At 36.0% G+C, this 57,671-nt stretch carries 55 protein-coding genes (2 of these 55 running past the window's edge); 32 read left to right on the top strand and 23 right to left on the bottom strand.

What is annotated here, in order from left to right:
• On the top strand, window positions 1-549 hold the end of the coding sequence (locus HMPREF2660_RS10415) for an exonuclease domain-containing protein (protein WP_013598525.1). Its footprint begins 813 nt before the window's first position; 549 of the gene's 1,362 nt are visible here — the last part of the coding sequence; the start codon falls outside the window, past its left edge; its stop codon occupies window positions 547-549.
• A gap of 29 nt (window positions 550-578) precedes the next feature.
• On the opposite strand, the gene dgt is transcribed toward HMPREF2660_RS10415, so the two are convergent.
• The 9 genes from dgt to HMPREF2660_RS10460 form a co-directional block, all read right to left on the bottom strand.
• Window positions 579-1,949 (bottom strand): dGTP triphosphohydrolase, encoded by a 1,371-nt coding sequence (dgt, locus tag HMPREF2660_RS10420; RefSeq protein WP_070487086.1) that lies wholly within the window; start codon window positions 1,947-1,949, stop codon window positions 579-581.
• A gap of 117 nt (window positions 1,950-2,066) precedes the next feature.
• Window positions 2,067-2,891 (bottom strand): TPM domain-containing protein, encoded by an 825-nt coding sequence (locus HMPREF2660_RS10425; RefSeq protein ID WP_255356452.1) that lies wholly within the window; start codon window positions 2,889-2,891, stop codon window positions 2,067-2,069.
• Window positions 2,872-3,312 (bottom strand): TPM domain-containing protein, encoded by a 441-nt coding sequence (locus tag HMPREF2660_RS10430; RefSeq protein WP_013598528.1) that lies wholly within the window; start codon window positions 3,310-3,312, stop codon window positions 2,872-2,874. Before HMPREF2660_RS10430 ends, HMPREF2660_RS10425 begins: the two co-directional genes overlap by 20 nt.
• A gap of 1 nt (window position 3,313) precedes the next feature.
• A complete protein-coding gene (locus HMPREF2660_RS10435) occupies window positions 3,314-3,925 on the bottom strand; it encodes a LemA family protein (RefSeq protein WP_070487088.1) in 612 nt (203 codons plus the stop codon).
• A 53-nt stretch (window positions 3,926-3,978) separates the two neighbouring features.
• The gene (locus HMPREF2660_RS10440; protein ID WP_070487090.1) at window positions 3,979-4,449 is read right to left on the bottom strand and encodes a hypothetical protein; all 471 of its coding nucleotides are present in this window, start codon (window positions 4,447-4,449) and stop codon (window positions 3,979-3,981) included.
• Window positions 4,450-4,553: 104 nt separating this feature from the next.
• On the bottom strand, window positions 4,554-5,345 hold the full coding sequence (locus tag HMPREF2660_RS10445) for a (Fe-S)-binding protein (RefSeq protein WP_070487091.1): 792 nt from the start codon (window positions 5,343-5,345) through the stop codon (window positions 4,554-4,556).
• Window positions 5,346-5,385: 40 nt separating this feature from the next.
• Window positions 5,386-6,717, bottom strand: a complete 1,332-nt coding sequence (locus HMPREF2660_RS10450; RefSeq protein WP_070487092.1) for a 4Fe-4S dicluster domain-containing protein — start codon at window positions 6,715-6,717, stop codon at window positions 5,386-5,388.
• Between the two features lie 32 nt (window positions 6,718-6,749).
• A complete protein-coding gene (locus HMPREF2660_RS10455; RefSeq protein WP_013598533.1) occupies window positions 6,750-7,706 on the bottom strand; it encodes an MlaD family protein in 957 nt (318 codons plus the stop codon).
• A 51-nt stretch (window positions 7,707-7,757) separates the two neighbouring features.
• Window positions 7,758-9,056 carry an N-acetylmuramoyl-L-alanine amidase family protein gene (locus HMPREF2660_RS10460; RefSeq protein WP_232013416.1) on the bottom strand — a complete coding sequence of 433 codons (1,299 nt, stop codon included), beginning with the start codon at window positions 9,054-9,056 and terminating at the stop codon, window positions 7,758-7,760.
• 154 nt (window positions 9,057-9,210) lie between these two features.
• On the opposite strand from HMPREF2660_RS10460, the gene HMPREF2660_RS10465 reads away from it, so the two are divergent.
• The 14 genes from HMPREF2660_RS10465 (at window position 9,211) to HMPREF2660_RS10530 (ending at window position 24,234) form a co-directional block, all read left to right on the top strand.
• On the top strand, window positions 9,211-11,778 hold the full coding sequence (locus HMPREF2660_RS10465; protein ID WP_255356454.1) for a putative LPS assembly protein LptD: 2,568 nt from the start codon (window positions 9,211-9,213) through the stop codon (window positions 11,776-11,778).
• Window positions 11,779-11,844: 66 nt separating this feature from the next.
• Window positions 11,845-12,237, top strand: coding sequence for a RidA family protein (locus HMPREF2660_RS10470; protein ID WP_070487095.1), 393 nt, complete (start codon window positions 11,845-11,847; stop codon window positions 12,235-12,237).
• Window positions 12,234-12,704, top strand: coding sequence for a hypothetical protein (locus HMPREF2660_RS10475; protein WP_013598537.1), 471 nt, complete (start codon window positions 12,234-12,236; stop codon window positions 12,702-12,704). Before HMPREF2660_RS10470 ends, HMPREF2660_RS10475 begins: the two co-directional genes overlap by 4 nt.
• A 4-nt stretch (window positions 12,705-12,708) precedes the next feature.
• Entirely contained in the window at window positions 12,709-13,782 is a 1,074-nt protein-coding gene (pdxA, locus tag HMPREF2660_RS10480) for a 4-hydroxythreonine-4-phosphate dehydrogenase PdxA (RefSeq protein ID WP_070487097.1), read from the top strand.
• Between the two features lie 80 nt (window positions 13,783-13,862).
• Complete coding sequence (locus HMPREF2660_RS10485; protein WP_070487099.1) at window positions 13,863-14,429, top strand: YceD family protein; 567 nt, start codon at window positions 13,863-13,865, stop codon at window positions 14,427-14,429.
• Between the two features lie 55 nt (window positions 14,430-14,484).
• A complete protein-coding gene (rpmF, locus tag HMPREF2660_RS10490) occupies window positions 14,485-14,682 on the top strand; it encodes a 50S ribosomal protein L32 (protein WP_013598540.1) in 198 nt (65 codons plus the stop codon).
• A 120-nt stretch (window positions 14,683-14,802) separates the two neighbouring features.
• Complete coding sequence (accB, locus tag HMPREF2660_RS10495; RefSeq protein WP_070487101.1) at window positions 14,803-15,279, top strand: acetyl-CoA carboxylase biotin carboxyl carrier protein; 477 nt, start codon at window positions 14,803-14,805, stop codon at window positions 15,277-15,279.
• Between the two features lie 106 nt (window positions 15,280-15,385).
• Window positions 15,386-16,747: an acetyl-CoA carboxylase biotin carboxylase subunit gene (gene accC, locus HMPREF2660_RS10500; protein WP_013598542.1), complete on the top strand. Its 1,362-nt coding sequence runs from the start codon at window positions 15,386-15,388 to the stop codon at window positions 16,745-16,747.
• A gap of 120 nt (window positions 16,748-16,867) precedes the next feature.
• Window positions 16,868-18,208 carry a trigger factor gene (gene tig, locus HMPREF2660_RS10505; RefSeq protein ID WP_070487103.1) on the top strand — a complete coding sequence of 447 codons (1,341 nt, stop codon included), beginning with the start codon at window positions 16,868-16,870 and terminating at the stop codon, window positions 18,206-18,208.
• Between the two features lie 50 nt (window positions 18,209-18,258).
• Window positions 18,259-18,927, top strand: coding sequence for an ATP-dependent Clp endopeptidase proteolytic subunit ClpP (gene clpP, locus HMPREF2660_RS10510; RefSeq protein WP_013598544.1), 669 nt, complete (start codon window positions 18,259-18,261; stop codon window positions 18,925-18,927).
• Between the two features lie 132 nt (window positions 18,928-19,059).
• A complete protein-coding gene (gene clpX / locus HMPREF2660_RS10515; RefSeq protein WP_013598545.1) occupies window positions 19,060-20,223 on the top strand; it encodes an ATP-dependent Clp protease ATP-binding subunit ClpX in 1,164 nt (387 codons plus the stop codon).
• Between the two features lie 104 nt (window positions 20,224-20,327).
• Window positions 20,328-22,544, top strand: a complete 2,217-nt coding sequence (locus HMPREF2660_RS10520) for a T9SS type A sorting domain-containing protein (protein WP_083299128.1) — start codon at window positions 20,328-20,330, stop codon at window positions 22,542-22,544.
• Between the two features lie 23 nt (window positions 22,545-22,567).
• On the top strand, window positions 22,568-22,858 hold the full coding sequence (locus HMPREF2660_RS10525) for a hypothetical protein (protein ID WP_013598547.1): 291 nt from the start codon (window positions 22,568-22,570) through the stop codon (window positions 22,856-22,858).
• 74 nt (window positions 22,859-22,932) lie between these two features.
• Window positions 22,933-24,234 (top strand): TlpA disulfide reductase family protein, encoded by a 1,302-nt coding sequence (locus tag HMPREF2660_RS10530; protein ID WP_070487108.1) that lies wholly within the window; start codon window positions 22,933-22,935, stop codon window positions 24,232-24,234.
• A 45-nt stretch (window positions 24,235-24,279) separates the two neighbouring features.
• Here the strand turns inward: HMPREF2660_RS10530 and rodA are convergent, their stop codons facing one another.
• From rodA to sppA, 6 genes are all read right to left on the bottom strand, one after another.
• Window positions 24,280-25,824, bottom strand: a complete 1,545-nt coding sequence (rodA, locus tag HMPREF2660_RS10535) for a rod shape-determining protein RodA (RefSeq protein ID WP_070487109.1) — start codon at window positions 25,822-25,824, stop codon at window positions 24,280-24,282.
• Window positions 25,793-27,703: a peptidoglycan D,D-transpeptidase FtsI family protein gene (locus tag HMPREF2660_RS10540; RefSeq protein WP_070487111.1), complete on the bottom strand. Its 1,911-nt coding sequence runs from the start codon at window positions 27,701-27,703 to the stop codon at window positions 25,793-25,795. The genes rodA and HMPREF2660_RS10540 overlap by 32 nt, the downstream gene beginning before the upstream one ends.
• The gene (locus HMPREF2660_RS10545; RefSeq protein ID WP_070487113.1) at window positions 27,700-28,215 is read right to left on the bottom strand and encodes a rod shape-determining protein MreD; all 516 of its coding nucleotides are present in this window, start codon (window positions 28,213-28,215) and stop codon (window positions 27,700-27,702) included. Before HMPREF2660_RS10545 ends, HMPREF2660_RS10540 begins: the two co-directional genes overlap by 4 nt.
• On the bottom strand, window positions 28,205-29,062 hold the full coding sequence (mreC, locus tag HMPREF2660_RS10550) for a rod shape-determining protein MreC (RefSeq protein ID WP_013598552.1): 858 nt from the start codon (window positions 29,060-29,062) through the stop codon (window positions 28,205-28,207). Before mreC ends, HMPREF2660_RS10545 begins: the two co-directional genes overlap by 11 nt.
• 35 nt (window positions 29,063-29,097) lie before the next feature.
• Window positions 29,098-30,123 (bottom strand): rod shape-determining protein, encoded by a 1,026-nt coding sequence (locus HMPREF2660_RS10555; RefSeq protein ID WP_013598553.1) that lies wholly within the window; start codon window positions 30,121-30,123, stop codon window positions 29,098-29,100.
• A gap of 175 nt (window positions 30,124-30,298) precedes the next feature.
• Window positions 30,299-32,074, bottom strand: coding sequence for a signal peptide peptidase SppA (gene sppA, locus HMPREF2660_RS10560; protein WP_070487115.1), 1,776 nt, complete (start codon window positions 32,072-32,074; stop codon window positions 30,299-30,301).
• Between the two features lie 28 nt (window positions 32,075-32,102).
• Here sppA and folK point away from each other — a divergent pair, with 28 nt between their 5' ends.
• Both folK and HMPREF2660_RS10570 read left to right on the top strand, forming a co-directional pair.
• On the top strand, window positions 32,103-32,516 hold the full coding sequence (gene folK / locus HMPREF2660_RS10565; RefSeq protein ID WP_013598555.1) for a 2-amino-4-hydroxy-6-hydroxymethyldihydropteridine diphosphokinase: 414 nt from the start codon (window positions 32,103-32,105) through the stop codon (window positions 32,514-32,516).
• A gap of 93 nt (window positions 32,517-32,609) precedes the next feature.
• A complete protein-coding gene (locus tag HMPREF2660_RS10570; RefSeq protein WP_255356455.1) occupies window positions 32,610-34,028 on the top strand; it encodes an OmpA family protein in 1,419 nt (472 codons plus the stop codon).
• 79 nt (window positions 34,029-34,107) lie between these two features.
• Here HMPREF2660_RS10570 and HMPREF2660_RS10575 read toward each other — a convergent pair whose 3' ends face one another.
• Entirely contained in the window at window positions 34,108-34,641 is a 534-nt protein-coding gene (locus HMPREF2660_RS10575) for an RNA methyltransferase (RefSeq protein ID WP_013598557.1), read from the bottom strand.
• Window positions 34,642-34,699: 58 nt separating this feature from the next.
• Between HMPREF2660_RS10575 and mutS the strand changes: the two genes are divergently transcribed.
• The 5 genes from mutS to HMPREF2660_RS10600 all read left to right on the top strand — a co-directional run bounded on the left by mutS (window position 34,700) and on the right by HMPREF2660_RS10600 (window position 41,697).
• Window positions 34,700-37,282 carry a DNA mismatch repair protein MutS gene (mutS, locus tag HMPREF2660_RS10580; protein ID WP_070487119.1) on the top strand — a complete coding sequence of 861 codons (2,583 nt, stop codon included), beginning with the start codon at window positions 34,700-34,702 and terminating at the stop codon, window positions 37,280-37,282.
• Window positions 37,283-37,309: 27 nt separating this feature from the next.
• A complete protein-coding gene (locus HMPREF2660_RS10585; protein ID WP_070487120.1) occupies window positions 37,310-38,113 on the top strand; it encodes a M48 family metallopeptidase in 804 nt (267 codons plus the stop codon).
• A 104-nt stretch (window positions 38,114-38,217) separates the two neighbouring features.
• Window positions 38,218-40,137, top strand: coding sequence for an acetate--CoA ligase (acs, locus tag HMPREF2660_RS10590; RefSeq protein WP_070487122.1), 1,920 nt, complete (start codon window positions 38,218-38,220; stop codon window positions 40,135-40,137).
• 157 nt (window positions 40,138-40,294) lie between these two features.
• Entirely contained in the window at window positions 40,295-40,936 is a 642-nt protein-coding gene (locus tag HMPREF2660_RS10595; RefSeq protein ID WP_070487124.1) for an O-methyltransferase, read from the top strand.
• On the top strand, window positions 40,933-41,697 hold the full coding sequence (locus HMPREF2660_RS10600) for a C40 family peptidase (RefSeq protein ID WP_070487126.1): 765 nt from the start codon (window positions 40,933-40,935) through the stop codon (window positions 41,695-41,697). Before HMPREF2660_RS10595 ends, HMPREF2660_RS10600 begins: the two co-directional genes overlap by 4 nt.
• Window positions 41,698-41,828: 131 nt before the next feature.
• Here the strand turns inward: HMPREF2660_RS10600 and HMPREF2660_RS10605 are convergent, their stop codons facing one another.
• Window positions 41,829-43,841 (bottom strand): M3 family metallopeptidase, encoded by a 2,013-nt coding sequence (locus HMPREF2660_RS10605; protein ID WP_070487128.1) that lies wholly within the window; start codon window positions 43,839-43,841, stop codon window positions 41,829-41,831.
• A gap of 125 nt (window positions 43,842-43,966) precedes the next feature.
• Window positions 43,967-44,761 (bottom strand): M15 family metallopeptidase, encoded by a 795-nt coding sequence (locus tag HMPREF2660_RS10610; protein ID WP_013598564.1) that lies wholly within the window; start codon window positions 44,759-44,761, stop codon window positions 43,967-43,969.
• A 183-nt stretch (window positions 44,762-44,944) separates the two neighbouring features.
• Here HMPREF2660_RS10610 and lnt point away from each other — a divergent pair, with 183 nt between their 5' ends.
• The 9 genes from lnt to HMPREF2660_RS10655 all read left to right on the top strand — a co-directional run bounded on the left by lnt (window position 44,945) and on the right by HMPREF2660_RS10655 (window position 52,321).
• Window positions 44,945-46,609, top strand: a complete 1,665-nt coding sequence (gene lnt, locus HMPREF2660_RS10615) for an apolipoprotein N-acyltransferase (RefSeq protein WP_070487129.1) — start codon at window positions 44,945-44,947, stop codon at window positions 46,607-46,609.
• Window positions 46,610-46,683: 74 nt separating this feature from the next.
• Window positions 46,684-46,920, top strand: coding sequence for a 50S ribosomal protein L28 (rpmB, locus tag HMPREF2660_RS10620; RefSeq protein WP_013598566.1), 237 nt, complete (start codon window positions 46,684-46,686; stop codon window positions 46,918-46,920).
• A gap of 11 nt (window positions 46,921-46,931) precedes the next feature.
• Entirely contained in the window at window positions 46,932-47,114 is a 183-nt protein-coding gene (gene rpmG, locus HMPREF2660_RS10625) for a 50S ribosomal protein L33 (RefSeq protein ID WP_013598567.1), read from the top strand.
• Between the two features lie 14 nt (window positions 47,115-47,128).
• On the top strand, window positions 47,129-47,278 hold the full coding sequence (locus HMPREF2660_RS10630) for a DUF4295 domain-containing protein (protein ID WP_013598568.1): 150 nt from the start codon (window positions 47,129-47,131) through the stop codon (window positions 47,276-47,278).
• 101 nt (window positions 47,279-47,379) lie between these two features.
• On the top strand, window positions 47,380-48,342 hold the full coding sequence (ftsY, locus tag HMPREF2660_RS10635; protein WP_013598569.1) for a signal recognition particle-docking protein FtsY: 963 nt from the start codon (window positions 47,380-47,382) through the stop codon (window positions 48,340-48,342).
• Between the two features lie 452 nt (window positions 48,343-48,794).
• Window positions 48,795-49,637 carry a GLPGLI family protein gene (locus HMPREF2660_RS10640; RefSeq protein WP_013598571.1) on the top strand — a complete coding sequence of 281 codons (843 nt, stop codon included), beginning with the start codon at window positions 48,795-48,797 and terminating at the stop codon, window positions 49,635-49,637.
• Between the two features lie 69 nt (window positions 49,638-49,706).
• Complete coding sequence (locus tag HMPREF2660_RS10645; RefSeq protein WP_041942131.1) at window positions 49,707-50,636, top strand: TonB-dependent receptor; 930 nt, start codon at window positions 49,707-49,709, stop codon at window positions 50,634-50,636.
• Between the two features lie 18 nt (window positions 50,637-50,654).
• The gene (locus HMPREF2660_RS10650) at window positions 50,655-50,927 is read left to right on the top strand and encodes a hypothetical protein (RefSeq protein WP_070487130.1); all 273 of its coding nucleotides are present in this window, start codon (window positions 50,655-50,657) and stop codon (window positions 50,925-50,927) included.
• The gene (locus HMPREF2660_RS10655; protein ID WP_070487131.1) at window positions 50,924-52,321 is read left to right on the top strand and encodes a hypothetical protein; all 1,398 of its coding nucleotides are present in this window, start codon (window positions 50,924-50,926) and stop codon (window positions 52,319-52,321) included. The genes HMPREF2660_RS10650 and HMPREF2660_RS10655 overlap by 4 nt, the downstream gene beginning before the upstream one ends.
• A 179-nt stretch (window positions 52,322-52,500) precedes the next feature.
• Here the strand turns inward: HMPREF2660_RS10655 and HMPREF2660_RS10660 are convergent, their stop codons facing one another.
• Window positions 52,501-53,559, bottom strand: coding sequence for an acyl-CoA reductase (locus HMPREF2660_RS10660; protein WP_083299129.1), 1,059 nt, complete (start codon window positions 53,557-53,559; stop codon window positions 52,501-52,503).
• A gap of 59 nt (window positions 53,560-53,618) precedes the next feature.
• Between HMPREF2660_RS10660 and HMPREF2660_RS10665 the strand changes: the two genes are divergently transcribed.
• A complete protein-coding gene (locus tag HMPREF2660_RS10665; protein ID WP_013598573.1) occupies window positions 53,619-53,969 on the top strand; it encodes a 4Fe-4S dicluster domain-containing protein in 351 nt (116 codons plus the stop codon).
• A 145-nt stretch (window positions 53,970-54,114) separates the two neighbouring features.
• Here the strand turns inward: HMPREF2660_RS10665 and gldG are convergent, their stop codons facing one another.
• The 4 genes in view from gldG to HMPREF2660_RS10685 are tightly spaced (at most 16 nt apart) and all read right to left on the bottom strand, a layout consistent with a single transcriptional unit that may run on beyond the window.
• Window positions 54,115-55,782 (bottom strand): gliding motility-associated ABC transporter substrate-binding protein GldG, encoded by a 1,668-nt coding sequence (gldG, locus tag HMPREF2660_RS10670; protein ID WP_070487134.1) that lies wholly within the window; start codon window positions 55,780-55,782, stop codon window positions 54,115-54,117.
• Window positions 55,782-56,519 (bottom strand): ABC transporter permease subunit, encoded by a 738-nt coding sequence (locus HMPREF2660_RS10675; RefSeq protein WP_013598575.1) that lies wholly within the window; start codon window positions 56,517-56,519, stop codon window positions 55,782-55,784. The genes gldG and HMPREF2660_RS10675 overlap by 1 nt, the downstream gene beginning before the upstream one ends.
• A 9-nt stretch (window positions 56,520-56,528) precedes the next feature.
• A complete protein-coding gene (locus tag HMPREF2660_RS10680; RefSeq protein ID WP_013598576.1) occupies window positions 56,529-57,071 on the bottom strand; it encodes a CopD family protein in 543 nt (180 codons plus the stop codon).
• Window positions 57,072-57,087: 16 nt separating this feature from the next.
• A protein-coding gene (locus tag HMPREF2660_RS10685; protein ID WP_013598577.1) for an SAM hydrolase/SAM-dependent halogenase family protein crosses the window boundary here: on the bottom strand, window positions 57,088-57,671 show its 3' portion. The gene runs 262 nt beyond the window's last position; only the last 584 of its 846 coding nucleotides appear in the window; the start codon falls outside the window, past its right edge; its stop codon occupies window positions 57,088-57,090.

Genomic DNA, 57,671 nt, shown 5'->3' on the forward strand with positions numbered 1-57,671 from the left:
ATCATCAAATCCAAAACGCCTTATGGCTTGTATTTTATTCCCTCTAAACGTTCTTATCATCGTCTAGAAATAGGGAAAGGCCGAAAAGCAGAACCTATTCTTACTTTCGCTAGAAAAGAGACGGCACTAGAATTTTTGCAAAAAGTTACTTTAGAGTACAATCTTTGTCCGAAAATAAATCTGCTTCAGCCTTCTTCGGCTTCTTGTTTCTCATACGAAATGGGGCAGTGTAAAGGAGCTTGCATAAGAAAAGAAAATCCAAAAACGTACAATGAACGGGTCGAAGCATTGGTAAATCGTACAAATTATCCTACCGAAACATTTATTTTGTCAGATAAAGGAAGAAAAACAGGTGAACATGCTTTCTTTTTTATCGATCAGGGTAAATTTGTTGGTTATGGATATTACGAGTTGCATCATCAGATAAAAAATCGAGAAAGAATCATGAAGATTGTTAATCCTTTCGATACGAATCCCACGATAGAATTATTAATAAAGAAGTTTATATTTCTAAATAAACAAGAAGGGATTTACTCTATCGAAGAGTAAAACTAGGCTTGTACGAAATTTGCATGTTGTTAAATATGCATTCCTATTTCGATACCTTTTATTCTTCTATACAATTCGGTAGCATAATTATCGGTCATTCCAGAAACATAATCCAATATACCCAAAACCCGCTCATAGGGCATTTTATCATCATACATAAATTGCGCAGGCACCAATTTTAGTGCTTTCTTTTCGTATGATTTTCGCTCCTGAGCTTCTTTTAGGATTGGCGGAATAAATTGTGTAAGTAACTCAGACATTACATTGTATCCTGCATTTTCTATTTCGACTACCGAACGATGATTATAAATATTGGCAATAGAAAAGCGTTGAATTTCACTTAAAACTTTTTTGGTGATTTTCTCTGTATCATTTTTAATGACATCCAACAATGCATAATCGAAGTTTCCTTGCAGGATAAGTTCGATGTTGTTTTGATAAACTTCTACAGATTTTTGCGTAAGAGAATTGATTGATTTCGCACGTAGATAAGCGATTCGATCATTTTTATCGCTAATGTTTTTTAGGTTAGAATTTGTTTTTTCGATTTGTTCGGGATTGAGTGATGCAATTAGATTCAGGAATAAATCTTTGCATTTATCATGGTCGATTATCCCCAAACGATGAGAATCTTCGACATCGATAATATTGTAGCAAATATCATCAGCAGCTTCTACCAAAAACACAAAAGGGTGCCGCTTGAAAATCATGGGCTGATTACTCTCTTGCACCATATTTGTCGCTTCTGCAATGTGACGAAAGGTTTCTTTCTCTGATTGGAAAAAGCCAAATTTCTTTCTGTGTAATATCGATTTTTTTCGTGCAATCGACTCACAAGGATACTTTGCAATAGAAGCAATCGTAGAGTAAGTGAGGCGTAATCCACCTTCTGATTTGCCACTTTGTTGTTGGGTTAAGATACGAATGGCATTTGCATTTCCTTCGAAATAGATAAGATCAGTCCATTGTTCTTCGGTAAAATGAGATTTTAGATCAGTCGAGTGCCGATCGAAATAAGAAGCTATTGCATCTTCGCCCGAATGTCCAAAAGCCGGGTTGCCTATATCGTGGCACAAAGCTGCCGAAGAAAGTACATCGGCCAGACTGTGCATATAAAAATCATAAGCCGTTTCATTCAAATCATAATTTTTCGCAATAAACTGCCCGACTAAGCTCCCCATAGAACGTGCAACAGACGAAACTTCTAGTGAATGAGTGAGCCGATTATGAACAAACACACTTCCTGGCAGAGGGAAAACTTGAGTTTTATTTTGTAATCGACGAAAAGCAGACGAAAAAATTATTCGGTCATAATCTCGTTGATATGCAGAGCGTTGGTCTGATGATTCGTTAGGGCTTTTGGTTCGTTGATATGAAAATAAATGATTGAATGCAGACATGCTTTGGATTATTGGTCAAAATTACGATAGTTGACTCGAATTAAAAAATAATAAAAAAATCAACCTTACTTTATGATTTAAAAATAAGGTTGATAAGACGTTAGGATGTGATTATTTTTACCAGCTTCCGCTTGCTCCGCCACCTCCGAAGCTTCCGCCACCGAAACCTCCGAAGCCTCCTCCCGAGCCGCTACCAAAACTTCCTCCACCACCACGAAAAATGGTGCTTCCGGTATTCATAATAACAACATCGTCGAATAAACTTCTTCTTCTACGTGTGCGGTTTCCTCCAGAATTATTACCGCGAGAAAATATGGATAACAAAATGATGACTATGAGAAAAATAAAGAAAATTTCCCAAAATCCAAGTTGATCATTTTCGGGAGTTTTTTCGTTTTTATATTTTCCTTTCAAGGCTCTTTGCATAGAATCGATTCCCTTGTCTACACCTTGATAATAGTCGCCATTTCTGAAATAAGGCAACATGTCTTTTTGGATAATATTGTTGGCGATTGTTGGCGGAATATGAATTTGCGCTCCATAACCAGTCCGAATGGTTACTTTTCTATCCAAATCACTTATCAAAACTACAATTCCGTTGTCTTTATCTTTCTGGCCAACACCCCATTTATCGCCTATTTCACTTGCCAAAAGTTCGATTGGATAACCTTTTAATTCTCGAAAAGTAACAATGGCAATTTGGGTAGAGGTAGAATCGTCAAAATGAACCAATTTGTTTTCTAAGGCTTGTAACTGCATCGGATCGAAAATTCGTCCATAATCATTTACAATTCTTTTTGGTATAGTTTTACTGTTAATAACCTCTTGAGGGGTAATAAAATTATTCTGTTGAAATGGTTGCTGTGCTATTGTTTTTTGGGTGATGAACAAGGCAAGCATTACCCAAAGAAAACTTAAAAATTTAGTTTTGAGAAATTTCATTTGGCAATTCGTTTTCGTCATTTTCTTGATGTGGAAAATGTTTTTTTAGGGCTTTTCCGGTCATCTTGATTCCTTTTATTATTCCTCTTGTAAACTTTTCTTGTCGGAAATAATGTAAAACAGTTTCGTTGATTTCATCCCAAAGGCCTTCGGGTGTTTTTTCGTTAATTCCTTGATCTCCAATGATTGTGAGGTTTTTGTCGGCCGGGGAAATATGAAATAAAACACCATTTCGGTTTTTCGTTTTTTCCATTCCTAATTGTTTAAAAACCTCTATAGCTCGCGCAAAATGATTTTCAGATGGTAGAGACTCGATATGAATCCGAATCTCTCCACTGGTTTTTTTCTCGGCTTTTACGATTGCTTTGACAATTTTTTTTTCTTCTTTTTTGCTGAAGAATCCTCTATCTTTCTTTACCATCTTATTGTCCAGAGAAGTCAACTGTCGGTGCTTTTTCTGCTCCTGCGTCGGCTTCGAAATATCCTTTTTCTTTGAAATTTCCTATTCCTGCAATAATATTGTTCGGCACTTTATTGATAACCGAATTGAAGTCTTTGGCTGCTTCGTTGTACTTTCTTCTTTCGTAATTAATTTCTGCTTCTATGCTCGATAATTCTGCCTGAAAGCTTTGGAAATTTTCTGTCGCACGCAAGGTTGGGTATTGCTCAACGGTAACCAATAATCTACTCAAAGCACCTGACAATTCGTTTTGTGCAGATTGAAATTTAGCAATGTTTTCGGGGGTTAAATCGTCAACATCATCAATATTTATTTGGTTGGATGTTGCTTTTGCACGTGCGTTGATTACATCGGTTAGTGTAGATTTCTCGAAATTGGCAGCTCCTTGAACCGTTCTCACTAGGTTCGGGATGAGGTCTGCACGTTTTTGGTAGGTGTTTTCTACATTCGACCACTGTGCTTTTACATTTTCTTGCATGGGTACGAAACTATTGTATTTGCTTACACCCCAAAGAATTACTGCAGCGATAGCTGCTAAAAAAATTCCGCTTACTAGACAGCCTTTTCCTTTCATATAAATTTTGTTTTTGTTGTAATAAAGTTACTCTTTTTTTCTAATATGTTCTTTTACGGTAGCAAATTCTTTGCCCAACTTTTGTTTAGAGGTAATTTCCATTGTGAACGAAAATCGGATAAAGTTGTTACTCCATTATTATACACGATTGTTTCTGCAGGTAATTCGGAATTTTTTACTGCTTTTTTAAAATCTAGAAGATTCATAATTTCTATTTTGTTATTTACTTCATAAGCAACATTCATACGGTCTAGAAAACCGAACTGATGCTTTTCTTCTAAATTTTTAATTAGTTTGGTGAGCTTGTCAATCGAACATCCACTTGCCTCAACCTGATCTTCATCTACCGTGACAATAATAAATTGATTGTTGATGATTTCGTATTCGGCTAAAAGGGCTGCACCATGGGCATTCCAATCCAGTAAAAAATTATCGAATTCACTTTTAATATCTTGAGTTTCTTGCTTCGTAAAGGCTCGCATGGATTGAAAAATCCAGATGCGTGCATGATCTGCTATTGTCATTTTGTTTATGTTTTTATGATGAGTAACAAAGTTACTTAAAGTTTTGCTGAGTTAGGATATAAAAAAATCGGACCAAAGTCCGATTTTTTATTAATTTTTTTGATTTATAGATCCTTGGCTTCCATTACTAATTCTGCCAAATCTTTTACCAAAACTGTTTTTTCTTTTTCAAAATGTTTTACACCATCCGTCATCATCGTATTACAGAATGGGCAACCAGTAGCAATTACATTAGGTGATTCTTGTAAAGCTTCTTTTGTACGCTCGATATTGATGTCTACATTTCCTTTTTCTGGCTCTTTGAACATTTGTGCTCCACCAGCACCACAACATAAGCCGCGTGTTTTGCAACGTTTCATTTCGACCAATTCAGCATCTAATTTTTCGATCAACGATCGAGGGGCTTCATAGATATTGTTTCCCCGACCTAAATAGCATGGATCGTGGAAGGTAATTCGACGTCCCTTGAATTTCTCTCCATCTTCGATTTTTAAGCGTCCTTCATCTATTAATTGCTGTAGAAATTGTGAGTGATGTAATACTTCATACGTGCCTCCTAATGACGGATATTCGTTTTTTAGAGTGTTGAAGCAGTGAGGGCAAGTGGTGACTATTTTTTTTATTTCGTAGGCGTTAAGCACCTCAATGTTCATCATGGCTTGCATCTGAAATGCAAATTCGTTTCCCGCTCGTTTTGCTGGATCTCCAGTACAGCTTTCTTCGGTACCTAGAACGGCAAATTCTACGCCTATGTGGTTAAGTATTTTTACAAAAGCACGGGTGATTTTTTTTGCTCTATCATCAAAGCTACCAGCACATCCTACCCAAAATAAAACTTCGGGTTGTTTGCCTTCGGCCATGTATTGTGCCATTGTTTTTACGGTTATTGTTGACATGTGATGTACGTTTGAGTTTTAATAAATAATGTATAAGGTTTTAATCATTGGTCCAATTTAGACGATCAGCTGTATTGAACTGCCATGGTGCACCGTTGTTTTCTATGTTGGTCATCATCAGGTTTAATTCCTGAGGAGCGGCAGATTCTTCCATTACTAAATAGCGGCGTAAATCGACAATGATCGATAATGGATCTATGTTGACAGGGCAGGCTTGTGTGCAGGCGTTACAAGAGGTACATGCCCATAATTCTTCGGTAGTGATATAGTCGTTGAGGAGTGTTTTCCCGTCGTCTACCCATTGCCCATTGTTGTTGTCTAAAATTTTAGATACATCTTCTAAGCGATCTCGCGTGTCCATCATAATCTTACGAGGTGAGAGTTTTTTTCCTGTAATATTTGCCGGACATTCTGAGGTGCATCGTCCGCATTCTGTACACGTATAAGCATTGAGTAGCTGAACTTGGTTGAGATCGAATATATCTTTGGCACCGAAAGTGCTTGGTTCTTCTACTTCGCCCTCTGCTGGTGCAGCGAATGGGTCTGCGTTGGGATCCATCATTAATTTTACTTCTTTGGTAACCGAAGCTAAATTATTGAACTCGGCCTTTGGTTCGAGTTTCGAGAACCATGTGTTAGGGAATGCCAGTATAATATGCAAATGTTTAGAATAGTAAAGATAATTAGCAAAGAAAAAGATTCCTAGTATGTGGAACCACCACATGATACGTTCTAAAATTATTAGCGTATCGGTATTGAAGTTGGTTAAGAAAGGTTGGATTAACCAACTAGAAATAGGAAAGCCTCCTGCCTCTATATAATGTGGAACATTGCGTGCTTGCAAGGTAGCATCGGTAGCATTCATGGTTAAAAGGGCAAGCATAAAGGCCATTTCTAATATCAAAATTAGGTTTGCATCTGTTTTAGGCCATCCGTTTAGCTCTCCCATGACTAGTCGTTTTATGTGAGCGACATTTCTGCGTAAGAAGAAAATAAAGCAAGATACTAATACTAGAAAAGCAAGTACCTCGAAAAAACCAATGAGAAAGGTGTAGAATCCTCCCATAAAGCTAAGAACACGATGTGTACCAAAAAGGCCGTCAATAAGAATTTCTACGACTTCTATATTAATCAGAAGGAAACCTATATAGACCAAAATATGGAGGAATCCTGCTAGTGGACGAACGGTCATTTTTCCTTGCCCTAGTGCTACACGTGTCATGACTGCCCATCGCTCTTTTGGTCTGTCCCAACGGGTAATAGGTTGTCCTAACCGTATGTTGCGAACAAGTTTTTTGGCATTAATAGTAAAGATTGTGGCAGCGACAATCAAACAGATTGCAAAGATAATGTTTGGTAAATACTGAGCCATATTGATAAGTTTACTTAGTGTCTAGTTTTTAATTATTTTTTGCCGAATACCGAAATGTTTACATATCGATTCGGGTTTTGTTTCAGGTCTATTATTAAATCGTTGAGGTTTTTTGTGGCCTCATTCAGATTATTGTACATGGTTCTGTCGTTGAGTAGACTTCCTAGTGTCCCATCTCCACGTTCTATGCGTGTCATTAATTCTTTCAGATTTACAGAGGCTGCCTCGAAATTATTCAACGTTTTTTCTAATTGTAAGTTGTTTAATTTATCAGCGGTTTGTCCAAATTTATCTGCAGAAATCTTAGCCGAGGCCAACATAGAATTGGCATTGTTTAGGGTAGAATTGATAATTTTTTGGTTGTCTTTGATTAATTCATTTGCATAGGCCGAAGTACTAGAGAATGATCGTGCTGTTTCGTTGAAAGAACCTACCGTTCTGTTTAGATTTTCAATCAAAATTTTTATATTGTTCTGATTGTCATTGTCTAGCAATCGTTCTATAGCCGATAATGTTCTGTTCATGGTTATCAAAACGGTGTCTAATTTTTGTTGAGTGGGCTCTATTTGCCCACCGATATCGCCTAATAATCCGCCACTGACTCCACCTCTCAAAAAGTCACCATCTTCTGCAATTTCTCCATCATAATCCAAAATCAATTGCATTTCAGAGCTTTGCATCAGGCCTGGAGAATAGATTTGTGCGATAGTGTTTTTAGAGAATTTGATGTCTTTATTAATAGTAAACTCTACGATAAATGTTAAGGGTTTACCATCAACAATTTCTATTTTATCAACTTTACCAACTGTTAATCCGTTTATAGATACGGGTTTTGTTACTTGTAGACCGTTTACATTCTCGTATTTGGCGTAGAAGGTCCTGCCGGTAGAAAAAACTTTTGTTCCTCTTAGGAAGTTGTACAAAAAGAAAAATCCAATTACAGTGGCCAGTGAAACGATACCTATTTTTACTTCGTTAGAAATTTTCACTTTTTTATTTTTTTACAAAATTAAAAGAATATTGTTTAGAAACAGTCAATATTACAATGGTTTGTCACCCTCAAATGTTACGATGAAAGCATTTCTGAAACCTTTTGCTTGTACGACACTAAGTATTTTTTGTGCGTCCTCCATGGTTTTTGCTTGTCCGAAAAAGTACTTGAATAATGATCTTTCTTTTATGCGATAGACATCTTGCAAGCCGTTGAATTTTCCATCTTTATCGCGGTATTTTTTGTTAGAGGTCATGAACTGGATTCGATAAGTTTTATTACCTTCTAACTTCTTGTTATCAGAAAATTCGACCCAAAAAGCTTCGGGAAATCCTTTTCTTTTCACAAAAGTGAGAAGTTCATCTCGTTCTGATAGTAAGTTGGTGTTCCCGTAATAATAGACAAAATTATCACCTTCTTGTACAATTTCTACATCTGTAAGCCCTTTCAACATAGGAGAGGTAGGAGAGAATTTTGATTTGCTCACCAAAAACTTAATTCTGAAATTTTTACCTACAACTGGTTTTTCAACCTCTTTTGGTTTTTCAACTACGGGTTGACTGCTTGCAACACGTCCCATTTTACGATCAAACTCTTCTTTGAAGGTTTTAAATGCTCTATAAATTGCTTCGGTTTGTTCTTGTTTTCCTCGTTCAGATGCTAGGTAATATCCTTCATCGTAATTAGAAATAAAACCAAGCTCAATCAACACAGAGGGTGAAGCATTGCCACGCAATACGTGAAAATTATTTTGTTTTACTCCTCGGCTATGACGATTGTTTTTTACAAAGTTTTTTTCTACCAAATCTGCAAATCGAATACTTTGATCTTTATAAGCTGCATTTTGAATCTCGAAGGCTATTACTGCTTCTGGATCGGTTGGGTCAAAGCGTGTATATTTTTCTTGATTGTCTTCCAAGAATATTACCGAGTTTTCTCGTCTAGAAACCTCATCGGTTTCGTTCATTCTTTTCAGTCCCATGACAAAAGTTTCGGTACCGTAGGCTGAGGTATTGCTTGCCGAATTGCAATGAATCGAGATAAAAAGATTTGCCTTGTTTTTATTAGAAATAGCAGTTCTTTCGTGTAATGCTAAAAAAACATCCGATGTACGTGTGTAGACAACCGTTACGTCTTTTAGTTCTTTCTCAATCATTCTTCCCAATCGCATGGTAACATCTAAGGCAATGTTTTTCTCTAGATCGGCTACGCCTCGTGCACCAGCATCATGTCCTCCATGACCAGCATCAAGGACAACCACAAAATTATTTCTGGAATTTTTCTGACCAAAAACAATCATTGCGAAGCTAAATAGTAGTAAAAATAAATACTTTTGTATGTTAATCATTCTATAACGCATATTGTGAGATAGTTTTTTTAGTTAATTTTGACGCAATTTAAAACAAAAATTACTTTTCAACTTGTTTAGCAACGCTTTTAAACATATAATATTTTGTTCACCTTTCTTGGTTTGTACCATTTCGTATGGGCAAATGCAAGAGATGGATACACAAAAATCGAGTCAAAACTCTATCAAACTCGATACCATAATTCCAGTGAAAAAATCTAAATTAGAGCATACGGTTGTGCGGTCGTCTGATGACGAAGTTCATGATCGCAAGAAAAATATCACCTATTTGTTGCGCCAGGCAAAAGTAGACTATGAGGATATGAAAATCGAAGCCGATTATATCGAAATTGATTGGAATACTGGTGATGTGTACGCAGAAGGCAAAAGAGATTCGATTGGCAATGTGACTGAACGTACAAAATTTAAGCAAGGTGCTAATGAGTTCGAGCAAGAAGCCTTCAAGGTTAATTTCAAAACCAAGATGGGAATAGCGTATAATATTCGTTTGAATGAAGATGAAGGAGTAATTGTAGCCGATCGCGTAAAAAGGATCAACGATTCTGTAATGTATCTTTCTCGGGCCGACTATACCACCGATACTTTTTTCAAGGAAGGAAAAACCAACGAGCCCGATTATGTTTTGCGAACGACAAGAGGGAAACTCATCGATAAAAAAGAAGAGGGAGAAAAACTCTTGATCACTGGCCCAACGAATATGCGAATCTATGATATCCCTACACCATTGGCATTACCATTTGCCTATATCCCGATGGGTAGTAAAAGGGCTGCAGGTATTTTGTTGCCATCATTCGGTGAACGTGCAGACGTTGGTTTTTATTTGGATGGATTAGGGTACTATATGCCTATTGGCGAATATCTCGACCTCGAACTTCAGACTAGATTCTACACCAAAGGAAGCTGGGGAGTAAACTTGATGAGCCGATATAAAGTAAATTATCGGTTTCAGGGTAGTTTTGCAGGGAGTTACGAAAATCGGATAACAGGAATCAAAGGCTTAAATGCTGATACACCAGGAGGAATTAGGGATCCGAGAAACATTTTTACACAATCGAAATTATATAATATTCGTTGGCAACATTCGCAAGATCAGAAATCAAATCCATACTTCAACTTCAGTGCGAGTGTAAACTTTTCGAGTAGTCAGTACTATCAGCAATCAATTCGAAACTCAAATTATCTAAGTGGAGATGTTTACAACAACACTGCAAACTCGAATATTAGTTTGCGCAAATCTTTCGAAAATTTACCCATCACGATGACTTTGGATGCATCACATTCGCAGAATTATCAAACCGGTAGAATCGATTTGACGCTTCCTCGCTTCACGATGAATATGAGTAGACAGTTTCCTTTTGCACCAAAAACAGGTCCTAAAAAAGGTTTGTTGCATAATCTTGCTGTAACTTATGGCTTGAGTGCTGCCAATCAAATTGGGACGACTGATGATACTTTTTTCACCGATGTGATGTGGAGAGAACAAATGCGAACAGGTGTTCAGCATAAGGTAGATTTATCAACCAATGTTACCTTGGCCAATTATTTCCCGTTAACACTTTCAGCAAATTATCACGAAGTTTGGGCGTTGAACAATACCCGAAAATATTGGGACGAAAACTCGGAAACGGTAATTGCAGAACGATTGAATGGTTTTTATCGCTATGGGAATATAAACACGTCGGCAAGTGTAAGTACAAGTTTGTATGGGACATGGTTAGCCAAAGATAAAGACGCTAAGATACAGGGTATTCGCCATGTTCTTACGCCATCATTTGGTTATAGTTTTAGCCCAAATACCGGTGCTAAATATATAGGAGTTTATGGCCAACCAGATAGCAATTCTGCAAATTCTGCTTTGCAATATCACAACTATAATTTTTTCGAGAATACTTTATATGGCCTCCCGAATACACAAGTGACAAATGCATTGAATTTTTCGCTGTCGAATAATCTAGAACTGAAAGTTCGGGACGAAAAAGAAAAGTCGGGTTACCGAAAAATCAAGATTTTCGATTATCTAAATTTTAGTACAGCCTATAACTTTGCTGCAGATGAATTTAGGTTGAGCCCGATATCGATGTCTGGTTCTACAAGTCTTTTGGGTCGAAATATGAAACTGAATTTCAGTGCTACTTTTGATCCTTATAAAATCCAATTCGCAGAAGGAAGTCGTTTCGGAACCCGAATCGATGAGTTGGGAGCTTTCAGAGTCTCAGCTTTCAATATCAACACAGGCTATACGTTTGACAATAATACGTTCGGTGGGAAAAAATTCGATGCGAAGAATTATAAAAAACAAGGAACCATCTTAGACGAAGTTTTCTATTTTGATGAAGAAGATTATGCACAATTTTTTATTCCGTGGAGTTTTGGGGTAAATCTTGGGTATACTTACGCCAAAGGCTTGTCTCGAGAAGCAACTCAGAACGCATCGATGGCTATGACAGCTTCGGTATCTCCATCGCCATATTGGCAAATCTCTGCCAACGGAACGTATGATTTGGTAAACAAAGAATTGGTGGGGACAAGAATTAGCTTGGCGCGTGATTTACGAAGCTTTAACTTCACCTTTAGTTGGATTCCGGTTGGTGTGTATAAAACCTGGGATTTCTTTATTGGTATAAAAGCGTCTATCTTAAGTGATGCTGTGAAGTACGAACAACAATCATCTAATCAACTATTCAATACAGTAGGATTCTAATCAAGACAATTAAATTTATAGAGAATATAAACAAAGAGGATTTTTTAACCTAATAAAAAAGAGAACATGAGAAAAGTAATTCATACAGAAAATGCACCCAAAGCCATCGGACCTTATTCGCAAGCAATTGTGTGTAACGGATTAATTTTTGTATCGGGGCAAGTGCCGGTTAACCCGGAAACCGGTGAAGTAGTCTCTTCATCTTTTGCCGATGAGGTCCATCAGGTAATGAAAAATGTAAATGCGATTCTAGCTCAAGCAGGGACGTCTATAAATAATGCAGTAAAAGTTACTATATTCTTGAGCGATATGAATAACTTTGCGGAGTTGAACGAACTATACGCTGGTTATTTTTCGAGCGATCAATATCCTGCGCGCGAATGTGTACAGGTGGCACGTTTGCCACGCGATGTGAATGTAGAAATATCGGTGATAGCACAATGTGAAACAAAATCATGATTAAAGATCGAACTATCCTACGAAACGCCATTGCAGTTATTATAGGCTTGGTTGTTGCCCTTGTGTTTATTACCACGGCCATAACATTTGTTGCTACCTCTTATGGGTGGGAAGTGGATGGTCTTATTTTTGATGAATGGCGACATGTAGTGAAAAACTTTGCACGACTATCAGAAGCCAATCAAGAGAGAGGTTTCTTTTGGTCTTTGTTGATTTCTGCCGGTATCGGGTCAATGATTGGAGGAACTGTAACCGCAGTTTTGGTAAAAAGAGCCAAGTTAGCTTATGCAATGCTAATCGGTTTTATCCTGTTGCTAATCGGTTTGTTGGATATAATTTTCACTCCTTATCATCCGTTTTGGTACGAAATTATCCTTTTACCTGTACTCTTTTTCTTCTCATGGTTAGGAGGGAAAGTAGTCGTAGTAATCTATAAAAAATTCTTTCGATATCAGAAAGTATTATAATATTATGAATGAACATCCTACAAAAATAAAAATAGCCATCTCCATAGGCGATTATAATGGAATAGGGCCCGAAGTGATTTTGAAGAGTTTGGCCGAAAAAGAAATCACCGATTTTTTTACACCAATAATTTTCGCATCCACGAAGTTGCTCAACTTCCATAAAGATATTTTGAAATTAGATCGGATATATTTACAAGGAATTCCCCATGCAAGCAAGGCAGTAGAAGGAAAAATAAACGTTGTAAATCTCTGGAAAAATCCTATAGAAACCCATTTCGGCCAATCGACCAAAGAAGCTGGTGAGCATGCTTACCAATCGTTAAAAGCTGCCGCAGAAGCAGTTTTAGAAGGTCATGCCGATGTGTTGGTAACGGCACCAATCAATAAAGACAATATACAATCAGAAATATTTCAGTTCCCTGGACATACCGAATATTTAGGAAAAGTATGGGGCGGGAGTCCGCTTATGTTTATGGTGTCAGATGATATAAAAGTAGGGTTGGTAACGCAACATGTCCCTTTGCAAGAAGTTGTACATAACATTACACCCAAAAGTGTTGAGGAGAAAATTAAGCAAATCCAAAACTCGTTGATTCGCGATTTTGGGATAGAAAAACCAAAAATTGCGGTTTTAGGCCTCAATCCACATGCAGGTGATAACGGTTTGTTGGGTAAAGAAGAACAAGAGATTTTGTTACCTATTATCGATAAAAAACGAGAACAAGGGCATATAGTTTTAGGACCTTATCCGGCAGATAGTTTTTTTACACCTCACAATCTGCATGCGTTTGATGCAGTTCTAGCGATGTATCATGATCAAGGATTGACGCCTTTCAAGACAATAGCTTTCGAAGAAGGGGTGAATTTCACAGCCGGCTTACCGTTTGTACGTACATCACCAGATCATGGCGTAGCCTACGATATCGCAGGCAAAGGAATTGCCAATCAGGCTTCTTTTAGAGAAGCCTTGTTTATGGCAGTAGAGATTTACCGAAAACGTAACGAATACGAAGTACTGACAAAAAATGTTCTCAAGCCTATGAAAATAAAGGTAGAAAAAGGTGATGAGAGCGAGTAAGAATAAAAACTTTTAAAAAAAATATCCTATTTTATCTCAATAGATTAAAATAAATATTATCTTTGCAAACCTTTTGTGTGATGGATAAGTTGAAAAATTACAATATTATCTTTTCGGGTTTACCCATAGGGAAGTCCGACTTTGAGTTTGATATTACACAAACGTTCTTTGATTTGTTTCAGTTCGAGCAAGATTTTACCGAGCCAAAAGTAACGGTGAAAGTCACTCTAGATAAGCAATCGAGTATGCTAGAGTTACATTTCGACTTGCAAGGTGTGGTTACAGTAGATTGCGATTTGACGAATGAGCCTTATGCGCAAGAAGTGAAAAATACTGCACTTTTATTGGTAAAATTCGGTGAAGAATGGGATGATTCGGATGATGAGATTTGGGTAATCCCAAGAGAAGAATATCAAATTAATATTGCACAAATTGTGTACGAGTTGATTCTACTATCGATTCCGATCAAGCGTGTTCATCCCGATGTAGAAAATGGCGATAGTCATTCTGAATTATTAGCCATTCTCGATCAATATATCATAGAAGAAGTGGAAGCAGAACAAGATGAAACAAATGATGATGATGATGATGATGATGATGATGAAATCGATCCTCGCTGGGCAAAACTTAGAGATTTAAAGCTCTGAGAATAGAGAGAAAAAATAATAAAAATACGTATAAACGAAATAAAAGTAGATAGATATGGCACATCCTAAGAGACGTCAGTCAACCACAAGAAGAGATAAAAGAAGAACACATTACAAAATCGAAGCTCCGCAGTTAGCAATCGACAAAACAACAGGTGAAGCTCACTTATATCATAGAGCGCACTGGTCTGATGGGAAATTATACTACAAAGGAAAGGTAGTATTAGAAAAAGAAACAGAAGTTTCAGAATAATCCTTTGATAAAGAAAAAAAAGCTGTTTCTTGTAAAAGAGACAGCTTTTTATTTTTATTATTAATAAATTTGAGTACTTTATAAAAAGGAAAAGTAACGTTAGGCTAAAAAAAATCAAGTATGGATATTAAAGACATTCAAAATTTAATCAAGTTTGTTTCTAAAGCAGAAGTTGCAGAAGTAAGCATCAAGCAAGAAGATATCGAAATCAAAATAAAAACCTTGCATAGTGTACCTGCACAGGCTGGTGTACAACAAGTATATGTACCTCCAATGCCAGCTGCTCAAGCGCCAACAATTCCAGCGGCACCTGTAGAGCAGGCAGCAGCCCCAGCAGCAGTAGATGAAGACGCTAATTTGGTTACTGTAAAATCTCCAATGATTGGTACTTTTTACCGTGCAGCAGGTCCAGGAAAAGAACCATTTGTGCAAGTGGGAGATTCCATTGCACCAGGAAAAGTACTGTGTATTGTTGAGGCGATGAAACTTTTTAATGAAATTGAAGCAGAAGTTTCGGGCAAAATCGTAAAAATCTTAGTAGATGACGCTACGCCTGTAGAATATGACCAACCATTATTTTTGGTAGATCCAGCATAATTTAGTTAGCACGCAATATTATTTTGGTAAGATAGAAACTGATTTATAGGATAATATTGAATAGAATTACTAATTTCATCAAACCATTAATTCACTAATTAAAATTATGTTCAAAAAAATATTAATTGCCAACCGAGGAGAAATTGCTATGCGTGTCATTCGGACAGCAAAAGAAATGGGAATACAAACCGTAGCAGTGTACTCTAAAGCAGATGAAACCTCTTTGCATGTACGTTTCGCAGACGAAGCCGTATGTATCGGTCCAGCACCAAGTAAAGATTCTTACCTGAAAATGACCAATATTATTGCAGCGGCAGAAATCACCGATGCTGATGCAATTCATCCAGGTTATGGATTTTTATCAGAAAATTCTACTTTCTCTAAAATTTGTGCTTCGAATAACATAAAATTCATTGGTGCAACACCAGAGCAAATCGATCGGATGGGCGATAAAGCCAATGCAAAAGCAACCATGAAGGCAGCAGGAGTTCCTGTAGTTCCTGGTTCAGATGGCTTGTTAGAGAGCTATGAGCAAGCATTAGAAATAGCTCGTGAAATCAAATTCCCTGTTATGTTAAAAGCAACTGCCGGTGGTGGCGGTAAAGGAATGCGAGCTGTTTGGAAAGAAGAAGATTTACTCAGTGCATGGGAGTCTGCTCGTACAGAAGCCGCTGCTGCTTTTGGTAACGATGGGATGTATATGGAAAAGCTGATCGAAGAACCTCGTCACATTGAAATTCAAGTAGCAGGAGATCAGTTCGGGAAAGCGTGTCATTTATCAGAGCGCGATTGTTCTATTCAACGTCGTAATCAAAAACTAGTAGAAGAAACACCTTCACCTATCATGACCGAAGAATTGCGTAAGCGTATGGGGGAAGCTGCTATAAAAGCTGCTGAATTTATTGGGTATGAAGGGGTAGGAACAATTGAATTTCTGGTAGATAAACATGGAGACTTTTACTTTATGGAGATGAATACCCGTATCCAAGTAGAGCATCCAATTACCGAGCAAGTTACAGGCTTTGATCTTATTCGTGAGCAGATTTTGTTAGCAGCTGGACAACCGATTTCGGGGAAAAACTATTATCCAACCATGCATTCTATCGAATGTAGAATCAATGCAGAAGATCCTTATAATGATTTCCGTCCTTCACCTGGTAAGATTACGTCTATCAACATTCCTGGAGGGAACGGAGTGCGTGTAGATACACATGTCTATGCTGGATACACGATACCGCCAAATTACGATTCTATGATTGCAAAGTTAATTACGACAGCAATGACAAGAGAAGAGGCTATACAGAAAATGAAGCGTGCCTTGGAAGAATTTTATATCGAAGGTATCAAAACAACCGTACCGTTTCATCTGCAATTGATGGATGATCCAGATTTTATTGCAGGAAATTATACCACAAAATTCATGGAAGATTTCGTTTTAGATCCTTCTTATGCAGAATATGAAGGATAGATTGAAATAATTCTCTAAATATAAAAAACTCAGACAGAAAGTTTGAGTTTTTTTGTTATTAATAAATAAGGTTTAATAAATTGTATAAAAAATTGTACATTTGCAACCCAAATTCAAACGATGAATATTACTAAAAATACAACAGGAAATTTATCAGCTGTGATTAGTGTAGCAATTGATAAAGCAGATTACCAAGAGAAAGTAGATGATGTGCTGAAACAGTACAAAAAAACCGCCAACATCAAAGGGTTTAGAAAAGGACATGTGCCGATGAGTTTTGTGAAAAAACAATACGAAAAACCAGTGATTTTTGATGTGGTGAATGAATTATTACAAAAAGAACTGAATAATTATATCAACGAAGAAAAAATTTCTATCCTTGGAAATCCGATTCCTGTCGCACAAGATAATATCGACTGGGATGCCGATCAGTTAACATTTGATTTTGAGATTGGTCTTGCTCCAGAAATCGAGGTTGATCTGAAAGCTATAGAAGTACCGGCTTACGAAATCTATGTAAGTGATGAGGAAGTTGATAAATATGTAAAAAACTTTGCTCAACGTTATGGTAAAATGGAGAACGTAGATACGGTAGAAGAAAATACTGTATTGAAGGTCGAAGTGAAAGAAAAAGAAAACGAAAACGCTGTGAAAAATGCTTACATCCGTATGGATGAAGTAAAAGATCAGAAAGTTTTTGTTGGGAAGAAAGTAAACGATACGTTTGATATCAACACCAAAGAAATTTTTGAAGAAGAAGAAAACGCAGAAAATGTTTTCAACTTACCAAAAGAAGTTTTTGTTGATGGAGGAGTAGAGTTGGTTATGACCATCAAAGAAATCAATAAAATAACCGATGCAGCAATCGACCAAGAGTTGTTCGACAAAGTATACGGAGAAGGAAGCGTAGATTCTGAAGAAGCTTTTCGTGATAAAATAAAATCAGAATCAGAAAAAATGTACGCCAAAGAAACCGATCGTCAGTTGATGAATGAGGTGGTAGAGAAAGTTATCGAGAATACAAAGGTAGAATTACCAGAAGAATTCTTGATTAAATGGTTGCAATTCTCAAACGAGAACATTACCTCGGAAGAGCAAGCCAAAGATGAGCTAGAAAAAATTTCTAAAAGCTTGAAATATCAATTGATAGAAAGCCGCTTGGCAGAAGCCAAAGAAATCGAGGTAACTGCTGATGAAGTAAAAGCAGAGGCAGAAAAAGCAATACGCGAACAGCTTGCAATGTATGGGCAAAATGCAATCCCAGAAGAAACAATGCAATCGATTATCGGAAGTGCGTTGACCAACCAAGAAGAGTATAATCGTTTATCGTACCAAGTTTTTACTGACAAAATGTTAGCTGTTTACAAAGAAGGTGTAAAAATGTCGCCTAAGAAAGTAACCCTAGACGAATTTATTGCTATTGTAACCAAGGAAAACAAAGATTTGGAAGAAGAAGCATAATTTGGAGAAGTTTTTGCTATCTTCCTGTACAGTAAAATATTGAAGATAAAATGAAAAACGCTGGTAAAGAATTCAGAGATTATGCCATAAAGCACAGCGGGATTAGTAGTTTGACAATGGACAGCTACATCCAAGCCGTGACACCTTATATCATCGAAGAAAGAAAGTTAAACGTTGCACAAATGGATGTTTTCTCTCGTTTGATGATGGATAGAATTATCTTTTTGGGAACTGCAATCGATGATCAGATTGCGAATATTATCCAAGCTCAGCTGTTGTTCTTAGAAAGTACAGATGCAACCAAAGACATCCAAATCTATGTAAACTCACCAGGAGGTGGTGTATATGCAGGTTTGGGGATTTATGATACGATGCAGTTGGTGAAACCAGACGTGGCAACAATTTGTACCGGGATGGCAGCTTCTATGGGGGCCGTTCTCTTAGCAGCCGGAGCAAAAGGTAAACGTTCTGCACTGAAACACTCACGAGTGATGATTCATCAACCACTAGGAGGTGCACAAGGACAAGCGACAGATATGGAGATTACCCTAAAAGAAATCTTGAAACTGAAAAAAGAACTGTACGATATTATTGCTTATCATTCAGGTCAGACCTTCGAACAAATAGAAAAAGACGGAGAAAGAGATTATTGGATGACATCGGAAGAGGCAAAAAACTACGGAATGATTGACGAAGTTTTAGAGCCAAACCGAAAATAATATCTGCTTGATAGAATATCTAAATTAAGAAAAAATCCTTCGTACTTGCAGAGGGATTTTTTTTTAATATTGATGTTAGTTAAATAAATAAAACATAATTAATTTTGCAATTTAAAAAAAAAATAAAATCTTTTGGAAGAAAATAAATGCTCATTTTGTGGCAAAAGTAGAGAACAGGTTAAGCTTTTGGTTTCGGGAATCGATGGAAGTATATGTGAAAACTGTATCGAACAAGCTTACGGTATTGTGAAAGAAGAAACTTCTTTCCAGAATAAACAAAACTTGGTACAACCCTTACAGTTGAAATCACCACGAGAAATCAAAAACTTTTTAGATGAGTATGTCATTGGACAAGATCAGGCCAAAAAAATCTTATCTGTTGCTGTGTACAATCACTACAAAAGAGTGCTCAATGAATCATCTGTTGGTGATGTAGAAATCGATAAATCGAATGTAATTTTGGTCGGAGAAACCGGAAGTGGAAAAACACTTTTGGCCAAAACCATTGCCAAGTTACTCAATGTTCCCTTCGCAATTGTAGATGCCACGGTGCTTACAGAGGCAGGGTATGTTGGGGAAGATGTAGAAAGTATTTTGTCTCGACTACTGCAAGCAGCTGACTATAATGTAGAATTGGCCGAAAAAGGAATTGTATTTATCGATGAGATTGATAAAATTGCGCGCAAAAGTGACAATCCATCTATTACACGAGATGTATCGGGTGAGGGAGTGCAACAAGCTATGCTAAAAATTCTAGAAGGTACGGTAGTAAATGTACCGCCGAAGGGAGGGAGAAAACATCCCGATCAGAAGTTTGTAGAAGTTAATACTAAAGATATTTTATTTATTGCCGGAGGAGCTTTCTCGGGTATTGAAAGACATATTGCCAATCGCCTGAATAAACACGTAATTGGTTTCAAGAAAGACGAAACAAAAAAAGAAACCGAACATCTATTAGAAGAAGTAAATGCAACGGATCTGAAAAACTTCGGGATAATACCAGAACTAATTGGTCGATTACCGATCATTACTTTCCTACAGCCATTAGACCAAGAAGCAATGAAACGTATCCTGACCGAGCCTAAAAATGCTTTGATTAAACAATACGAAAAGCTATTTGAGTTGGATGGAAAAGAATTGGTTGTAACCGAAAATACTTTGGATTATATAGTTAAACGTGCCGATGAATTGGGTCTAGGAGCTAGAGGGTTACGCTCTGTTACCGAAGAGATTTTTACAGATATTATGTATGATATTGTCAATCAGCCCGATAAAGTGTTGGTTGATATTAAATAAACACAAAAAAATAAAAAAAATAGGGTGATTTATACAATTTTTATTTATCTTAGCAATTGATATAGATCAAGAACTCGTATCTCAACTAACTAATCTATGAACATATGAAAAAGAGTTTACTAAGTATTTTCGTTGCATCATTATGTATATATCTTAATGCTCAACAACCAGTAGCCAATAACACTATTATAGGAAACGTAGGAAATCAACCAGGAGTCAAAGTTTTTGTGAAGAAGAATACGTTGATGTATTATGGTGATGGCCTAAAAGTTATCGGAGATGATAGTAAAGCTGTTGTCGAAAATAATGGAAATATCCATATCAATCTATCGAGTGTAAAACAAGGCGTAAACAGTGGTGATGCAATACAATATGCATTTTATAACTATAATAAAAGAGGTCTTGTAGATCAGAATGTTACTGACAGTGACTTTTCTACCGGAGCTAATTTCGTCAATAGATATGAGAGTAAAAATAGTTATGGACAGCTAATATTTACAAACAATAATATCTCTAGCTCTAGTGTAGAAAACCCAGACGCAGGAAGCAGTGTTATCAATGGTCGCGTAACAATGGAGCAACCATTTGTATCACCATCAGATTTCGATTGGTTGCCAATCTCTGTGCCTTTTTCTAAAGGATCAAAAATTAAGGCTGAAACATATAAGGATATTCTTGTTAATAGCTTCACTGGCTACGGATTTTCAGCTTCAGATTATATCATGTATCCAGATGTAATGGGAAATAGCAGGTATTCTTCAACCGTAATGAGATGGAATCCTACAAAGTACTATTACGAAACTTTATTGAAGAGTGGAGGAGTGGATAATGGTAATATTTTATCTCCTACCGAAACAATTATATTAAGCTTAAGAAAAGGAAAATTAAATACTATTTTCAATTCAAATGCAACTACCAATAATAGGATAGGTTACAAAGGAAATCCTTTTTCTATGCAAGGAAAGTTTGTTATAGAAGCCGTGAAGGATAACTCAATATACAAAAGCAATGACACTTGGACTACATGGTCGAAAAAAGTTAATCCTGTGAACGAAAGGTACAATTCTTATATCGGCGAGAGTATGACCTCTATAGATAACGGAGAAAGTACAACATATGGTAAGAACTTAATAAATTTCGGTAATCCATTTACGCATAATTTAGACTTTTCTGGTTTATTTGTAGAAACTGAAAGCAATAAATATGTTGCAAACCAGGCATTGTATGATAAGATTGTTGCTGTACAGAAAATGGGCGATCAAGTAAAATGGTCTTTTTCAGATGGTAACTTATCTCCTAAAACTACAGTGCATGCAGCACCAACAAATAAAAAAAATAGACAATGGGCTGGAGATAAAGAAGCTTTACTTCTTAGACCATTCGAGATTTTGACCTTGAAGTTGAATTCTGCAATACAACAAACGAATGAATTGCAAATGAACTTTCTAGATGGTAGTGGTTATTGGCAAGCAGGTTATAAAACTTTTAATTATTCAGCTTCAGCTAATGTAACTCCAAATCGATCAGAAACAGGAAATGAAGAAAAAACATCAATAGATGTTGGCGGATTTTACCAATTAGGATTACAACTAACAGCAGATGATAAATCTGTACAGAATCATGCGTATCTTTTAGCTATAGATCAGGATGTTACAGGTAAAAATGCATCTTTTGAGTTGGACTACGGAAACTTCGGTACTAACTCTGGAATTTGGTTTTTCCAAGAAAATAAAGAAGGTGAGTACGATAGTGGATCTTATAAATTTATAAATGCATTCAATGTAAATGATTATGTAGGGAAACCTTTGCATGTAATGTTCTATAAAAATCCAGAAAATCCTACAAATAAATTTACCTTTAGTGTAAATTTAGCAGAAGAAACTACCTTTAACGATAACTTGGATAAATTTTCTCAAGGTAATAAATTCTACTTTGTAGATAAAAAAGAAGAGAAAGCTTATGAAATCGATGGTGCTTTTACATACTCTTTTACTGCAGAAGATTCTGAAGCTGAACGATTTGTAATTTATTGGAATCAATTGCCTGACGGAGTTTTAGGAAATAATGATATAGCAGTAGATCAGAAAAAAACACATGTTTACTCTACATCTGCCCGCGAAAACTATATCCGTTTTGCAAAAAATAATCTAAAAGCTGAAATCCAGATTTATGATTTAAATGGACGATTGATTATTGAGAAACAGAATGTAAATACTTCTCAAGACTATAGAATATCTAATAATTTATTAAATACAGTGTATTTTATCAAAATAAATTATAACGATGGCACTAAAGAACAATTAAAATCCCTCATAAAATAAATCAACTACTAAAACCTATTATAATGAGTAAATTATACATAAAAATAATATTATTAATAACATTTTTGCTAAATGTAAATTTCTTACAAGCCAATAACGATCGAGGATCATATCAAATACAGAGTTCATCACAGGAAGTTTATACAGGAGATATTATACCACCATACATGCCGCCACAAGGTTCAGGTAATATCGGAACTCCAGGATCTCAAGCAACGCCTATAGATCAAAATATTGTAATATTAATAACTTTAGCCATACTTTTGGCTTCAATCTATTATTTTTATAATAATAAAGAGAAGAAAGTTTTATAAAATTTTTAATTAAAACATTTAAAAACCTCATATTTATATTGAGGTTTTTTTATTTTTATAAATATTTATTTACTATGAGAAATATTTTTTTCGGATTAAGTCTCCTAATCTCGTGCAGTGTTTTTGCACAGTTCAAGGTAGAAGGAACGATAGCAGGATACACTAATCAGCCAATTACAGTAAAGGTATACGAAGGCTCTATGACCAAAGTTATATCTAGACCAACAACTGATACTACTGGAAAATTCAGTACAAATATACCGAATAAATACAATGGCATTTTCATGCTAAGTTTAGCAAACGGGCAAGAAATAAAGCTTCTGACCGACAATCAAGACATTCTATTTACGGCAAAAAACCAAGTACCTCTACAACTAACTGTGCAAGCAGAAAAAGGAGAAGTAGCAAAAAACTATATAAAATACAATTCTATAAACGGTTTGGTAGATCTCAAAGACAACGTTTTTACTCAGATTATCAACTATTATCAGCCATCAGATGAATTTTATCTAGCCATCGAAAAAGAAAATGCAAGGATAGAAAGACTAGCGGCACAGAATAACTCTATCAATCCTATGTTGTCTTATTATAAAAAAATAACCGATTTGCTCGATGAGGTAAGTTCTACAAAAGGAACTACTAGAGATAATGTAGATAAGATAATAAACCATTTGACCAGTGATGATGAAAAACTAGAACAAATGGGTTTTCTGACGCCTTTGGTGTTTAATTATATTAAAGCAGAATTTAATTTACAACAAGCCAACAATCAAAATGCGGAAGAAATTATAAAGAAAAGTACAGAATTATTACTCACAAAAATAGGTCTAAGTAACATACGCGGGCAAAATGTTATGGCAGCTTTGCTAAGTTTTCTGTCAGAGCAACAATTCCCAACCTATTATCCCGAATTGGTAACAAAAGCAAAAAGTATTCAGCCAGTTGTATCTACGGATCTTAAAAATAAATTAATCTCGATAAACGGTCTCACAATCGGTTCAGAAGTTCCTAATATAATTTTTGGAGAAGAAGTGAAAGGAAAAAAATCGTTATTTGATATCAAAGCCAAAAAGAAATTAATTGTGTTTTGGGCATCTTGGTGTCCAGCATGTCAAGCCGAAATGCCGCATTTACAAGAATATTACACAAACTTTAGAAAAGAAGGCGGTGAAATCATTGCAATATCATTAGACGGTGATCAACAAGCTTATCAGGAAGCAATTAAGAGCTACGAATGGTATAATTATTCTGAATTACTGAAGTGGGATAGCGAAATCGCAAAACAATATGGCGTGAATGCGACACCAACCCTATTTTTAGTCGATAAAGATAACAAGCTGATAAAAAAAGTTCATAACTTGAAGGAGATTCAATAAAGTTTCTACCCAACTAAAAAAAGACTGCAAAATGTAGTCTTTTTTTTATAATAAACTTTGTTTGTGTTGAAAGTGGATAATCATAAAAATACTAATCAAAATAGAAAAACCCCAAAGAGAACTACCACCATAACTGAAGAATGGTAGAGGAATACCAACCGTAGGAAATAGTCCCATGACCATCGCAATATTGATAAAGAAATGGAATAAGAGAATAGAAGCGACACTATAACCATAAAAACGTACAAAAACATTATCATGTGATTCTGCTAAATAATATAGTCTACCAATAAAAAGAGCGTACAATAAGACGACGAATACACTCCCGATAAAACCCCACTCTTCACCAACAGTCACAAAAATATAATCGGTTTGTTGCTCAGGCACGAATTTTCCTTTCTTCACAGTACCTTGTAAATAACCTTTACCTGTAAATTCACCCGAACCTATAGCAGTTTTTGCATACAGTAAATTATACCCTGATGTATCACGGTATTTTGCTTCACCTTCATACAAAACCATAACCCTTTCTTTTTGGTGTTTTGGTAGTTTTTCGAAGATAATGGGTGAGATAAAACTAAGCGTAGTAACAAAAATTAAGGCGATAGTGGTAACAATAGCAGAAGTAGTTAGGATATCTGTTTTAAACCCAGAACTGATCTTAAATGGAGAATTGAGAGCTTCTTTTCTTCGGTTTAATTTCATGATGATAAAAGGTAGAATAGAAAATACAAATCCTATCGTACCAAAAACATTTACATTGAACCGAATCGGATCCGAGAAAAACAAAGAGCGTTCGGGGTACAAATGGCCAAATGATTGGCGAGTATCCAATGATAAACTAGATACACCATAACTTAAAACGATTATCAAAACAAAAAAGATAGAAAGACCAATCAACACACCATAAATCATGTCTTCTACATCTTGACTATAGTTGAAGGCATGGATTAGTAATGAAATGAATAATAACAAATAGCCAAAAATTAGCAAAACATAGAAAGGGATTTGAATGATTGAAATCAGGAACAATACCAAACCAATAATCGGGATTATAATAAAACCCGGATTGAGTCCTTCTCTATATAGAGGGATGGCTAATGAACAGAAAACAATCACCGACCCCAAGTCTGGTTGTAACATGATCAGACCAATAGGTAAAGCCAAAATAATAAGAATTCGACCAAGTGTAGCAAAGCTATTGAGGTTGGTGTTGGTATGGTTAAGGTAATTAGCGATAAGCAGTGCGGTACCAATTTTTGCAAATTCTGCCGGCTGCAAAGAAAAACTACCAAATCTGTACCATGCTTTTGCTCCGTTAACTTCTTTCCCAACAACTAAAACTCCGGCAAGTAGAATGAGCGAGAAAATGTAAATAATTAAACTATTAGCTTCGAAAAAGTTGCGATTATTATTACTAATTATTATTAGAACCAAAATAATAATGAACGCCAAACCAGAAGTTATTAATTGTTTTATGCCCAAATCTGGATTCACGCTATATACGTTCATGATTCCGAAAGTCAGTAAGATTAATCCCAACAAAATTGTTGGCCAATCAATTCCTTGCAATGTTCTGCTTTGTCTCAAGGCTATCTTTTTTTATAGGTTCAACGTACAAACCTTTTCTTTTAAGGTAATCTATCCATTGTTTTCGGTATTCACCTTGCAGGTTTCCATTTTTCATTTGGTTAAGTAAACCAGTTCTTTTTATGGTATCGGTAAGATATTTTTCAGCCACCAAACTTGTCATTGGGCCTGCCCATCTTGCTCCCCAATATCCGTTCTCTACAATGGCAGCAACTACAATTTTCGGATTATCTTTCGGAGCAATCAAAACAAATAAAGAATGGTCTTGCCCTTGAGAGTTTTGTGAAGTTCCGGTTTTCCCTAATTGAATAAAATCATTTACTCGAAAACTTCTTGCAGTTCCCATAGTGAAGACGTTTTCCATTCCATTGAGGATTGTTTGGAAATATTTCGGGTCGACCAAAGTTTTCTTAGGAACAACAAAATTAGAATCTTTGATAGCTTCACCTTCTATTTCTTTTACGATGTGTGGCGTGTAATAATGACCTTTGTTGGCAATAACTGCAGTAAAATTAGCCATTTGTAATGGTGTTGTCGTAATTTCGCCTTGCCCCATCCCGTTAAAAATAATTCGGTAAGGATTCCAAACGCCTTCGCCCATCATTTTATCATAAAAAGCAGCCGTCGGGATTGTTCCTTTGCTACCAACCGGTAGGTCGGTTCCCATAAACTTCCCTAATCCAAAGCTATTCATTATGGAAGCCCATTGGTTCAGTCCGACAGAATAATCGGCAGAATCTTTTCGGACAATATCTCGAAAAGCCTCAGAAAAATAGTTGTTGCATGATTTTCCTATTGCTCGTTCCAAACCTTGTGGAGCATAATATAAGCCACAGTGACAAGCAATTCTCATCCGACCATACCGAAAACCATGCTTGCAAACATACGTCGTTTCGGGTTTCATCGTACCCATTTGCATTCCAGCCAATGCAGTAACCATCTTGAAGGTTGATCCCGGTGGATAGGTTGCTTGTAGAGCACGATCGAAAGTAGGTTTTGATATAGAATCTTGTATAAGTGCATTGCGAGTAGCCGAATTCAAGAAATCACTAGGATTAATAGTTGGTGCAGATGCCAAAGCTAAAATTTCACCCGTATTGGGGTCAAGTGCAACAATAGCTCCACGTTTGTTTTGTAGCATGTCTTCGGCTAATTTTTGTAAATCATAATCGATGGTCAACATCAGGGTTTTTCCACTTTTCACTGGTCGGTCGTATTCACCGTTTTTGTAGGGGCCTACTACATTCATATGAATGTCGACTATATGATTTTTTACCCCCTTAATTCCGCGAAGTTCTTTTTCATATGATTTTTCTACGCCACTAATGCCAACCAAATCTCCTGGTTGATAATAGTTAGAGTCAGTTTTTATGTAAGCAGGGTTTGCTTCGTTGATATAGCCTAGAATATTCCCAGCGCTATTGACCATGTATTTTCGTTCGGGTCTTTTTACTATGCTAAATGCAGGGTAGAGGTACAGGCGTTCTTGCATCCGAGCAAAATTTTCTCGTGAAATACTTTTGAGAAAAGGATAAGGCGTCATTCTCTTATAGTCCGGAGCAGAAGTAATGCTGAAAATAATCGAATCAAACTGATGCTTTGTAATGCCTAATAATGTTGTAAAACCAATAGTGTCAAAAGAATCGGTAATATGTTTAGGTATTACATTCAGTTCGTATGAATAGGTATTGGATACTAATAATTTTCCTTTTCGATCAAGAATATCGCCCCTATTTGGATAGATAATTTCTTGTTTGATTGATGTATTGAACGCATTAAGCTGATAGCGATCGGTCCCCAATTGCAGATAAGCTAAACGTGCGATAAACAAACAAACTATGAAAAAGATAATGCCATAAATGATGACCAATTTTTTCATAAAGTAACTTTTCGTCTAAAGAGTATTTTATAAATGAATACAAAGATAAAGGTAAGTATTGAACTTAGAATAGCACTTATCAAAACTTCGCCTAGGTGAGTTAATTTAAAGTTTTCTAAGACAAAAAGAAAAATATGATGAATTATGATTAACAATATTGTTAGCGTAAACCATTGTAAGGCAGAAAGATCATAGGTGTTGTATCGGTCATATTCGTCAGCATCTTGTCCTGTTATCAATCGCAGGATCTTGTTGCGTAGAAAGGCTATGCTTAACAAAGAGAAAGTATGTATTCCGCCCGTTTGTTGCACAAAATCTATCCCAAACCCTAGTATAAAACTCAATAGTAGTAAGGCGTATTTGTTGCCCAATTGAGGATAGAAAACTACAAAAACAACATAAAAAAAGGGCTGAGCTTTACCCATTACTTCTATATGATCAAATATCACGACCTGAAGAAGAATGAGTAAAATCACCTTGAATAGGTTGAAGATAAAATCTCTATTGAACATTGTGTGGATCTTTATTTATGGTGTCGGTAGATTCTACTTGGTTAATTTCTATTTTTTTCAGGTTCGTAACGACATAAGCATACTTCAGGTTGGCAAAGTTTTCTCTTAGTTTAACTTTGATTTTCAGTTCACCCGAAACATTATCTACTTCTTTGTGATTGACCGTACCAATCATGATTCCCTCTGGGAAAACTGGTGATTTACCATCTGTTTCTATCGTATCTCCTATGTTTACGGTGATGTATTTTGGGATTTCTGTAAGATAGGTGTAACGCGGATCTTTACCGTCCCAAATCATCGTACCGAAATATTCATTTCCTTTTATCCGGGCATTAATCTGGCTATCTGTATTGAGGATAGAAATTGCACGAGCATAATTATCGGTTGTTTTGGTCACAATCCCTACTATTCCATATTGCGTCATGATACCATCTCCGATTTGTACGCCATCTTTTTTTCCTTTATTGATTGTTAAGAAATTGTGCGAGCGCACGATTGTATTATTGATTATATCAGTCGGTATAAAAGAATAAATTTGGTGATACTCTGAACTTTCGATTAATTCTCTTTCGTTTGTTGCTGGTTTTTTTATTCCAAGAGCTGTCAGTTGTTTTCTGAGTATGGCATTTTCTTCTTGCAATTCTCGATTGTATCTTGGTAGGTTAAAAAAGCGAGTAATTTTAGAAGTTTGTTTATCGATGGCACCAGTAATTTTAACACTTGCTTGACCTAAAATTACTTCATGATACACGTTATATCGAAAAATAAGTATCGAGGCAATCATTTGCAAACACAGAAAAAGTAATAAGAATCCGTTTTTTCTAATGATATTAAAAATAAAATGCATCGATACTTACAAAAACAAAAAAATGGTTATACAAATTACCTCATTAAGAAGGTGTATTTATCAATGTTTTTTAGGGCAATTCCAGTACCACGCACTACTGCACGCAAAGGGTCGTCTGCCAAGAAAACAGGTAAGCCCGTCTTTTTAGATACTCGTTGATCTAGACCTCTTAACATAGATCCTCCACCAGCCATGTAAATCCCGGTGTTGTAGATATCTGCAGCTAATTCTGGAGGTGTCTGCGAAAGGGTCTCCATTACGGCATCTTCTATCCTGAGAATAGACTTGTCGAGTGCACGTGCAATTTCTTTGTAGTTTACAGTAATTTCTTTTGGTTTACCCGTAATCAAATCTCTCCCTTGTACAGGTAAATCTTCTGGTTCGTGTTCTAATTCTTCTACCGCAGCGCCAACTTCAATTTTTATACGTTCTGCGGTACGTTCACCAATATAGAGATTATGATGTGTTCTTAAGTAATAAGCTATATCATTGGTGAATACATCACCGGCAATTTTCACCGATTTGTCGCAAACAATTCCACCTAGAGCAATAACAGCAATTTCAGTTGTTCCTCCTCCTATATCGATAATCATATTTCCTTTAGGCTGAGTAACATCTATTCCTACACCGATTGCAGCAGCCATAGGCTCATAAATAAGCCGAACATCTTTGGCATTAACTCTTTGACAAGAATCTTTTACAGCTCTTTTTTCAACTTCTGTAATGCCCGATGGTATACAAATTACCATGCGTAATGAAGGTGAAAATAATTTACCCTGGATACCTGGAATTTTTTTAATAAATTCTGTTAGCATAAATTCTGAAGCTTCGAAATCTGCTATAACTCCATCCTTTAATGGACGAATGGTTTTGATATCGTCATGGGTTTTCCCTTGCATATGTTTGGCTTGTTCGCCAACCGCAATTACCTTGTTTGTTCTACGATGTATAGCTACAATCGAAGGGCTATCTACTACCACTTTGTTATTGTGGATGATAAGCGTATTTGCTGTTCCTAAATCTATCGCAATTTCTTGCGTAAAAAAATTAAACAATCCCATTTATGTTTCTATGTCTCGGATTTTAATTGTGAAAAATATAATAGCTACAAAAGTATGATATTTTTACTGCAAAACACAAGCTTATTGTGTATAAAAATATCATACCTCTTTCCAACGTAGAACTTTCTTAGATAGTATATGTTTACCTTTTAAAAAAAAATAGGGTAAACTTTTTTTATTCAATCTTAACATTGAAAGGCATTCTAAGTTGAATCCCTTTTTGTTCGTTGATTAATTTTATTTGTTTATAAAGTGCTTGTCCTTCAGTTCCTAATTCTTGTGCAAGCTTCGCATCGATGTTATTACCGGTAATCGATGCCATAAATTCTTCGAAAGCATCTTTTCTTTTCGGGAAAGCTTCTGTGCTATAAGTATCCAATTTTACTAGCTTCGCCGCATAGTTTACAGCGTCTTGCAAATTACCAAACTCATCTATCAAACCAAGTTCTTTGGCTCTTGTGCCAGACCATACGTGTCCACCGCCAACTTTATCTACTGCTTCAAATGTCATTTTTCTGTTTTTAGAAATGTGAGAAACAAATTGGTGATAAATCAATTCGATGTTTTTACGCATCGTTCGCTCTGCATCTGCACTTAGTGGGTTGGTGAGTGATTTCAGCTGATCAGCATTGGCATTGGTTTTGGCAATATCGGTTGTGATACCAACCGAATTGGCTAATTTTTTTACATTCGGGATCATACCAAGAACCCCGATAGATCCTGTTATTGTGCTTGGATTAGCAAATATTCTTTCAGATGATTGTGCAATATAATATCCGCCCGATGCTGCGACATCACCAAAAGAAACAACAACTGGTTTTTTCTTACGTAATAAATCGAGTTCGTATAAAATTTGTTCAGATGCATTTGCACTTCCTCCAGGTGAGTTAATACGCAATACAACCGCTTTTATTTTATCATCTTCGGCCATTTCCCGAATTGCTTCGGTGTATGTTTTCGATTGTATCCCGTCAAAACCATCGCCTTCCTTAATTGCTCCTGAAGCATACAGAATTCCGATTTTGTTTTTATTCGAGTTCGAATCCAGTTGGAGAATATAATTATCCAAAGAAACAAAATGTTTGGTTTTTGCTTTCTTAGAGAGATCGGTTGCAGAATCGTCTAGTTTTTTTAGGATCATCAAGTCGTATTGAGATTCTTGCATCAACTCGTCGATTAACTTATTTTCTTTGGATTTTTCGGGTATGAAAGCATATAGACTATCTACTTTAGTATTAAAATCGATCAAGGATAATTTCCTGTCTTTTGCCATTTTGGTCGAAATATTCGTCCAAATGTCGTTCATATACTCGGTAATTTGTTCGCGATTTTCGGGTGATAAATCATTGCGCAAATATGGTTCTACAGCACTTTTATAAGCACCGTGTCGTATTACCTGAAAATCAATACCATATTTATCACCAAAATTCTTAAAGAACATTACTTCGGCACCTAATCCTTGTAACATTGTTATGCCAAGAGGATTCTGGTAAATTTTATCGGCAACCGTTTGGATGTAATACGAAGTTTGAGAAGTGTTATTGGTGAAGGCATATATAAATTTACCCGATTTTTTGAAGTCTTCTAAAGCTTTTCGGATATCATCTGCTTGGGTAAAACCACCCTGAAAATGTTCTATTTTTAGTGAAATACCTCTAATTCGGTTATCAGTTTCTGCATTCTTTATGGCTCTAAGAATATCTTCGAGATAGAAAGAATTATTAGACTTTTTGCTTAGGTGAAAAATATTCATAGGAATGCGATCCATTTCACTTTCCATAATCGGAGAATCGAGTGTGATTTCTAGTACCGATCCATCTTTTATGGGCTTTGTAGGAGTGCTTGTTAGCGTAGAAAAGAAAATAAATCCTATCAGAACTAAAAGAATAATACTAAAGGTGAGCAGGTTTCCGACAATTGTAGAAAATACCCGCGAAAAAAAGTTTTTCATGATTTTATGAGATTCTTATTTTTGTTATATGTTGTACAATCATGTTGTTTTGTTACTTGGCACCAATGTCGGGGACAAGAAAAAGAATATAGAAAATGCTCATGTTGCATTGTATAGTGTTGGTTTGCTTATTGAGAATCATACTATTGTGTTAGAAAATCAGCCAGTAGAGTTTACTTCAGAAAACTTGTTTTTTAATCAGATTATCGAGGCAAAAACGTCTTTATCTCCTATCGAATTGTTGAAAAAAATAAAAAAAATAGAACAAGATATGGGACGGAAATATGCCAAGCCTTTGGATGGTGAAATATATACTGATCGTTTGATAGATATTGATATATTGTATTATAATCGAATCAATTATGTATCAAAAGACCTTGTAATTCCACATCCAAGAGCATTTACTAGAAAATTTGTACTAGATTTATTATCCATGTTATAGAAAATATTATATTTGCAGTGGGTAAATTTACAAATAATTGTATCAATAAAAATTAAACCTAAAAAAATATAATTCAATTATAAACCTATGAATATGAAGAAATTTATACTCGCTGCTTCTGTAGTGCTTTACGGAATGTCTGCAAATATTCTATCGGCACAACAGCCCGAATACAAAGAATTCACCAAAGAAGATAAAAGATTTAATGATTGGTCGCTTTCTCTTTTTGGTGGTTTAAATGCCTTGCAAAATACCGATTTAGTTTCTTGGGGTCGAGATGAAGGAAAATCATGGTTTACGCCTGGATATGATTTTGCTTTTTCTGTCAATCGTCAGTTAACACATGCTTTTGGTATTTCTTTACAGTATCAGATGGGTAAAACCCGTCAGCAAGCGTGGATTATGGATGACAATTCGAAAATTTCGGCCATTGCACATGGGAAAACATCTTATCAATCTATAACATTCTTAGGAGATGTTAACTTTAGCAACTTATTAAGAAGAGTAGAAAATCAATCAGAACTGAAATTAGCTTTTCACGGATATGCAGGAGTAGGAGTTTTAGGGTATAAAGCGAAACGTGACTATTATGGAAAAAACCGTCAAGAGATGGTTACCGTAAACCACATTAAAATGGGGGATAAGTCTATTTATGCACAAGTTGGTGCAGGTCTTCGATACAAGCTTAATGAAAATTTCGATACAGAACTTAGAGGGATGTATTTCTTGTCGGGTGATGAGCAGTTTGATGCCAGTGGAATGCCAAATCCACGTTTAGGGTATACACCTGCCGATATGAACCCTGGCCGAGAAGATAATATGATCCTCCTAACATTAGGATTACACTATAAAATAGGTAAACACAAAGAAGCCTTGCAATGGGCGCCATATTCTATGCCAGTACCGGTGATGTCAGCAACAGAAACGCCATTTGAGTGTGTTGATGAAGATAACGATGGAGTATGTGATCAGTGGGATAGATGTCCAGGAACACCAGAAGGATATACAGTCGACGGTTCGGGTTGCCCGCTGGATACAGATGGCGATGGAGTAGTGGATACAATAGACGAATGTCCTACAATACCAGGTCCGCCAACAAATCTAGGTTGTCCAGAGGTTGAAACAGTAGTTTCTGCAGACCAAATAGCAGGTTTATTAACAGAAACAATTCAAGGGATAGAATTTGATTATGATTCGGATAAAATTAGACAGGTTTCTTATAGTAAATTAGACAATGCTGCTGAAGTTATCATGAAGCATCCGAATTATAATTTCTGGGTAGAAGGACATACAGATGCTGCAGGCCCTGATGCTTATAACCAAAACTTATCAGAAAGACGTGCTGCTTCGGTTGTCCGTTATTTGGTAAACAAAGGAGTAAATTCAGCTCAACTATTCCCAATCGGTAAAGGAGAATCAGAGTTAAAGCACCCTGAATGTAATCCTACAACAAATTGTCCTGCATGGAAAAACTTAGAAAATAGACGAGTAATATTTAAAGAGAAAAAATAAAACTATCGTTAAAACATAAATAAAACGAGCGATTTACTCAGTAAATTGCTCGTTTTTATTTTATTTCTAACCCTAATCTCTATTTTTGTAGAAAAGCTTCGTACCATTTCCATAAAACTATTCCTGTACATACACTAACATTCAGCGAATGTTTTGTGCCAGATTGTGGGATTTCTAAACAAACGTCTGTTTTATCGATAATTTCTTGTTGTACGCCATCTACTTCATTGCCCATTACAATGGCGTATTTCCTACTAGGATCTACCTCATACTCCGGAAAAGAAATACTGTTTTCTACTTGCTCTATACAGACAATAGAGTAATTATCTTTGCGTAATTTTTCAATTAAATTGAGGGCATTTTCTTCATATTCCCAATCAACACTTTCTGTTGCACCGATAGCCGTTTTATGAATTTCTTTATGAGGTGGTGTAGCAGTTATTCCACACAAATAAACTTTTTCAATCAAAAAAGCATCTGCTGTACGAAAAACAGCCCCTACATTGTGCATACTTCGGATATTATCGAGGACAACCACAACCGGAATTTTTTCGATATTTTTATATTCTTCTGTCGAAACACGCCCCAATTCTTCTAATTTTAATTTTCTCATCCGTCTAAAATTTTTAACTTAGCTTGCTAACGTAAGCGATAATTTTTTGACAAAAGTAATGAAGAAAAAGGAAACCCCTTTGATGAAGCAATACAACACTATAAAGGCAAAATATCCCGATGCCTTATTGCTTTTTAGGGTAGGAGATTTTTATGAGACCTTTGGAGAAGATGCCATAAAGTGTGCTAATATCCTAGATATTGTTCTAACCAAAAGAGCCAATGGATCAGAAAAAGATAAAGAATTAGCTGGTTTTCCGCATCATTCGCTCAATACGTACTTACCCAAACTAGTAAAGGCAGGTTTACGGGTTGCTATCTGTGATCAGTTAGAAGATCCCAAAACAGCCAAAGGAATTGTAAAACGTGGAGTTACCGAACTGGTAACCCCAGGAGTTGCACTGAATGATGAGGTGTTGAATGCAAAAAAAAATAACTTTTTGATGGCCATTCATCATCAAGATAAACTCTTTGGTGCAGCACTTCTCGATTTATCAACTGGTGAATTTTTGGTATTCGAAGGATCGCAAGTCGAATTAAAAAAAATCATACAAAGTTACCAGCCTTCAGAAATCATTACCCAAAAAAGAACCGTTTATCCATTTATCGAAAATAAAAATATTTTCCAGTTAGAAGATTGGGCTTTCCAGAGAGATTATGCATTAGATAAATTATTAACACACTTCCAAACCAATTCATTAAAAGGTTTTGGGCTGGATGATTCCTCGCTCGGAGTTATTGCTGCTGGCGTTATTTTTGCTTACTTAGACGATACACATCATTTTGATTTGAAACATCTTACACGGCTTCAGAGAATAGATTTATCGCAATATGTTTGGATGGATCCTTTTACAATCCGCAATTTAGAGCTCGTGCAACCAGCACACCCCAAAGGTGTTTCTTTGCTCGATATTCTCAATCAAACGACTACAGCAATGGGTGGGCGTTTACTCAATCGCTGGATGGTTACGATTCTCAAAGACCGAAAACTCATCGAAAATCGATTAGCATTTGTAGAATATTTGCTTAAAAAAGATGCTTTGAGAGATGAAATCAGAAATCAACTCAAACAACTGTCAGATGTAGAGCGGTTTGCAGCGAAAATCTCTACAGCGAAAATCTCTCCTAAACAATTGATGCAGTTAGCCGATAGTCTCAAGATAATTGCAGAGATACAATCGACCTGTATCCAACATATAAACACTATTCTTGCTCATTTTTTTTCTTCAGATACCGAACTAGCTCAGATTGCTGATTTTATTTATAAGCAATTATCTGAAGATCCACCACATCTCATTACACGAGGAAATGTCATAAGAAAAGGGGTTTCTAGTGAACTTGATCGTTTGAGAGAGATTCAGTATGCGGGGAAAGATTTTTTAGATAAAATGCGTGATCGAGAAATAGAAAAAACAGGAATTCCTTCTATAAAAATCGCTTTCAATAATGTATTTGGTTACTACATAGAAGTAAGAAACACGCACAAGGATAAAGTACCTTCTGATTGGATTCGGAAGCAAACTTTGGTCAATGCCGAACGTTATATTACCGAAGAACTGAAAACATATGAACAACAAATTCTAGGTGCAGAAGAAAGAATATTGGCAATCGAAACTCAATTGTTTCAAGATTTGATAGAAAAACTAATTGCCAAAATCAATACCATCCAGCAAAATGCACAGCAAATTGCTTTTCTAGATGTAGTTTCTACATTCGCAGAAATTGCATTTCGATTTCAATACCAAAAACCCAGTCTTAATGATGGTTTTGATTTGGACATTCGCAACGGTCGTCACCCAGTTATAGAGCAATTTCTAGATCCTGGAACAGAATATGTTCCAAACGATGTCTTAATCAATAAAACAGATCAGCAAATACTTATGATTACAGGACCGAATATGTCTGGTAAATCTGCTCTCCTTCGGCAAACCGCTCTGATTGTAATTTTAGCACAGCTAGGCTGTTACGTTCCTGCAGATTCGGCAAGTATTGGGATTGTAGATAGAATATTTACTCGCGTAGGAGCGTCGGATAATATATCGTCTGGTGAATCGACTTTTATGGTAGAAATGAATGAAACGGCGAGTATCTTAAATAATATTTCGGAACGAAGTTTGATTTTATTAGATGAAATTGGTCGTGGAACAAGTACGTATGATGGAATATCGATTGCTTGGGCGATTGCAGAATTTTTGCACAACCATCCAACCCGTCCAAAAACCTTGTTTGCAACTCATTATCATGAATTGAATGAAATGGCGGCGACTATGGAAAGGATAAAGAACTTTAATATCAGTGTGAAAGAACTAAAAAACAAAGTTCTTTTTGTTCGGAAATTAGTGGCAGGAGGAAGCGAACATAGTTTTGGAATTCATGTAGCGAGAATGGCAGGAATGCCACAATCAGTGGTGAAACGTTCTGAAGAAATACTGAAAGTTCTCGAAAAATCGCACCAAAGTGAGTCGATGAACGATCGAACAAAACAATTATCTGACCAAAATATGCAATTAAGTTTTTTTCAGTTAGATGATCCAATTCTAGAAGCAATTCGTGATGATTTAATTAATACAGATATAAATACCCTAACACCGGTAGAGGCATTGATGAAGCTGAACGAAATAAAGAAAAAAATAGGTAACTAAAAAAAATGCAAATAAAAATAAACTACTATGAAGAAATTTTTTTTAAGTCTTAGTGCAGGATTACTCATAGCATCATGTGCTACAAATCCTGTAACCGGACGAAAATCATTGTCCATCGTCTCGAATGCCCAATTATTTCCACAATCTTTTGCACAATACAATCAAGTGCTAAAAGAATCGAAAGTAATATCAGGAACTAACGACGCAAAAATGGTACAAACTGTAGGTAATCGACTGAAATATGCCGCTGAAAAATATTATCAAGAATTAGGGATATCTAATCAATTGAACGGCTATCAATGGCAGTTTTCCTTATTAGATAACAAACAAATAAACGCTTGGTGCATGCCAGGGGGTAAAGTAGCAGTATACAGCGGAATTCTACCAGTAACCAAGGATGCAACAGGTTTAGCAGTCGTTATGGGACACGAAATAGGTCATGCTTTGGCAGGTCATAGTGCAGAACAAGTTTCTCAAAGAGTGCTTACCGAAATGGGAGGACAAGTACTAGGAACAGCAGTTTCTGGCTCACAATGGGCAAATGCATTAGGCTCTATTTATAGTATCGGTGGATCTACTGTATTATTACGTTATTCACGTACCATGGAGTTGGATGCCGATGTAACAGGCTTGTATTTAATGGGGTTGGCAGGTTATGATCCTAACGAAGCAATTAACTTCTGGGAAAGAATGTCAAAAGCAAGTGGAGGCGTGAAACAAAGTGAATTCTTCAGTACACACCCAAGCGATGCTACGCGTATTGCAAAAATTAGAGAATCTTTACCAAAAGCAATACAAATGTATAATGCAAGCCCCTACAAAGGAAAATAAAATCTCAGAAAAGAATCTGAGAAAAGAACAAGAATTTTTATAGCGTTGACATTATTTTATCAACGCTTTTTTTGTATATTGATTCAAAATCAAACTTGCAAAAAATGAATAATATAAAAGATGTCCGTATCAAAACGTATATGGATTATAAAAAGGCTTATCAAGAAAGTGTACAAAAACCAGATTTTTTTTGGGATCGAATTGCTTCTAAATTTTACTGGCATCAGAAATGGTCAAAAACATTGGAATATGATTTTGATAAAGCCGAATTCAAATGGTTTTTAGACGGGAAACTTAATATTACCGAAAATCTATTAGACCAACAACTGGTCACCAACGGAAACAAAACTGCCATCATTTGGGAACCAAATAATCCATTAGAAGAAACCAGAATCATAAACTATAAACAATTGCATTACCAAGTATGTAAGTTTGCTAACGTGCTGAAAAATAATGGTGTGCAAAAAGGTGATCGTGTATGTATTTATATGCCAATGATTCCAGAATTAGCCATTGCAATGCTCGCCTGCGCAAGAATTGGTGCAGTACACTCTGTAATTTTTGCTGGCTTTTCGAGTTCGGCAATCGCAAGCAGAATAAACGATGCACAATGCAAAGTATTGATTACTGCCAATGAAGTCTTTCGAGGAACGAAATCGGTAAATCTAAAAGCTATTTGCGACGAGGCACTGAAAGATACACCCTCAATACAATCTGTTATTGTGTACCGTCGTGCAATCGAGCCAACAGTTATGGTAGGCGGACGTGATAAATTTTGGATAGATGAAATGCATAAAGTAGACGCCGAATGTTCGGCAGAAATTATGGATGCCGAGGACCCTTTATTTATTTTATACACGTCGGGTTCTACAGGAAAGCCAAAAGGCATGGTACACACATGCGGCGGTTATATGGTCGAAGTTGCATATAGTTTCGATAATATTTTTCAGATGGATAATCAGGATATTTTCTGGTGTACAGCCGATATCGGTTGGATAACTGGCCATAGTTATATTGTATATGGTCCGCTTTTGTGTGGAGCAACAACCGTAATGTTCGAGGGAATCCCGAGTTATCCAGATTATGGACGATTTTGGGAAATTGTAGAAAAATTAAAAGTAACCCATTTCTATACAGCACCAACAGCAATTCGTTCCTTAGCAAAACAAGATATTTCGTATGTCAACAAGTACGATTTATCTTCTATCAAAGTACTAGGTTCTGTAGGAGAGCCCATTAACGAAGAAGCTTGGCACTGGTTCAATGATCATATCGGGAAAGGGAACGCACCCATAGTAGATACTTGGTGGCAAACCGAAACAGGTTCTATCCTGATTTCTCCTTTAGCAGGGATAACCCCCACTCGCCCTACTTTTGCAACTTTACCATTACCCGGTGTTCAACCTGTTTTGATTGATGAAAATGGAAATGTTCTAGATGATGAAAAAGCAGAAAAAGCCGAAGGTCGTTTGGCAATAAAATTCCCTTGGCCATCCATTGCAAGAACCGTATATGGCGATCATCAACGATACAAAGAAACTTATTTCTCTACCTTTCCTGGATACTATTTCACGGGAGATGGCGCTTACCGCGACGCAATGGGAAATTACCGAATCACCGGTCGAGTAGACGATGTAGTGATAGTCTCTGGACATAATTTAGGTACAGCACCGATAGAAAATGCAATCAATGAACACGAAAAAATTGCCGAAAGTGCTGTGGTAGGATATCCGCACGATGTGAAAGGGAATGCTCTGTATGCTTACGTCATTTTACATGATAAACAAAAAGGAACTGAAGAACTGGAAATAGAAATCAAAGAATTGGTATCCAAAACAATAGGTCCGATTGCCAAACCAGATAAAATACAATTTGTTTCAGACTTGCCTAAAACAAGAAGTGGCAAAATCATGCGAAGAATCCTACGGAAAATTGCATCCAACGATGTCAATGACTTTGGTGATACTTCGACACTTGTAGATCCTACGATTATCGAAAGTATATTAAAAGATGCTCAAAACTAACAGTAACCAGATTATGCAAAACAGGTAAACAGTGAGAGAGAATTTTCACTGTTTTTTATTACGAAACGATAAACAACAGAACATTTATCGAATCACGTAATAAAGTAAAATAATCAGAAAGCGTCTAATTGTATATAAATATTATTATTTTTGATTCATGATAGAAATAGATCCAAACCTTAATCAATATTTAGAAAAGCATACCAATGAAGAGCCCGATTTGTTGCGAGAACTAATGATAGAAACCCACCAGGCAACCACCCAACCTCACATGGCGTCTGGGCATTATCAAGGGCGGATATTGAGTATGATTTCTAAGCTTATTCAACCCAAAACTATACTCGAAATTGGTACGTTTACGGGTTATGCAACCTTGTGTTTGGCAGAAGGTTTGGCAGAAAATGGTAAAATAATTACCCTCGATATCAATGACGAACTAAAATATATTGGTGAAAAGTATTTTGAAAGGTCTCCCTATAAAAATCAAATCGAATATCGAATCGGCCCTGCTTTAGAGCAAATGAAGACTATCGAAAAAGAAAGTCTCGATCTTGTTTTTATTGATGCAGACAAGCAAACCTACCCCGAATACTATGAATGCTCGATAGATTTATTGCGAAATGGTGGCGTGATTTTGATGGATAATGTGCTATGGTACGGAAAAGTGTATGATGAAAATGCAAACGATAAACGAACAGTAATTCTTAGAGATCTTAACGAAAGAGTTGTCAAAGATAGCCGTGTAGAAAGTTTAATTTTGCCTGTTCGTGATGGTATTACTTTAATACGAAAAAAATGAATTTTGGGGTTTGTCGAGTGAGTGTTGCGCCAGTACGTGCATCAAATTCAGATTCATCAGAAATGGTGACGCAATTGCTTTTTGGTGAAAAAGTAGAAGTTCTACGAACCGAAAAAAAATGGTTAAAAATAAGAAATGCTTTTGATAGTTACGAGGGTTTTGTAGATCCTAAACAAATACTTTTTATAGAAGAAAAAGAATATTATCACTTGCAATCAACTTTTTTTGCAAGCGAAACATTCAATTTTGCTATCGAAGAAGGCTTGCCGTTGACTTTGCCTTTGGGAGCGGTTTTGCTAAATTTACAAGAAGGTAAAATTCATTTTGGAGGAAAATATTTTGACTATTTAGGGGAGGCAGCAACAGATACTCAGCCTAAATCTTCTATTCCTTATATCGCCAAAAATTATCTCAACGTACCATATTTGTGGGGAGGTAAGTCAACCTATGGTATCGATTGCTCGGGCTTGGTGCAACAAGTTTATAAGCTTTCTGGAGTAGCTTTGCCAAGAGATGCATATCAACAAGCCGAAATGGGAGAAGTGCTGAATTTCTTAGAAGAAGCCGAAGCAGGAGACTTAGCTTTTTTTGATAATGCCGATGGAAAAATTATCCATGTCGGTATTGTTTTAGAGGATAAAAAAATTATCCATGCACATGGAAAAGTAAGAATTGACCCTCTGGATTCGAACGGAATTTTCAATACCGATTATCAAAATTATTCTCACAAACTTCGGATACTGAAGAGAGTCCTTCTCTAATTTTATCTTTACCAACTCTAGAAAAATTAGCCAGAAAAATTTCGCATCAAAAAAAATCAGATAAGACAACAAAGCCTTGTTACTTATAAACAAGGCTAGTGTTTTATAGCAATTCTTTGTAAAAGAAGAATTTAGACCAATCCAGCTCTTTTTAGTAAAGCTTCGTTGCTTGGTTTCTGACCTCTAAAATTTTCGTATAATGTCATAGGATCTACCGTTCCGCCACTCGACAATAAAGTGTAAAATTTTTGTGCAATTTCTTGGTTGAAAATCCCATTTTCTTTAAAATAAGCAAACGCATCTGCATCTAAGACTTCTGCCCATTTGTACGAGTAATAACCAGAAGAGTACCCGCCCTGGAAAATGTGTGAAAACGAAACACTCATATTTGTATTTTCAACGATAGGATATAGCTGGGTGCTTGCGAATGATTCCTTTTCGAAGACTTCTATCGACGATTTAATTGTGTCCGACGTAGCATGATATGCCATGTCTAGTAACCCAAAACTCAATTGTCGTATGGTCTGATAACCTTCTAGAAAGTTTGCGGCTTTTTTCATTTTATCGATCAGTTCTTGCGGGATAATCTCTCCTGTTTGATAATGCTTTGCAAACAGTTGCAATGCTTCTGGCTCATAACAAAAATTCTCATAGAACTGAGAAGGTAACTCTACAAAATCCCAAAACACATTAGTCCCGGCTAAACTTGGGTAATGCGTATTGACCAACATCCCATGTAAAGCATGCCCAAATTCGTGAAACAAAGTTGTAACTTCCATGAAGTTTAGCAACGATGGATGACTGTCTGTAGAAGGTGTAAAATTACAAACAATCGAAATTTGTGGTAATTTTCTTTCACCGTTAACTACTCCTCCGTTCTGAAAAGAAGTCATCCAGGCACCAGATCTTTTCCCGGCCCGAGGAAAAAAATCGGCATACAGTAAACTAATTTTTTCATCGTTGCGATAGACATCAAAAACTTGTACATCTTTATGGTATACATCTACCTGATGATTCTCTTCAAACCGAAGACCGAACAACTTATTGGCAACAGCAAAGGCACCATCGAGAACATTTTCTAATTTGAAATAGGGTTTAAGTTCTTCTTCGGAAAAATCAAAACGTTCTTGTTTTAGTTTTTCAGCAAAATACGAGTGATCCCAGGGCATTAGCTTGTCGATATTCTCAGTTTTTTTTGCATACGCGGCCAACTCTTCAATTTCTTTTTCGGCAAATGGCTTTGCTTTTCCTAACAAGTCATGAAGAAAAAACAAAACATTTTCGGGCGATTTAGCCATTCTCTCTTCCAGTACATAGGCTGCATGGGTCGGATAACCCAAGAGATTAGCTCGCTGTTGACGTAAAGTAATTATTTTTTTGACGTTTTCTTCATTGTTGAATTCATTGTCTTGAAAAGCCTTTTTTCCATTGGCTAAATACATTTCTTTTCGTCGTTCACGATTTTTGTTGTACTTCATAAAAGGAATGTAGCTAGGTGCTTGAAGTGTAAAAATCCAACCATCTTTTCCGCTTTCTTTTGCTGTATTTGCTGCTTGAGCAAGCACAGCTTCTGGCAAACCTTGTATGTCTTCTTCTTTTGTCAGATGCAAAGTGTAGGCATTGGTTTCTGCCAAAACATTTTGCCCGAATGTTAGAGATAGTTGTGCTAACTCTTTTGAGATTTCTTTTAATTCAACTTGTTTTTCCTTTGGTAAGTTGGCACCATTTCGAGCAAAAGCTCTATATTTTTGTTCGAGTAAATAGCGTTGTTCGTCTGTAAGTTCTAATTGATCTTTTTGTTCGTACACTTTTTTTATGCGCTCGAACAATTGTTCATTTAATAAAATATCATTCGAAAACTCAGACAATAAAGGCGAAATTTCTTGTGCAATTTGTTGCATCTCGTCATTGGTTTCGGCTGAATTTAGGTTGAAAAAAATAGAGCTTATTTTGTCGAGTTGGACTCCCGAATTTTCTAAAGCATCGATGGTATTTTCAAAAGTAGGAGATTCTTTTTGTTCGGCAATGATCAAAATTTCAGCCCTCGCTTGTTCGATACTTTTCTCAAATGCTGGCAAATAATCGTTTAGGTGTATTTTAGAGAAAGGAGGTGTGTCAAAATTTTCTAAAAGAATATTCTTCATGATTTTTTAGTTTTTTTAGTGAAATATTCAAAAGTTAATCCAAACCACTGAGCCTGCCAAAAAGACAATGTTGCGTTTTGGGTCGAGATGGGTTTTCGATCGTTTATATTTGGATGAAATACTAATTAGGGTAGCAAACTTGGATTGATATCGAAAATATTCTCGTTGATATATTTCTGGATAAACTCATCGCTAAAATTCTCGCTTCCCATCAAAAGATTATTTTGCAATATAGTTTTGATGTCTAGTTTCTTAAAGGCAGCCAGCATTGGTTTCGAGATTGCTTTATAAGAAAAATGCCAAGGTTCGTAACGGAAACCTTTACGGTCTGTTGCGTTGGTGTAGACCAAGTAAAAACCAAAATTTTCTGCATTTTCATCCAACCATTTTTTGAATTCGTGCATTTGTCCACCTTCATTAAAATGTTTTTCGTTCAGCGGATCTTTTGGGTAGCCTTTGCTAATGTCGATAATATCCAAATCTGTTCCCCAATGATGACGAGATGTTCCAGGAATAGTCGAATATTCGATGATTTTATTCAAATTATCAATAGGCTTCATTTTTTTGCTAATATTTGCTTTGTATTTTCGCTCCCAAATACCGTTTTGATAATTGTAATTCCGATAACTCGAAACCACTACGATTCTGAAGCCCGCTTTTCGAGCTTCTTGGCTCATGGCTTCGAATGCTTTGGCGACTTCCGGTCGTAGTTGATAATCTTTTCCTACCAAATCTAATTTACTTTTCCCTATTAATTCATCCATACTAAAATGTTGTTGCTCTATATTTACCGTATCGAGGGTTTGAGTATTGTCAACCTCTATTACAGATTGATTCTCTGTTTTTTGTGCACAACTTGGTGTGATAGCAAGGAGAGAAAAACCAAGAAAATAAGGGTATATGGTAGGTTTTATTTTCATATATCAAATATTTACTGTGCGTAAAAATAATATTTCGGCAGGATTATTTTTGCGGGATAGTTGTTAATTATATTGTAAATATCTCATTCTACCGAAAACCATTTCTATAATATCTCGAGCAAAGTTGCTAATTTTGCAAGGCTTGCTAGAATGATGAGCAAAAAGAAATTGTAAATTTTTGATATGAGAAAATATCTTCTTTACGCGATTGCTACCGGATTACTTTTGGCATTGGCTTGGCCTTCTAAAGGATTTCCATTGTTGATTTTTTTTGGTTTTGTACCTTTGTTGTTGGCCGAACATCGGATAACGCAAAGATTACAATATAAGAAGAAAGCTTGGTCGATTTTTGGGTTGAGTTTTTTAGCATTTTTTATATGGAATGCAATTGTTATTTGGTGGTTGCATTATGCTCAACAATACGATGCAGATGGTAATTTGCATGATTCGTGGGTTGCCTATTTGGTACCGGTTTTAGCTAACAGCTTATTGATGAGCATCGTTTTTGTATTGTATCATTTTGTGAAAACAAAGGCGGGGAATTTTTATGGAATGATTTTTTTACCCGCAGTATGGATGTCATTCGAGAAATTTCATCTCAATTGGGAGTTGTCTTGGCCTTGGTTTAATATTGGGCATGCCTTTGCTTCGTATTATAAATGGGTTCAATGGTACGAGTATACAGGAGTTTTTGGTGGAACGCTTTGGGTATTGATTGTCAATCTTATCGTGTTCTATTATTACACAGCTTATAAGAATAAAAAAGATAAAAAATATTTCAGAAAACTGCTAATGTATGCAGGATTATGGATTGGGCTTCCGATTGCTTTTTCGTATTTTATGTACCACAACTATACAGAACAAGGCGAAGAAGTAGAGGCTGTGGTCTTACAACCTGCTTTGGATCCATATACCGAAAAGTATCAAAAGGATCGTTTTGTTATTTATCAAGAACTGATCCAGTTAGCAGACAAAGTAGTAACCCCACAAACACGTTATGTAGTAGGTCCAGAAACAGCCATTCCGGGTTCGGGGCCAGGTTTTGTGTTGGATGAAATAGAACACGATCCGCTGATTCTACAATTGAGAGATTGGACAAAAGAACATCCGAAAATAAATGTAGTAACAGGTGCAGAATTGATGCGTGTTTATCCGATGAAGGAATTAGCAACAGAAACTGCATCTTTATACGGAAACACGATGCTGTATTACGATGCGTTTAATTCGGCTATTCAAGTAAATGCAAAAGACGAGTTAGACTTTTATCATAAATCGAAATTAGTAGTAGGCGTAGAACATTTCCCGTATATTAAATATCTCCGTCCTATTTTAGGAAATATTATGTTGAATTTTGGTGGGACTGTAAAAACGCTAGGAACGCAGCCCCATGCAAGTGTCTTTAGAAATTCGATCGACTCTACGGTTGTGGCACCTGTTATTTGTTATGAATCTATTTATGGTGAATACGTAACCGATTATGTGAAAAAAGGAGCAGATGTTATCTTTACGATGACCAACGATTCTTGGTGGGATAACACCGATGGACATAGACAATTACTGTTATATGGCAATTTGCGAGCAATCGAAAATAGAAGAAGTATCGTACGTTCTGCCAACTCTGGAATTTCTGGATTTATTAATCAACGTGGTGATATTGAGTCTTTTATCCCGTATGGTGAACGGGGAGCTTTAAAAGGAATCGTAAAAAAGAATGAAAAGTTAACTTTTTATAGTACCTTTGGCGATTATTTAGCACGTATAGGATTATTGGTAATGGGGATTATTTTAGCCTATACCATAGCTCAGAGGCTACTTACAGGAAATAAAAGAAAAATTTTTAATAAATAACTAACAAAAACGTTGTTAAAGTAATAAATATTTTGTTACTTTGCACTCCGTTTAAAAATAAGACAAGAGGAAAGATGTCAAAGATTTGTCAAATTACAGGTAAGAGAAGATTAGTAGGAAATAAAGTTTCTCATGCTAATAATAAAACAAAACGCACTTTTGAAGTGAATTTGTTTAAGAAGAGATTTTATTTGCCAGAAGCAGATGAATGGATAACATTGCGCGTTTCGGCAAATGGTTTGAAAACGATCAACAAATTAGGTGTTGATGAAGCAGTTAAGCGTGCACGTAAAGAAGGTTTAATTAAATAAAAAAAACTGCCATGGCAAAGAAAGGTAATAGAGTACAGGTAATTTTAGAGTGTACAGAGCATAAAGAAAGTGGTATGCCAGGTATGTCTCGCTATATCACTACTAAGAACAAAAAAAATACACCGGATCGTATTGAGTTGAAAAAGTACAACCCAGTGTTGAAAAAATATACTCTTCATAAGGAGATCAAATAATAAAATTTTAGACAATGGCAAAAAAGACGGTAGCAACCCTACAAACAGGGTCTAAAAAAATGACTAAAGTAATCAAAATGGTAAAATCTCCGAAAACAGGAGCTTACATTTTTGTAGAAAAAGTTGTTGCAGCTGATACTACTGGTGATTTCTTCGCTAAGTAATCAGCGTAGTATATATTTAAAGGTTTTTAGAGCTGCCTCAATTGGCGGCTTTTTTTTGTGCATTAGTTTAGTTATATTCGTAGTCTAAATAGCGTTTCTACATGAGCTGGTTCAAAAAAATACTTGGTAAAGAAAGCAAAGAAAAACTCGATGAAGGTTTAGAAAAATCTAAACAATCTCTATTCGATAAAATCTCTCGCACAGTCGTAGGTAAATCTAAAGTAGATGATGAGGTTTTAGATGATTTAGAAGAAGTACTAATCTCTTCGGATGTTGGTGTGGAAACCACGGTGAACATTATTCGAAGGATAGAAGAACGCGTTGCTCGTGATAAATATGTTTCAACTTCCGAACTGAATAAAATTCTTAGAGAAGAAATAGCTGGACTTTTAGCAGAAAATAATATAGACGATACAGACGGATTCCAGATTCCTAAAAAAGATCACCCTTTTGTTATTATGGTAGTCGGGGTGAACGGAGTTGGTAAAACGACCACAATCGGGAAATTAGCCGCACAATTCAAAGCCAAAGGATTGAAAGTCGTTTTAGGGGCGGCTGATACGTTTCGTGCTGCAGCTGTTGATCAGTTGGTGATTTGGGCCGAAAGAGCAGATGTACCTATCGTGAAACAAGCAATGGGGTCTGATCCTGCTTCTGTTGCCTACGACACAGTACAATCTGCTGTTGCACAAAAAGCCGATGTGGTGTTGATAGATACTGCAGGACGATTACATAATAAAGTAAATTTGATGAATGAACTGACCAAAATAAAACGCGTAATGCAAAAGGTAATTCCAGATGCACCGCACGAAGTTTTGTTGGTTCTCGATGGATCTACTGGGCAAAATGCTTTTGAGCAGGCCAAACAATTTACCCAAGCTACTGAAGTGACTTCTATGGCTGTGACCAAATTAGACGGTACAGCGAAAGGGGGCGTAGTGATTGGAATTTCTGACCAATTCAAAATCCCTGTAAAGTACATAGGAGTTGGCGAAGGTATTCATGACTTACAAGCCTTTAATAAAATGGAGTTTGTGGATTCGTTCTTCAAACAGGTGAAATAAAATTTTAGAACTATTAAATACCAATTAAGCTTCCTTTACGGAGGCTTTTTTGTGTGTAACGTATTCGCTTTTAAACGTTAATGATTTACTAAAATTGGTTTATTATTATTATTATTGTAATGACATTAACATGTTGATAAGGAAATTCTAGCTTTAAAAAATCATCATACAAATCATTAATAATAAAAAATTAAACAAATGAAAAAAATGATTTTCGCTGGTGCGTTATTATTATTTGGAACATTTGCATTAGCAAATGTAGAAAATGTAAAATTAGACCCTCCTGAAATCTATATGTATTGAAGTAGAAGGCCCATGTGGTATAGTTGGAACCTTTTGTGAATTTGAAGGTACACCGATCAATACTGAAGAGGTTGCCGATTTTGGAGAGTGGATGTGTGAAGATTAAATTAATTCGCTACTTATTTTGTGAAAGGATTATATAAATGATTATGCTGAAAAAATATTCTATACTACTATTTGCATTATTTACTACATTGGTTTTTAGTCAACACAACCAAGAGATACTTGTTGAATACGAATATACCTTTGTGGAAGATTCGTTGAATCGAAATAATGTGAAATCGGAAACGATGCAACTTTATATTTTACCTGAGCAAACTGTTTTCATAGGTAAAAATTTATACATTAGAGATTCTATTCATCATCACAGAACAAATAACAACTTTGTCTTGAAGAATGCTGTGAACGGTGTGATAAAGGTAGATGCGATAAATCAAGGAATACCCAAAACAGACCTTAGGTACAGAATTATTCATGCTAGAGGAAAAGATAACTATACGATACATACTACCTTGGGACCTACCAAATTTTCTTTCGACGACCAAATGGAGCTTTTGGAATGGAAATTATCCAATGAACGAGAGGTTTTTTTGGGATACAACATTCAAAAAGCAGAAGTACAAGCATTTGGTAGAAAATGGGAGGTTTGGTACACCGAAGACATTCCTTTGTCGTATGGACCTTACAAATTTCATGGTTTACCAGGCTTGATTGTCAAAGTACAAGACAGTGAACGCTTTTTTAGTTATGAGTTGAAAGGGTTGAAAAAGTTAAACTATCAACCTGAATTTCATGTGTCAGAAAAAACGTATCACATCAGCAAGAAAGATTACACGGACTTTGTTGCAAAATATGAAGCAAATCCTTTGGAGTCGTTAAACTTTATAAAGTTTTCTGTACAGAATGAAAATGATTTTCTTCAAAGAAAATTGCGTGTGATTGAAAAGAACAACAACTTTATAGAAAAGGATTTAAAATTAAGATTGAAATAAAATGAAACTATTTTGGGGTATAATTTCTAATCTTTAAATATATTAACCATCGCATTATTTTAACATCTTTTGAAACTAAACTTATTCATCGTCTTACTTTTCATTGCCTCGCAACTCTTTGCTCAGCTTTCTGTATCAGGAAGCATAAAAAACGAAGAGGGGAAACCCATTGCAGGCGCCAATGTAATCATATCGCCCATTGATCAAGATCTAACTCTTGCGTTTGCTATTACGGATAAAGATGGCAAATACACCTTGTGGTTGGAGGAGTCGATACATGAATTGTACGAGGTAAAAGTAAGGGCATTCAATTATGCATTTGTGTCGGATTTAATAAACGAATCGTCAGAACATTTTGACTTTGTTTTGACCGAAAAACCCATCGAACTCCAAGAAGTGAAAATCAAGGCATCGCCCATTCGAAAACGGGGCGACACCATTGCGTACGATGTTAGCAACTTCAAAGATATACAAGACCGCAGCATTGCCGATGTCATCAAAAAAATGCCTGGTATAGAAATCGAATCTTCAGGTCGAATCTTGTATCAAGGTGAGCCTATCAACAAATACTACATCGAAGGCTTGGATTTGTTGGGCGGACGATACGCACTGGCTAACGAAAATATGAGTGCCGATGCAGTAGATAAGGTTCAAATCTTAGAGAATCATCAACCGGTGAAGATTTTAGATAGTTTGGTGTACAGTTCTAGAGCGGCGCTGAACATTAAGCTGAAAGATAAAGTGACGTATTCGGGAAAGGCAGAAATTGGCGCAGGTTTTTCACCTACTTTGTATCAAGTCAATTTAACGCCGATGATGTTTACCAAAAATCAACAGGTTTTGGCATCCATTCAATCCAACAATAGAGGTGAAAATCTTCAACGTCAAATCAATGTATTGTCGTTGGAGGATTTGTTGAATGATAATGAAAAATACGTCAACAACAGTTGGTTGTCGATTGCAGGAGTGCAAACCCCACATTTCGAATCCAAGCGATGACTACATAATGCGGCAACCTTGGGTACTTGGAATCAATTGATTCGCATAAAAAAAGATATTGAATTGCGAGTGAATGTTGATTATCTCAACGATTATCAACAACACCAAGGCGATACGCATATCGAGTATTTTTTACCAACAGGAAATCTTGTGCTAAATGAACTGAAACGCAATAATTATCAGCGCGAAACCCTGAAAACCAAATTCACTTTACAACAAAACACCCAGAAAAATTATTTCCAAAATATTTTAGAGTTCAAAGGGATTGGCACCGCGATCATGGATATTTGACTGCAAATTCTGAATTTGTAGACCAATTGTTGTCAAAACCCAACAAAGAATTTTCGAATCAACTGAATTGGATTAAAACATTTGGCAAACAATTGGTTACCTTCAAATCGTTGATCGCTTACAAAGATTACCACGAACAATTGTCCATTAAGCCGGGTGTTTTCATCGATGTTGTCAACGATGAAGAGGCCTATGATTTAGCCACACAAAATTTGTTGTACAAACGTATGAAAACCAATCATTCGGCGGAATTTACCAAACGTCTGACAAGAACATTGACTTGGCAATCTAAGCTTGGAATGGAGTACACTTGGTATGAATTGAAAAGTGATTTTTCTACCAATGAAACTTTCAATAATTCAGAATTTACGAACAATAATCAATGGAAAGTTTTGCGTCCTAATTTTGAAAACAGCCTTGAATACAAAAAAGGGGATTTTCGTTCGCAATTGGTGTTGCCTTTACATTATTACAACCTCAGCAATCAGGATAATATAAACGATTTGGATACAGAATATGCCAAAGTATTTCTTCAACCTCGTTTGAATTTTAATTACAATCTCAGCAATTATTGGAACCTCAACCTGAACAATGCTTACCTTGCGAATTTTGGAAATCCTCTGAATTTCCATCGTGGATATATTCTCTACAACTACAATACTTTGCGTAAGAACTGGAGTGAATTGAATGAAACCGAAAGTTGGCATAGCCATCTACGATTGAAGTACGAAAATCCCATACGCTCTCGTTTTTTTCATTTAATCTACGCTTTCGATTGGAATCAAAACGATCTGATTTACCGTTACCTTTTTGATGAAAATGCATCGTCGATGGTTGAAGCTGTGGCAAAGAAAAATTACAAAACGAACCACAATTTCAGTTCAAAGATTTCCCAATATAAAACAAGTTTTGAGTTGAATGCCAGGTACAGTAATGTGAAGAGGCAACATTTGTTGAATGAAGATTTGGTGGATGGTTTGCATCATTTTCTCACAATGGGCGCAGGTCTCAAATTTAGATATTTCTCAAGTTTTACCCTGACTTATGATTACAGTCGGTCGCAAAATAATCATCGTTTAACCAATCAAACTTCGAAGGTAGTTCAACAAAACCATCAAGCATCGTTGCATTATTTTCCGCATCCTCAGCATAATTTAACCCTACGAATGGATTATGTTCAAAACACTCGTCCCCATAAGTCTAACACGCTATTGGGTGATTTTACCTATCGCTATACAATGCAAAAAAGAAAAATTGATGTCGAGCTAAGTGTTTACAATTTGTTCAATGAAAAGGTGTTCAATCAAACTCAATTCGATCAATATTACCAAATGCATTATCAGTATCAATTGCGCCCAACACAAGTGATGTTGACGACACGGTTCAATTTTTAGAGTTTTTTTTATCTCCTACCGCAACGCGGCAGATGAACAAGCTTCGATTTGCGCTATGAGTTTTTCTTTCTCATATCGATGTGTTTCTTCTTGCAGAGGAAGAATGTTTGGTGAAAATTAGTCAAAAAAAAATAAGCTATTCGTTAGATCATAGCTTATTTATATTGGTTGGATATTATTTAAATCTTACTCAGAAATGCCAAAGTATCTATACCATCTGCATAATCAGTCAAGGTAGGATGTTGGGTTTGTCCAAAATCAACACGATTATCCAAGTTTAATTTACTTACCACACATTGGATTTCTTCTTCGTGATTTTTTAGCGTCGTTTTCACGTCTTCTAAATCATCGTACAATTCATAATGCAAAACTGCAATCGGACTGTGAAGAGCTTCATCTTCTTTGATCAAAACAAAATTATTATCGTAGAATTTATCTTTGCTCAATAAATAAATTGCACGGTTATAGTCGTAATTATTTGCATATTTAGTTTGTTGTACGATGTTTTCGCCCCAAGGAAAAATAACTTCTATCAATTCCTGAATTTGAGTTTCTTTTTGGGTATAAATTTTTGTAACATTCCGACAACCTAATCCAAAGTATCTAAAGAAATCTTCCCCCAAACGCATTAAATCTTCTTTGCTTTCACTTCCATCAAGTACAGCAACCGACGTTCTGTTTTTTCGGATAATATGCGGAACCTGAGAAAAATAATGTTCGAAATAGCGCGCTGTATTGTTGCTTCCGGTTGCAATCACCGCATCGAAATTTTCTAAACGCTCTACTTTTTGGATTCGATTTTTAAATTCTTCATCAATCGATTGTAAATAGTGAATCACCAAATCGAGCAGTTTTTCGTCTTTAGAAGAAGGTTTCACCAAAGCACGATGACCAAAAAGTACCACAGACAAAAGATCATGAAATCCGACCAAAGGTAAATTTCCAGCCATGATAATTCCGACATTTTTAGGTGTATCGGGCAAAGAGTAAAGAGTAATCCAATCGGATAAATTCTTTTCAGTTAATGCATCTGCCCAGTTTTGCATGGCAAAGTGTATATTTTCTTGTGTAAACCAATTGTTGTGTGCTTCTGCATCTCTACATGCTAAATTTGCATCCTCTTTCCAGTACAAAAATTTATGCAACAGTTGTTCGTTTTTAGGTTGTTCCTCTCGAGTTAGGAAATTAAAAAACTGACCTAGTTCATCAAAAGCCGAAATCCTTTGGTTTAATGTCATAATTTATAAAATTAGTAGTAATTTTGTAAATGCAAATTTAAGAATTAAATACAGAACAGATGGCTATTATTATTACCGATGAATGTATCAATTGTGGAGCTTGTGAACCAGAATGTCCGAATAATGCAATTTATGAAGCTGCAGTCGATTGGAAGTACTCTGATGGCACAAGTCTTACAGGTACCATTGTTAATGTAGATGGAATTACGTTTGATGCTGATGCTGTTCAAGAGCCTATAAGCGACGAAGTATATTACATCGTACCCGATAAATGTACCGAGTGCAAAGGTTTCCACGAAGAGCCTCAATGCGCCGCTGTTTGTCCGGTTGATTGTTGTATCCCAGATGACGCACACGTTGAGAGTGAAGAGCGCTTATTACAAAAACAAGCTTTTATGCACAACGAATAATCCTCTTACATACCAAAACAAAAAACCTCGTTTTCTTGGAAAACGAGGTTTTTTTATTTTATAAAATATATTTATTTTTAATTCTTAAATGTTTTTAGAAGCAAATATTTTCGGCTATAGAAAAACAGAGTTTTGGTAAGGTGAATTAGAGGCGTGTATATTTCCTTTTTCGGTACCAATTAGCAAGCGCTCCAACCAAAAGAATAATAAAGGTAGGGATTAAAAGGTTTTTCATTTGCCAACTTTTCTTTTCCAATACAACTTTCGATTCACTCAATTTCGGGGTCTGAAGTTGTCGATTTCTCAACGCCAAGAAGTCTTCATTTCCCAATAAATAGTCCATCGTGTTCATCAAAAATGTTTGGTTCGCATAAGTTTTGGGTGGCATATTTGGGTTGTCTGGACGCATCGAGTATTTATCCTCTCCTAAGCGCATTGGCATACCTCGCCAAAGATTATTCTTCAGAACATCACCGTCAGAAATAACAACCATTTTGCCGTCTTTTGTTGCCCCTCTGTAATTCGGGAATTCTTTACGCTCATAGCGCATCGCATACGCAGAAGAGAAATCTCCTTCTATCAAAACTGCCATCGGAATTCTACCCATTTTATACTCTTCAGGGTTCTCGATATTGACTTCGTTTAATTGGATAAAATTGAGTGCAGGTTTTAGGGTGGTCTGTGCCGAACTTGCTAAAAGTACAGTTGGTTTGATGTTTTTATTGGGAATTATCTCGATCGGATTTGCAAACTGAAATAATACAGGATCAATCGATTGTGTTATAGGGTTATCTTCTGCTCTTGTGCCCAATTCGAAATATGGCCACGGATAATAATTGTAACTTGTGTTTCCGGCAGTTTCTCCATCGGCAAGCACAATTGGCGAGCCGTTAAGATCTTTGATAATCATTGGATGAATACGTATTCCGTAATTGAAGAGAAAATCATTGAGCTGTAAATCTCGGGGGAAAGCCACAATTTTTCCGCTTCGGAAAATAGAATCCATTTCTGCATCGACTGTTTCTACTGCCCAGAGTGTTTTTCCGCCATGCATAATGTATTGGTCAAGCACCAGTTTGTCCATCTCGGTAAAAGGTAGGGTAGGTTTTGCGATTACCAACGCATCGAATTTCCGAAGACTATCGAGATCGGATGCTTGCAATGTCATACTTTTATTAATGATTGGGTTCAGGTACACACCCACGTCATATTTATCCGCCAAAGCACGTCCAAAACCATCTATTTTGTTTTCGGGTAATTCATCATGATGGACAATTAAACCAACTTTTTTTCTGTTTTTACTTGTGATTTGTTGAATTTTATCGGCAAAAAGATATTCTAATTTTTCGGATGAAGCTTGTGGCAAACTCTCGAAAGTAATCGATGGATCATTGATCAAGACTTCCATCCAACGAGTTTTTTCTTGATAAGAAATCTTCGCATAAGGGTAAACATTCAGGATACCTTTGTCAGTTTTGATAGGAGCGGGAGAAAGGTGAGCTTCTTCTTTTTCGGTCTCAGAAATATCTATCGGGTCGAGGAAAGTATAGGTTAAGTTTTTATTGCGTTCTTGTAGCTCGTCTAATAAAAACTGAATATCATTGCGTAAATTTCTGTAGTCTGCGGTGAGTTCTCCACCAAGTAATATGTCGATATGCAAAGGAGAATCTAGACTTTGTATCAAACTTTCAGATGTCGAGCTTAATGTATATCGCTTGTCTTGCGTAAGATCGTATCGATGAAAAACAAAAAATCCTACTATCCAGATCAAAAGTAAACCGATAATGTAGAGAAAAGAACGATATTTTTTCATTATGATTTTCTTTTTTTGAGTTCGATAATTTGCATAGTTGCGAATATGAAAAATGTAGAAAGTATAATAAAATACAAGAACGATCGCGTATCGATTACGCCTTTTAGGAAAGATGTGAAATGCGTTTGAGCACTCATTTTTAGTACATAATAATCGATGTTCCCTAATAAATTATAAGATGCCAAACCTTGTAATCCGAAGTAGAGAATAAAGTTAATAAACACGGCCAAAACAAAGGCAATGACCTGGTTGTTGCTTAGCGAAGAAGAGAGGAGACCGACGCTAGTGAATAGTGTCCCGATCAAAAATATACCGATATAGGCAGAAAAAAGAATGCCGTAATCGATGTTTTGTTCTGGTATTACCAATTGCTGTAGGCTATAAACATAGACAAAACTCAGCACCAGCAAAAAAACAAGTACCGATAAAACGGCGAAAAATTTTCCTAGTACGATTTGTTGTGTGTTTATAGGTTGCGTAAATAGCCACAAAAGGGTTCCGTTGTTTTGTTCTTCTGCAATGAGTTTCATGGTCAGGGCAGGGATTAATAATAGAAATACCCACGGAGCGATAATAAAGAAAGGGTTGAGAGAAGCTAATCCGCTTTGGAAAATATTGTATTCTTGATCGAAAAACCAAAGAAATAAACTGCAAATTAGTATAAAAACAAAGGCGGCAATATAGGCTGTGAAACCTAAAAAAAAATGTGAAATTTCTTTCTTATAAATGGTAAACATAGATAGATTTTATTTTTTGTGCCGATTGACAATTTTCACAATCGCCATGATTAGAATTCCAACTCCAAAAAAACTAATTACTGCCCAAACCCAATTTTTGGCAAAATCTGTTTTTTGGATTACCGCAAATACGACTGCAAAGAGAATAATAGTTGCAACTTCATTCATCATTCGTAGTCGAACAGAAGTATAACGGAAAATATTGTTTTGTATTTCTCGTAATGTTTTCCAACACCAATAATGATAAATAAAAAGCAAAACAACCATAATAAGCTTGAATTTCATCCAAAGCGTATTCATCAGACCAGGATGCTTATACAGCATATTTAGACCCATTACTACAAGAATTATAAAAGCAGGCACAGTGATAACATTCCATAGCCTTTTCTCCATAAAAGTAAATTGCTTTTGTAGAATTTCTTTATCCGGAGAGGGGAGTTCTTGTGTGTCGGTATGATAAATCATTAGTCGGACAATATAGAAAAGTCCAGCAAAATAACTAACGACAAAAATAACGTGTAATGCTTTATATATCAGGTAATTGTATTCCATTTATGTTGCAGGCATATTAAGGATCAATAAACTCAATAAGAATGTTGTCACCTTTTCTTAATCCCATCAATTCATTGGCAGGAGCAAACTGTGACGGATTGCTGTTGTAGGTGGTGATTTCTAATGAGCCAGCACTATTGAATAAACAAATTGGTCGACCATTAACAAAAACTTCTTTTTTGAAATCGGTAACAATATCGAAATAATGATCATGTATTTGATTGATTTCGATAGCTGTAAAATTTTCTTTTCGCAGGTTAATTCTAAAGTTGCGATTTTGTGCATGTTGATCGAAAAACTTTTTAGTAATATTCGTTATAGCATTGCCAAAATGATCAATGTAAATGATATTTCCTTGTATTATGCGATCATCACGATAGAGCGGATTTAGATTATTGTATTTTAAATAATCGGTTCGTGGATTGCCAACCAAATTCATCACACCACCACGAGCCAAATGACAAGCTACCGGAATAAATATGTCTTTTACCGGACTCAGCCCATCAATCGCTTCAGGATTAATATTGATTTCTACAATTTCGTCGGGTAGTTTATCATCACACAACAACGAAATAAAACCATTATCAGCACCTATAAAGT

It is taken from the genome of Weeksella sp. HMSC059D05 (assembly GCF_001809725.1).
Taxonomy (GTDB): domain Bacteria; phylum Bacteroidota; class Bacteroidia; order Flavobacteriales; family Weeksellaceae; genus Weeksella; species Weeksella virosa.

Excerpts from the sequence above, each read along its gene's own strand:
- HMPREF2660_RS10435 (WP_070487088.1), bottom strand. The coding sequence starts at position 3,925 with ATGAAAGGAAAAGGCTGTCTAGTAAGCGGAATTTTTTTAGCAGCTATC.
- accC (WP_013598542.1), top strand. The coding sequence starts at position 15,386 with ATGTTCAAAAAAATATTAATTGCCAACCGAGGAGAAATTGCTATGCGT.
- rpmG (WP_013598567.1), top strand. The coding sequence starts at position 46,932 with ATGGCAAAGAAAGGTAATAGAGTACAGGTAATTTTAGAGTGTACAGAG.
- sppA (WP_070487115.1), bottom strand. The coding sequence starts at position 32,074 with ATGAAAAACTTTTTTTCGCGGGTATTTTCTACAATTGTCGGAAACCTG.
- HMPREF2660_RS10530 (WP_070487108.1), top strand. The coding sequence starts at position 22,933 with ATGAGAAATATTTTTTTCGGATTAAGTCTCCTAATCTCGTGCAGTGTT.
- HMPREF2660_RS10445 (WP_070487091.1), bottom strand. The coding sequence starts at position 5,345 with ATGTCAACAATAACCGTAAAAACAATGGCACAATACATGGCCGAAGGC.
- HMPREF2660_RS10465 (WP_255356454.1), top strand. The coding sequence starts at position 9,211 with ATGGATACACAAAAATCGAGTCAAAACTCTATCAAACTCGATACCATA.
- HMPREF2660_RS10665 (WP_013598573.1), top strand. The coding sequence starts at position 53,619 with ATGGCTATTATTATTACCGATGAATGTATCAATTGTGGAGCTTGTGAA.
- HMPREF2660_RS10545 (WP_070487113.1), bottom strand. The coding sequence starts at position 28,215 with ATGTTCAATAGAGATTTTATCTTCAACCTATTCAAGGTGATTTTACTC.
- HMPREF2660_RS10660 (WP_083299129.1), bottom strand. The coding sequence starts at position 53,559 with ATGACATTAAACCAAAGGATTTCGGCTTTTGATGAACTAGGTCAGTTT.
- HMPREF2660_RS10425 (WP_255356452.1), bottom strand. The coding sequence starts at position 2,891 with ATGAAATTTCTCAAAACTAAATTTTTAAGTTTTCTTTGGGTAATGCTT.
- HMPREF2660_RS10640 (WP_013598571.1), top strand. The coding sequence starts at position 48,795 with ATGCTGAAAAAATATTCTATACTACTATTTGCATTATTTACTACATTG.
- HMPREF2660_RS10540 (WP_070487111.1), bottom strand. The coding sequence starts at position 27,703 with ATGAAAAAATTGGTCATCATTTATGGCATTATCTTTTTCATAGTTTGT.
- HMPREF2660_RS10575 (WP_013598557.1), bottom strand. The coding sequence starts at position 34,641 with ATGAGAAAATTAAAATTAGAAGAATTGGGGCGTGTTTCGACAGAAGAA.
- HMPREF2660_RS10470 (WP_070487095.1), top strand. The coding sequence starts at position 11,845 with ATGAGAAAAGTAATTCATACAGAAAATGCACCCAAAGCCATCGGACCT.
- tig (WP_070487103.1), top strand. The coding sequence starts at position 16,868 with ATGAATATTACTAAAAATACAACAGGAAATTTATCAGCTGTGATTAGT.
- HMPREF2660_RS10585 (WP_070487120.1), top strand. The coding sequence starts at position 37,310 with ATGAAGAAATTTTTTTTAAGTCTTAGTGCAGGATTACTCATAGCATCA.
- pdxA (WP_070487097.1), top strand. The coding sequence starts at position 12,709 with ATGAATGAACATCCTACAAAAATAAAAATAGCCATCTCCATAGGCGAT.
- HMPREF2660_RS10605 (WP_070487128.1), bottom strand. The coding sequence starts at position 43,841 with ATGAAGAATATTCTTTTAGAAAATTTTGACACACCTCCTTTCTCTAAA.
- acs (WP_070487122.1), top strand. The coding sequence starts at position 38,218 with ATGAATAATATAAAAGATGTCCGTATCAAAACGTATATGGATTATAAA.
- clpP (WP_013598544.1), top strand. The coding sequence starts at position 18,259 with ATGAAAAACGCTGGTAAAGAATTCAGAGATTATGCCATAAAGCACAGC.
- HMPREF2660_RS10680 (WP_013598576.1), bottom strand. The coding sequence starts at position 57,071 with ATGGAATACAATTACCTGATATATAAAGCATTACACGTTATTTTTGTC.
- HMPREF2660_RS10520 (WP_083299128.1), top strand. The coding sequence starts at position 20,328 with ATGAAAAAGAGTTTACTAAGTATTTTCGTTGCATCATTATGTATATAT.
- HMPREF2660_RS10570 (WP_255356455.1), top strand. The coding sequence starts at position 32,610 with ATGAAGAAATTTATACTCGCTGCTTCTGTAGTGCTTTACGGAATGTCT.
- HMPREF2660_RS10475 (WP_013598537.1), top strand. The coding sequence starts at position 12,234 with ATGATTAAAGATCGAACTATCCTACGAAACGCCATTGCAGTTATTATA.
- rpmB (WP_013598566.1), top strand. The coding sequence starts at position 46,684 with ATGTCAAAGATTTGTCAAATTACAGGTAAGAGAAGATTAGTAGGAAAT.
- HMPREF2660_RS10555 (WP_013598553.1), bottom strand. The coding sequence starts at position 30,123 with ATGGGATTGTTTAATTTTTTTACGCAAGAAATTGCGATAGATTTAGGA.
- ftsY (WP_013598569.1), top strand. The coding sequence starts at position 47,380 with ATGAGCTGGTTCAAAAAAATACTTGGTAAAGAAAGCAAAGAAAAACTC.
- mreC (WP_013598552.1), bottom strand. The coding sequence starts at position 29,062 with ATGCATTTTATTTTTAATATCATTAGAAAAAACGGATTCTTATTACTT.
- lnt (WP_070487129.1), top strand. The coding sequence starts at position 44,945 with ATGAGAAAATATCTTCTTTACGCGATTGCTACCGGATTACTTTTGGCA.
- HMPREF2660_RS10450 (WP_070487092.1), bottom strand. The coding sequence starts at position 6,717 with ATGGCTCAGTATTTACCAAACATTATCTTTGCAATCTGTTTGATTGTC.
- HMPREF2660_RS10485 (WP_070487099.1), top strand. The coding sequence starts at position 13,863 with ATGGATAAGTTGAAAAATTACAATATTATCTTTTCGGGTTTACCCATA.
- accB (WP_070487101.1), top strand. The coding sequence starts at position 14,803 with ATGGATATTAAAGACATTCAAAATTTAATCAAGTTTGTTTCTAAAGCA.
- folK (WP_013598555.1), top strand. The coding sequence starts at position 32,103 with ATGTTGTACAATCATGTTGTTTTGTTACTTGGCACCAATGTCGGGGAC.
- HMPREF2660_RS10460 (WP_232013416.1), bottom strand. The coding sequence starts at position 9,056 with ATGATTAACATACAAAAGTATTTATTTTTACTACTATTTAGCTTCGCA.
- mutS (WP_070487119.1), top strand. The coding sequence starts at position 34,700 with ATGAAGAAAAAGGAAACCCCTTTGATGAAGCAATACAACACTATAAAG.
- HMPREF2660_RS10430 (WP_013598528.1), bottom strand. The coding sequence starts at position 3,312 with ATGGTAAAGAAAGATAGAGGATTCTTCAGCAAAAAAGAAGAAAAAAAA.
- HMPREF2660_RS10675 (WP_013598575.1), bottom strand. The coding sequence starts at position 56,519 with ATGTTTACCATTTATAAGAAAGAAATTTCACATTTTTTTTTAGGTTTC.
- gldG (WP_070487134.1), bottom strand. The coding sequence starts at position 55,782 with ATGAAAAAATATCGTTCTTTTCTCTACATTATCGGTTTACTTTTGATC.
- HMPREF2660_RS10525 (WP_013598547.1), top strand. The coding sequence starts at position 22,568 with ATGAGTAAATTATACATAAAAATAATATTATTAATAACATTTTTGCTA.
- HMPREF2660_RS10600 (WP_070487126.1), top strand. The coding sequence starts at position 40,933 with ATGAATTTTGGGGTTTGTCGAGTGAGTGTTGCGCCAGTACGTGCATCA.
- HMPREF2660_RS10610 (WP_013598564.1), bottom strand. The coding sequence starts at position 44,761 with ATGAAAATAAAACCTACCATATACCCTTATTTTCTTGGTTTTTCTCTC.
- HMPREF2660_RS10595 (WP_070487124.1), top strand. The coding sequence starts at position 40,295 with ATGATAGAAATAGATCCAAACCTTAATCAATATTTAGAAAAGCATACC.
- HMPREF2660_RS10440 (WP_070487090.1), bottom strand. The coding sequence starts at position 4,449 with ATGACAATAGCAGATCATGCACGCATCTGGATTTTTCAATCCATGCGA.
- HMPREF2660_RS10630 (WP_013598568.1), top strand. The coding sequence starts at position 47,129 with ATGGCAAAAAAGACGGTAGCAACCCTACAAACAGGGTCTAAAAAAATG.
- dgt (WP_070487086.1), bottom strand. The coding sequence starts at position 1,949 with ATGTCTGCATTCAATCATTTATTTTCATATCAACGAACCAAAAGCCCT.
- rpmF (WP_013598540.1), top strand. The coding sequence starts at position 14,485 with ATGGCACATCCTAAGAGACGTCAGTCAACCACAAGAAGAGATAAAAGA.